Source organism: Enterobacter cloacae complex sp. P38RS, assembly GCF_014930775.1.
GTDB lineage: Bacteria > Pseudomonadota > Gammaproteobacteria > Enterobacterales > Enterobacteriaceae > Enterobacter > Enterobacter bugandensis.
On record NZ_JADBRS010000007.1, the window covers coordinates 113,640 to 171,310 of the forward strand.

A 57,671-nucleotide genomic window follows, 5' to 3' on the forward strand; every position below is an offset into this window, starting at 1 on the left:
AAATACGGCGTCATCATTTGTTATTGGCGATGTGGCGCTGGCGAATACGATTGTCGTCGAAGGCGATACCGACCGCGACTGGGTCAATGCGGTATCGGAAAAAGGGGTATCGGTCGTATTGGCCTGAGCGTGAGCCAGCCAGAAAACTGGCTGGCGCGGGTACTCGCAAGCGAGTGAAATTAAGTTATCTTTCTTCGGGGGCATGGCATACCGCTTCGATATTATGACCATCAGGCGCAATGACAAATGCGGCATAGTAATTTTTACCGTAGGAGCGTAATCCCGGTGCGCCATTGTCGCGTCCGCCTGCGCGCAGCGCGGCATGGTAAAAGTCATCAACCTGCTGGCGTGTCGTGGCCACAAAGGCCAGATGAAGCGGAGCGGGTTTATCATTCGACTGAAAAAGGCAAAGAGAAACATCGCCGGAACTCATTTCGACGCCATAGTCAGGAGAGCCTTCATCGACGAGTTCGACACCGAGCGGTTGAAGCGACATGAGGAAGAAGGTTTTACTTTTCTCATAATCGCTGACGCCGAATTTTACATGATCAAACATTATGGACTCCTCAAAAGTGATGGTGAAATGAGAAGTATAGAAAGAGAGTGGAGTCCAACACGATCAAGGGGTTGCGAATGTGACCGATATCAATACTCGCTACACAGCAGACCGTTTACTCCCTACGAATGTCCAACGCAGATAATCATAGAGCCAGTTAAAAAGCATCGTGTATGGCAGGAAAAACAGTACAAGGCCAATCTCAACAAAAAATGCCTCCGCGATCGTCAAATTCAGCATGAACATGGCCACAGGGATTAAGGAGATGATAAGGCCCGTTTCAAACCCAACTGCATGGATGGCGCGAACGAGAAACGTTCGTTGAAACTGATGTTTTTTCTGAAGGGAGTCAAAGAACTTATTGAAGACAAAATTCCAGACCGTTGCGGTAAGTGCAGATATCACCGACAACGAACCCGACTGGAGTACCGAAACGTTCATCAGCCACGCAAGAGACAGAGCGATGATAACGTTGGCCGTCACTTCAAAAATGACAGCGTGGAAAATCCTTTCTTTGAAGCTTTTATTGAGTTCGATTTCCATAAGTCTACAGCAGCGGTGGTCAAAGCCAGGAGTATATCAAACGTCTTTTAACATTGGATAAACGTAGAAGTTGGGATTTCACAAGCTATCAATGACCAGGGGCAATCACGACCGTAGAAAGGCAGATTTTGACTGGCATTACGTTGGTGCGCATAATGTATATTATGTTAAATAAGAATGTTGCTGTGCCTCGGGAGGTATCCCTCCTCAGTCTTGAGGATTCACCGTTGGCCACGCAGTTTGTATGTAAAACCCACTGACGATTACGCCTATCTGTGAAAAAAACTCACAACACCATTCGATGGCGCATGCTGGTTCCCTTCATGTCAGTGCAATACCCTGTCACATACAGAATTGCTGGCAATAAAAGAAGGAACACAGAATGGAGTATGTGAATCTGGGTCGTAGCGGTTTGAAAGTCTCCCGTCTTTGTCTCGGTTGTATGAGCTATGGTGAACCTGAACGCTTGCCTCAACCCTGGTCCCTGGATGAAAAGGCGTCACGTCCGCTCATTCGTCAGGCGCTTGAAGCGGGCATTAATTTTTTTGATACCGCGAATATCTACTCGGGCGGAAGTTCTGAAGAGATCACTGGAAAAGCGCTGAGAGAAATGGCCAGACGCGATGAGATCGTTGTGGCGACAAAGACCTTCTTTCCGTGGCGCAACTCACCCAATACCGGGTTTCTTTCCCGCAAGGCCATTTTTCAGTCTATTGACGATAGCCTGATGCGCTTAGGCATGGATTACGTGGATCTCTTTCAGATTCACCGCTTTGACCACTCCACGCCTGTTGAAGAGACCATGGAGGCTCTGAATGACCTCGTTAAATCAGGAAAAGTACGTTACATCGGCGCATCATCTATGGAAGCCTGGCGCTTTGCAAAAATGCAGCATACGGCAGAGCGTAACGGCTGGACCCGATTTATTTCGATGCAACCGCAATACAACCTGCTTTACCGGGAAGAAGAGCGCGAAATGCTGCCCCTGTGTGAAGACCAGGGCGTTGGTGTGATCCCCTGGAGTCCGATGGCACGCGGCAGGCTCACGCGCGACTGGAGTGTCACGTCCCGACGAACGCAAAACGATGCCTTTGCGTTAAAAATGTATGAGAACGCAGCCCTTCTGGATAAGCCCGTTATTGATGTTGTTGCCAGCATTGCTGAAAAGCACCATGTGCCAAGAGCCCATGTTGCAATTGCCTGGTTGCTATCAAAAACGGTCATCACAGCACCGATCATCGGCGCGACGAAACCAGAACATCTTTCCACGGCTATCAGCGCGCTGGACTTTTCATTTAGCGATGCCGAAATCATGGAACTCGAGGCTCGCTATCTGCCGCACCCCGTCGACGGGATCATTCCCCCGCTTCCGGATATGCCACCTTCACTCACGCCGCCTTCAGCAATACAGGACTGTTAATGCCCTACCCTGGCCCGGCGTTGGTTCGGTTCCGCTGTTGGTGACAATGAACAACTCTTGATGTCCGGGTCGGATCGCCAGACAGGGAGACTTTACCTACAGTCTCCCTGTGACAGTAAGTATAAAGGTGGCCATCACCGTTTAACTTTTATCAAACTGACTTTCGGTAAACGGATCTGCGCGACCACCCTGCAATGGGATCCTGGCAAGCGCTGCATCGATTTCGCGTAACTCGCTGTCCGTCAACCGGACTTGCGGTGCACCGCTATTTTCTATCAGGTGCGGATATTGCGTCGTACCCGGGATGGGGACAATCCATGGCCGTTGTGCCATCACCCATGCCAGCGCGAACTGAACCGGAGTGGTGTTTTTGCGGCGGGCCCACGACTGCGCAAATTCAAGCAGTACCATGTTTTTGGCCAGGGCATCGGGCTGGAAGCGTGGCAGGTTATGCCGCCGATCTGTGCTGTCGAACCGCTGATCTGGATTGACTGCCCCGGCAAGGAAACTCCGGGCGGTCGGGCAGTAAGGTACAAAGCCGATACCCAGCTCTTCGAGCGTTGGAAATATCCGCGTCTCCGGTTCACGCCACCACATGGCATACTCACTCTGTACTGCAGTCACAGGGAGTACCGCATGTGCGCGGCGGATTGTCCTGGCACTCGCTTCCGACAATCCCCAGTGTTTCACTTTACCCTCTTGGATCAACGCCTTCACGGTTTCCGCCACATCCTCGATCGGCACATTCGGATCGGGGCGATGTTGATAAAGAAGATCGATGTGGTCCGTTTTCAGACGCTTTAGCGAGCCCTCTACGGCGCGGCGGATATGGTCAGGATGGCTGTTGAGGGAGGTTGGCTTCCCCTCCTCCACGCCGAAACCGAACTTAGTGGCAATCACCACACGATCGCGAACGGGGGCCAGTGCTTCCCCGACAAATTCTTCACTGAGATGGGGACCATACACCTCGGCAGTATCAAAGAACGTAATGCCTTGTTCGAAGGCGGCCCGGATGAGCGAAACCATGGCTTTGCGATCGCGCGGACCACCGCCGTAATACCCCACCATGGGCAGACACCCCAGTCCCATGCTGGAAACCTCCAGCGAGCCGAGTTTACGCGTGGTTAAGGTCTCCTTCTGGACGGGAACAGCATCCGAAGGGGCGTTCGACGAGTCCTGACCAGCCGGGTTCGCCATCACTGCACCGCTCCTGCTAAGGGTGGTAGCGGCCAACGCCAAACCGGCTCCGGCGATCAGAAAATTGCGACGATCCCGGGAAGCGGGTACGGAAGCAGAATGCTGGTCATGCATCATGTTGCTCATAAACTGGAACTCCCTATAGCGAAGAAAGGATTCATTAATTTGGTCATTACCAGGCATAAGCCTGGGGCGCTTCTCCCCCGGGTCCGGGCCAGATTTCGTCGAGACAGCTCATGGTGTCGTCTGATAGCGTGATTGTCGTTGCGTGAAGCGCCTGCTGGAGTTGTTCGACCGTACGAGGCCCGATAAGTGGAGCAGTAACGACAGGATTCTGCAGGAGCCAGGCAAGCGCCACATCGGAAGGGGTTTCGCCGAGGTCCTCACATAATCCTTCGTAGGCTTCCAGCTGCGGACGATACTGTTCGATTAGACGGGCAAACGCGGGCCTTGCACGGCGCCCGCTGGCCATCTTTTTCAGTACGCCGCCAAGCAACCCTCCGGCAAGTGGGCTCCAGGGAATCAGTCCCAGGCCAAAATGACGGCATGCGGGAATGACCTCCAGCTCAACGGTTCTGGCAGTCAAATTGTAGAGACTTTGCTCAGCAACCAGGCCCAGGGAATGACGGGCCGTGGCAACTGACTGCGCAGTCGCAATGTCCCAGCCTGCGAAATTGCTGCTACCGATATAAAGCACTTTTCCCTGCTGAACAAGGAGTTCCATGGCCTGCCAGACCTCTTCCCATGGTGTATAACGATCGATGTGATGCATCTGATAGACGTCAATATGGTCGGTCTTAAGCCGTCGCAAACTGTCCTCGCAGGCCTTGCGAATATGGTAAGCAGAAAGACGGCGATCGTTCGGACCCGGTCCCATAGGCTGATAGGCTTTCGTCGCCAGAACGATACGGTCACGGCGGCCACCCTGCTGGAGCCAGCGACCAATAATCTCTTCAGACAGCCCCGAACCTTGCTGGATATCGGGTGATTGCTCGGTGCCATACACGTCTGCTGTATCAATGAAATTGATACCCGCCTCAAGCGCTTCATCCAGAATGCGGGCGCTGGTTTTCTCGTCGGTAACATCACCAAAATTCATGGTTCCGAGACAAAGGCGGCTGACTTTCAGGCCGGTGCGGCCAAGATGCGTATAGTTCATACACGGCTCCGTTAGGTGAATGTTCCGCCCTGACTGACGGCCAGAGCGCATAATTTTCAAGAATAACGAAGCACAATGTGTTCAGTGAGAGGCGATGAGTGGATGGACTTGTGAAAAAAATTCAGCAACGGATTAGCCCTGGTCGGTCTATGGTGTATATCATTTCCGTATCAACGCATTCGGTCCTTAACGCATAAGGAAAACGATTCTGTATGCAAATAAGCAGAGCTGATGTCGCCGATCTCATTTATTTCATGGCTATTGCACGTCATCGCAGTTTCAGCCGTGCGGCGATTGAATTAGGTGTCAGTGCATCAGCGCTTAGTCATGCCCTGAAGGGACTGGAAACCCGGCTCGGGGTTCGCCTGCTTAATCGCACGACCAAGAGCGTTACCCCTACGGCTGCAGGTGAAGAACTGGTTCAGTCTGTCCTTCAGCCTTTCGACAAGATAGAAGGCGCGCTTGAATCGCTTAACCGGTATCGTAATACGCCTACCGGGCGTATCCGCATCAATGCAGCCGTTGAAGCGGCCAATCTTTTGCTTGCGCCGGTTATGCCTGCGTTTATGGATCGCTATCCCGATATTGAAATCGATATTGTGGCCAGCAACCGTATGGTTGACGTCACTGATGCGGGATTCGATGCCGGTATCCGCTATGGTGGCACCGTCCCGGAAGACATGGTTGCCCGGCGTTTATCTGCCGATATTCGCTGGGTTATCGCCGCATCCCCTGACTACCTTGAACGTTACGGAACGCCTGAACATCCGGATGATTTGTTACGCCATCGCTGTATAAGCAATCGTCTCGGCGACGATCGGATCTATCGCTGGGAACTTGAGCGAGACGGCGAAACGTACCAAATCACTGTGCCTGGCTCAGTGACGGTCAACCAGGCTGAAACGGGTCTTGTGGCCGTATTAGGCGGGGCCGGCCTGATGTATTTTCCGGAGCCTCTTGTTGCACCCTATGTGAAGGATGGACGGCTCCGCCTGGTGCTTACGGAATGGTCCCCGCTGGAGGAAGGTTTTTATATCTATTATTCAAGCCGCCGGCAACTGCCGACCGGGCTTCGCCTTCTGATTGAGTTCATACAGGAGGCCAGGCCACTGGGGTTGTGAAATAGCGCTTCCATACGGGACAATAGGATGCGGTATCGACGCGCTTCATTCTCTCCGTGCCGAAAAAAGTGGCCTGAGCCGTCAGCGTACAGCGCGGCACACCTCCAGCACCTTTTCCCTGAGCCAGCGATGCGCCGGGTCCTTTTCCATGCGCGGATGCCACATCTGTGACACCGTAATACTCCGGGTTTTAAACGGCAGTTCAAAGACGTGCACGCGCTCGGTCATCGGCTGATTGAGCAGATAGAGCGCCGGCACCATGGCAACGAGATCGGAGACCAGCGCCACCGATAACGCCGTCGGGAACCCTGGCACCACGCTGGCAATTTTGCGCTTCATCCCGCGTTCCGCCAGCGCCTCATCGACAAATCCGTGTAACGAGCCGTCGGGCGAGGCCACTACGTGCCCCCAGGCGACATAATCCTCCAGGCTGACTGACGACAGCGAGGCCAGCGGATGCCCCTGGCGCACCGCGCCAACAAACCGGTCCTGAAAGAGCCGTTGCAGACGAATTTCAGGACCCATATTGCTCTGCACGCCGATCTCCAGGTCAACCAGCCCCTCACGCAGATAGCGCGACGTTTTCTCAGGTTTCGGCGAAAAGCGAATGCAGACGTCGGGCGCCACCGCCGCCACTGCGGCAATGAGCAGTGGCCCAAACGCCACCACAAAGCCGTCGTTGGCTCGGATGGTGAACAGGCGCTCCATACGCTCAACATTCAGCGTTTCCGTGGAGGGTTGCAGTACCGCCCTTGCCTCATGCACTGCGCTTCTGGTCCGGTCCCGGGTGGCTTCGGCCCAGGGCGTCAGCACCATCTGCCGACCAGCCCGCACCAGGATAGGATCGCCTGTCACCTCCCGCAGCCTGCTCAGGGTGCGGCTCATGGCGGAGGTGCTCAGGTTTAAGCGCCGCGCCGCGCCAGCCACGCTGGCTTCGGCCAGCAGAACGTCGAGCGCAACCAGAAGGTTAAAGTCAGGATCGGACACGATGGCTCCTCAGATAAGGCGTTATATGCAACGATAAAGTGCAAGCGCTGCGTCTTCCGCCCTGTATACCCCATGATTATAGTTTCGTCATCACTATTCTTATGCGGAGTAACGACGATGACGCTCTTTTCAAACCAGCCCGGCGATGAAGGCTTACCCGGTCATGAACGCGCCCGGGTGATGGCCGCCGTCATGACCACCACGCTGATGGGCGTCTTTGACGGCACCATGATCAACATCGCGCTGCCCTCCATGGCAAGGGCGATGCAGGTTCCCGCGAACGTTGCGGTGTGGTTTGCCAACGGTTATCTACTATCGGCGGCAATGACGCTGGCCATCTTCGCGGCGCTGGCGGCGCGCGTGGGCTTTCGACCGGTTTTTCTTGCCGGGCTTGCCACCTTTACGCTCACCTCGCTCGGCTGCGCGCTGGCGAAAACGCCCGACATGCTGATCGGGATGCGTATTCTGCAGGGCATCGGCGGCGCGGCCACCCTGAGTATCGCCCCGGCGATCCTGCGTTCCGTTTTTCCGGGGCGATTGCTTGGGCGTATTCTGGGGCTGCACGCCCTGCTTATTGCCGCCAGCACGGCGATTGCCCCTGTACTGGGGGGAACGATACTGGACGCGCTGAGCTGGCAGTGGCTGTTCGCCATTAACCTTGTTCCGGGCAGTATTGCCCTGTTTCTGGCATGGCGGGCGTTGCCGCGCCAGTCGGACGTTGACCGCTCCCCCTTTGATGCGCCGGGCGCCGCGCTCTCCGCCGTGCTGTTAGGTTCTGCAATCATGCTGGCCGACAGCCTTCAGCACATAACGCAAGGCATTAACCCGGCAGCCGCTGGCTGGGGGCTTCTCACGCTGGTCAGCGCTATCGCCTTCGTCTGGCGTATTCGGCGCGCGCGCTGTCCCATACTGCCGCCCGCTATGTTCAGAAACGGACGCTTCACCCTCGCCGCCCTGACCTCGCTGGCCTCGTTTGTCAGCCAGGGCATCACCTTTGTCGCGCTGCCGTTCCTGTTTCAGAGCGTGTATGGCTACAGCCCGGTGGTTTCGGCGCTGCTGTTCACCCCGTGGCCAATTGGCATTGTGCTGATCGCACCGCACGCGGGGCGCTGGGCAGATACCCTTTCCGCGCCGCTGATCTCGACTATCGGCCTGATGATTTTTGTCGGTGGGCTGGTCCTGCTGGCGACGTTGCCGGAAAACCCGTCCGCATGGAATATCTGCCTGCGCAGTCTGGTTTGCGGGATTGGGTTTGGCTGCTTCCAGAGCCCCAATAACCGGGAGATGCTCGCTAACGTGGCGCGGGAACATGCCAGCTATGCCTCAGGGGTGTTGTCTATCGTCAGGACGTTCGGGCAATGTCTGGGGGCCGCCGCGGTGGGGGTGCTGCTTGCGACGACCGGATCAGACCACGATCGGGCCGTGCATCTGGCACTGTGGATCGCCGTCATCGCCTCAACAGGATCGGTTTTGTTTAGCCTGAGCAGGCTGCGCCCTGGGGTGCGGGCATCAGCGTAACGCTGTGCAGCGCCTCTCGGCGCTGCTTGTTTATAACAACTACGCTGTAGGACGTTCGTTCCACGCATCAGTGTACTGTATATTTCCGTCCAGAATTTTCCATGTGATTTTTGCATATCGTAAAGATACATTTTCCATGTGACCAGTACCGGGACAATCTCTTGTATCATGCATTATTGGAGTTATTGAAATGACTTTCACGCCTTCCATCAGGATGTTGAAGTATTCCACTTCCTGACCAGCATCATTGATGTGATAGAACATTAATTCGGCACTTTAAAGCGTCTGACCTGTAGCCACTGCTTTGTATAGATAGGGTGAAGATGAGTCAATTGCCTTTGTTAAACTGAAGGCTGAATGTTGCCTTGTACCTGTAAGTTTACCTGTTGCCTCATCTGTTGGAATGCTCAGGTTATGGATCAGATCTCTAAGCTCTATGCTTCCTTCACGGTTTGCAACATCAGAACCACCACGGATCATTGCTCCGCCATCGTCTTTCAAAAAGAGGTGTACTGGTACAGCCATTTTTAAAACTCCTTATGTTAATTAATTTCTTATTCCATTGGCTATGAGATTAATTACAGGCATGATCGCTACACCATCGGCATAGAACAGATCAGAATTAGTGAATGAATAAACCTTGCCCGTGATTTTTACATTTACCGTGTTCCCATAAGCTGAAGCTGTGACATTGCTTGTATCGGCTTCCAGGAAGGGTGATCGTTCTTCAAGGGCTTTCATAATGTTCCCGCTGTTGTCTTTATCTAAATAGAAGCGGTAAACATCCGACACCGTAGCGTCTCCATCATCATACTTAGTTATGTACAGTGTGACGGTATCAGAGAGTTTCTGTTTGCTGACAAAGCTATCGTGAGGAGATGCATTAAAATAGTATTGATATGTCAGAAACCCACAAACAACGAGCAACAGAATCGTTGTGAGTAAGCAATGGAGCCGTTTAATAACCGTATTTCTTTGCATATTCTATACCTTGCCTTATCCAAAACTGATCGTGTGGATCATCCCCATAAGGCGGTTTTTGATACCAGTGCCCCCATTTCTTTTTGGAGGTTTTAGCTCTTTCCTGCGCCCATCCAGCACCCATCAATAGCGTTTCTGATGGTATCCCGGCAGCATAGCCAGCCGAACCATAATTGAAGTTCCCAAAATTTGCTAACTCCGGGTGTCCTTGCTTGTAATCCCACGGTCCCTTATTTCTTACTTTTTGATAAAACCAAAGATAGGTTGTAGGGATAGCCATGTTTCTGCTCATACCATGCGCTCTTGCAATCCTCATGTTTGCCAACACAAGAGCGATTCCTTCTTTGGGTAACAAAGGTATAACAGCCATATTAACCACCTATTTCATATGGGTATATGGCCGCATATCGTACACCTTTGCGATGGTAAAAAAGATATCTGTTTACAGAGAAATGACGGAAAAATATCCGACTAAGGTATTAACCGCATTAAAAATCAAAAAAATTTAGGCGGCGCTACGCTTGCGCGGGCCTACAGGAATTGTGCATTTCACAATGTAGGGCAAATAAGCGCAGCGCCACCCGACAGGAAAGACGGCGTATTTGTTTATTCCAGCGCCAGTAGCGCAAAGCTCGCCAGCCAGTGCCCGCCGCTGTAGTGGCTGCCCACTACGTGCCCGACGCTTGCCGCCAGGTGTTTCGCCACGGCATCACGCAAGGCCTGCTGGGCCGGGTGGTTTACCGGAAGCACCCTGGCAATATGCTTCATACACCAGGCGCGGCTGAGGTTTAACCCATCCAGATGGGCAATTTTCGGGTCGGTACGGTCGCTCACTTCCGCCGGGTTCATCAGCGCCGCAATGGAGCCGATATCCGGCAGAAACGCGTCAAACCAGGCCGGGAAATTCTCTGCGACCTTGCTCATCAGCAGCGCTTCCGTCAGCGCACCAGAGATGTACTCATCACCACCCGGCTCGTAGTGGGCCGGGTAGCGCGTGTCGGCGAGATAAAACCGCTCCGCCGCCGTCACAATCGCCTGCTCAAGCGCGCTATCTTCCACGGATCGGGCGTAATCCAGCCCCAGCGCGAGGGCAAACGCCGTGTTGTAGTGCGTTCCGACGCGGATCGGATAGGTTAGCTTGCTGAGGTAATCCACCAGCCGGTTGCGAATATCCTGGGTTAGCGGCTCCAGCGTCTGGTACCAGCCTGTGGCCTGCGGCAGCGACGATTGTTTCAGCTCCTGGGCCAGCGCCAGCAGCCATCCGTAGCCATACGGCCGCTCAAACGAGGCGCGGAACGGCGCGGTGAAATAGGCCAACTCCTTCGCCACGTTCTCGTCGGTCAGGTGCTCGTCGAAAAGCGCGACGATGTCATTCCGACACGGTAGATCAGGATAGAGGCGCACGCAGCGCAGCAGCAGCCAGTAGCCGTGCACCGCCGAGTGCCAGTCGAAACAGCCGTAGAAAATCGGGTGCAGCTCGCGAGGCGGCAGAACGTCACCGTCATCATTCAGCAGATGCATGATGTGGTTCGGGTATTCCTGGCGCAAATAGGTTAAAGGCATGCGGGCAAACGCGTCAGCCTGATGTTGCGTCAATTCCATAACAGCTCCTTAGCGAAACACGAGGAAATACATGAGGAACACGTTCACCACCAGCAGGGTTAACGCGGTCGGGATCTGGATCTTGATCACCTGATATTTGTCTTTCAGCTCCAGCAGCGCGGCGGGAACGATATTGAAGTTCGCAGCCATTGGCGTCATCAGCGTGCCGCAGTAGCCCGCGTACATGCCGATCGCCAGCAGCGGCGCCGGGTTGCCGTGATGCACGTTGATCAGGAACGGCAAGGCGATCCCCGCGCTCAGCACCGGGAAGGCCGCAAAGGCGTTACCCATGATCATGGTAAACAGCGCCATCCCCACGCAGTAAATGACCACCAGCATGAAGCGGCTGTCCGGGTTCACGAACAGGCTCACCACCTTCTGCACCGAATCACCGGTATTGGCCGCCACGAACACGCCGCCGAGCATGGCCAGCATCTGCGGCAGGATCACCGCCCAGCCGATGGTATCGACAAGACGACGTGACTGGCGAATGGCGTGCAGCGGCGTGCCTTTGGTCAGCCACCAGCCGGTGAGGATCGCCGCGACGCAGGCCACGCACAGCGCCGCCAGAGTGAGCTGTTTCTGGTCGAGAAGGTAAACACCGCCAATCGACACCCCCTTCAGGAACAGCGTCCCGATTACCGTCACCACCGGGATCATCAGCGCGGGCAGGAACAGCCAGTTTTTAAGGCGGTTTGACGAGGCAATGCGCTCCTCGTCGGAGGCCATTTTATAGTGGCCTTTCCCGACCAGGCCAAAACCCGCCAGCAGCGCGATTGCGATAACGCAACCGCCAACGATCCGGTACGCCAGCGATTTGCCCAGCTCCTGAACCATCAGGTCACCGAACAGGAAGATCCCGCCGAATAAAAACCAGAACAGCGCGGTGGTAAAACGCTTCGGATTAGCGCGGTCGCGCAGGGTCATGACAACCAGCAGCATCACAACAAAACCGATCAGGTAATACACCCGATTAATGGTGATAAGCGTCATCATTGCGCGGCCCCCTGCGTACCCTGCTCTGCACGCCAGGCCATGACGTCGCGGCGGATGCTGGCATCCAGGCGCAGCAGGCGCGTCATATGAATAATCAATGCCGCAATGGCGGTGGGAATGGCCCACAGGCCGATGTGCAGCGGCTCGATCCCTTCGATCCCGTTTTCCTTAAGAAACGCGTCAATCAGAAGCACCGCACCGAAGGCGATAAAGATATCTTCCCCAAAGAAGACCGCGATGTTATCGCACGCCGCGGCATGGGCCTTGATTTTGTCGCGAATGTGCTGCGGCAGTTCGCCGTATTCGTTAAGCGCTGCCCCTTCGGCCATCGGGGCCAGCAGCGGGCGTACCGTCTGGGCATGGCCGCCCAGCGACATCAGCCCCAGCGCGGCGGTGCCTTCACGCGCCACGAAGTAGAGCATCAGAATACGCGCCGAGGTGGCGCTGGCGATCTTCGCCACCCAGGCCTGGGCGCGCTCTTTAAGCCCGTAATATTCCAGCAGACCAATTACCGGCAGGATCAGGATGAAGGTCGCCAGCGATCGGCTATTGACGAACTTCTCGCCAAAGGTCTCCAGCAGCATCCCGAAATCCATCCCGACCAGCAGGCCCGTCGCCAGACCCGCCACCACGACGACCAGCAGCGGGTTGAAGCGCAGTGCAAAACCAATGACCACGATCGGTATCCCGATCAGCGGCAACAGCGTAGTACCGTCCATAACGTTTACCCTATCGAAAGTGAGCGTTGCGCGCCGACGGCTATTTTTTTAATTTGCGGCGAGCGATGTTGTGTTTTTCGCCAGGCTTCACAAAACCTGCGCTAAAAAGCTATATCTGAACCTCAAAAACATGTAAACAAATTATCAATAAAATGTTCTTATTTTATCGACGAGTTTACATTTCTGGCTAAGGAACGTTATGACCTCGAAAAAGAGTGCTTCACCCGATTGCAATGATATCAACGATGGCCGGATCGTCTCCTCCCGCCATCTGGTGTCGGAGCGCTGCGCGGAACTGTCAGAGCTGGAGTACGCGCTGATCATGACCGGCAACGCGTTTAACAAGTGGATGGTGCGCTGCATGGCCGCAGCCGGAGAGCCGGATATGGGCGCTTTTGACGTCTCGCTGCTGCATCACGTGAACCACCGCGACCGCAAGAAAAAGCTGGCCGATATCTGCTTTGTTCTCAACGTGGAAGACACGCATGTAGTGACCTATGCCCTGAAAAAGCTGGTCAAAGCGGGCTACGTGACGAGCGAGAAAGCGGGTAAAGAGCTCTTTTTCTCCACCACGGAGGAAGGGAAAGCGTTGTGCATGAAGTACCGGGACGTGCGCGAAGCGTGCCTGATCGCCATTCATGCGGAGAGCGGCATTTCCGGGAAATCGATCGGCGAAACCGCGCAGCTGCTACGCGCGATCTCCTCCCTGTATGACACCGCCGCCCGCGCGGCGGCATCACTCTGAATTACGGACGTCTGAACAGGGTAATGCTGCGTCCAGCCAGTTCGTACTCTACGGTTTCGGTGAACGCTGTCCCGGCGGCAGCGTCATCCGCCGTAGAAAGCTCCAGCACCCATCCCCCTTCGCCAAACTGCGGGATCTGGAACGGCACGGTGCCTTCAAACGGATTGAACAGCATCAGCACGTCGTGCCAGATGCCGTCCTCCTGCTGAAGATCCGGCCTGCTGATGGAGACCCCGAGCGTTGATCCTTCATCCCACTGCTCGGCCTGCTGCGGACCGCCTCCGGCATTGAACCAGCGGATCTCCAGCCCGTCGCGCCAGCTCTCACGACGCAGCAGCGGCTGCTGCGTGCGCAGGGCAATGAGCCGGCGGGTGAACTCGCGCAGCGCCGCGTCGTTTTCGGACAGCCCCTTCCAGTCGATCCATGAGATCTCGCTGTCCTGGCAGTAGCCGTTGTTGTTACCCTTCTGCGTGCGGCCAAACTCGTCCCCCGCCAGCAGCATCGGCGTACCGTGGGAGAAAAGCAGCGTGGTCAGGAAATTACGCTTCTGCCGTTCGCGGGTGGCGATAATGTCCGGGTTCTCCGTCGGCCCTTCTTCGCCATAGTTGTACGACCGGTTATCGTTATGCCCGTCGTTATTGTCCTCGCCGTTGTCGGCGTTGTGCTTCTCGTTGTACGACACCAGGTCATTCAGCGTAAAGCCGTCATGGGCGGTGATAAAGTTGACGCTGGCCCACGGGCGACGCCCGCGCAGGTCGTACAGATCCCCGGAGCCCAGCAGACGCGCGGCAAAATCCGTCGAGACGTTGTCCCCCTTCCAGTACTCGCGCACGGTATCGCGGTATTTGTCGTTCCACTCTCCCCAGCCTGGCGGGAAGCCACCGACCTGATAACCGCCGGGGCCAATATCCCAGGGCTCGCCAATTAGCTTGAGCTTAGAGAGCACCGGATCCTGGGTAACGGCGTCGAAAAAGCCCCCGCGCGGATCGAACCCCTCAGGCTCGCGGCCCAGAATCGTCCCCAGGTCGAAACGAAAACCATCAATGTGCATGGATTCGGCCCAGTAACGCAAGGAATCCATCACCATCTGCAGCACGCGCGGGTGCGAGGTATTCACCGTGTTCCCCGTCCCGGTGTCGTTAATGTAATACCGGTGCTGGTCCGGCAGCGTGCGGTAGTAGCTGTAGTTATCAATGCCCTTGAATGAAAGCGTTGGCCCCAGCTCGTTACCTTCCGCCGTGTGGTTGTAGACCACGTCCAGAATCACCTCGATGCCCGCGTCATGATAGGCGCGCACCATGTCGCGAAAGCCCTGGATCCCCGCCGGGCCGTAGTAGCGCGACGCCGGAGCAAAAAAGCCGAGCGTGTTATAGCCCCAGAAGTTCTTCAGGCCACGGTCGAGCAGATGCTGGTCGTCCGGGAACCAGTGAACGGGCAGCAGCTCCACCGAGGTAATGCCCAGACTCTTGATGTAGTCGACCGAGGCTTTGTGTCCCATCCCCTCGAAGGTCCCGCGCAGCTCGGGCGGGATGGCCGGGTTCATCTGGGTAAAGCCCTTCACGTGGCTCTCATAGACGACGGTATGTGGCCAGGGCACGTTTGGCCGGTTGTTGTCCTGCCAGTCGAATGCGTTCGGGTCGATAACCTTGCATTTCGGCGTGAACGGCGCGCTGTCCCGCGTATCGAAGCTAAGATCCAGTTCGTCATGCCCCAGCTCATAGCCGAAATGGGCGTCGTTCCAGTCGATATCGCCCACCAGTTCACGGGCATACGGGTCAATAAGCAGCTTATGCGGGTTAAAGCGGTGACCGTTTTCCGGATCGTAGGGGCCATAGACGCGATAGCCGTACAGCGCACCGGGTTTCAGGTCAGGCACATAGCCGTGCCAGACCTCATGGGTATACTCCGGCAGCTCCAGCCGGGCGATTTCTGTTTTCCCGGACGGGTCAAACAGACAGAGCTCCACCCGCTCCGCGTGCGCGGAGAACAGCGCGAAGTTAACGCCCTTCCCGTCATAATTCGCCCCCAACTGCTGGCCATGACCGGCCCGAATTTCAAACGTAGTTTCCTTTGCCATTTTCGTTCTCCACGATTATTCGCAGGTAAGCAGAACCAGTACACATCCCTTTTCTGACGTTAAATCCAGCGTCTCTTGCAGAATGCGGCTTTCACCGCTGAACAGATCCCGATAGCGCTTCCCGGCCAGTTCGTCGGGTATCGCTACCGTGGTATTGACCCACAGCTGATGATTATCGGTGATGCCAAAAACCAGACGCGGCACGGCAACGATCAGCGCCTCCTCGTCTTTAACGCGCGCATAGACAATCAGGTTCTCCTCGCGCTCGCCGGAAACCTTGAGCGGCAGCCAGTCGCCGTAGCGGAAAAGCGCGTCGTAATGCAGTCGAAGCCGCAGCAGCGTGGCGGTGACAAACTGCTTTACCCTGCCTTCCCGCCAGCAGGCCGGGTGTTCAAACACTGAAGCATCCGCCGCGCTGAGGTTTTGCATCAGCGCGTTGAAGTCCGGCTCCCGCCGGTTATCCGGGTCGACGAGGCTAAAGTTGAGCGCCTCGCTGCCCTGATAGATATCCGGCACGCCGGGCGCCGTCAGCTTGATGACCGTCTGGCTGAGGCTGTTCATCAGCCCGGCGCGGATAAAGGGCTGCATCGCCTCGCTGAAATCGTGCAGGAACGGGGCGTTATCCGGGGAAAGCAGATGCCGCGCATAGCTCAGCACCACGCTCTCATAGCTCTCGTTGCTGTCGATCCAGTCGGTGCGCTGCTTCGCTTCGCGCAGCGCTTTTTCGAGGAAGCCGAGAAAACGTTCTTCCAGTGATGCCAGCCCTTCGGCATCGTCAGGCGACAGCGTGGCGGGCCAGACGCCCGCCAGCGCCTGATAGATCATCCACGTATCTGCGGCGTTCGGCGCGGTGCCGTCGTTGAGAAAACGCACCTGGGTCTGGTTCATCTGCCGCCAGCGGGCGAGATTTTCTCCCCAGCGTTCCGGCGCCTCCGTCAGGGTGTAGAGCCGCGCCCGGGCGTCTTCTCCGCGCTTGGTATCATGCGTGGAGGTGCCCAGCAGCGCGTCGGGCTGACGGGCGAGACGAATGCGCATCTCCTGGTGAAAGCGGGATAACGAGAACGCGCGCGGCGTCGGGTCAGCGCCCACTTCATTGAGCGCAAGCTCAAGGTTCAGACGGAAAAACAGCGTATCTTCCACCGACTTCGCCATCAGCGGCCCGGTCAACTGCTGGAAGCGGGTTCTGAAAAGCGCGGCGCAGTCGCGGCAATCTTCCGGCAGATCGCCGGTAAGAATGCGCACAATCAGGCTCAGGGCCGCTTCGGACGTATTTACGCCGGCGACCACGCGGCTAAGCAGCGCCACGTCAGGCGGGGTTAATCCCTCGCGAGTGCCGTAGGTGCGGTACACCGGAAAAGCGATAAGCAACTCGCGCAGCGCGTGGCGGATCTCCTCGCGCGGCAGCGCAACGTCATTGCGGCGGGCCAGATCGTCCGCAAGGTTTAGCAGCGTGGTGAACTCGCCCTCAAAATTACGATCGGTCATCAGACCCTTGGCATCGCGCAGTTCGGCGTGGCGATCGACCGTGACGCCCAGCGTCTCGTCGTGGATTGTCTCCAGGCGCGAGAGATTATCGTCGTCGACCAGCACCTCCGCCAGCGAGGCGATAAACTCGTAGCCGGTGGTGCCGGAAACCGGCCAGTCGGTGGGGAGCTGCTCTCCCTTCGCGAGAATTTTTTCGACCGTGATGTAACAGTCAGGTCCGGCTGCCTGCCGCAGCTTCTGCAAATAACCCAGCGGATCGGCCAGGCCGTCAATATGGTCAATGCGCAGGCCGTCAACCACGCCCGCGTGAACCAGCTCAAGAATGAGACGGTGCGTATCGTCGAAGACCGCCTCGTCTTCAACCCGTACGCCTACAAGACCGGTGATCTCGAAGAAGCGCCGCCATGAGAGCTGCTTCGGCGCTTCCCGCCAGGACATCAGCCGCCAGCTCTGCGCCTCATGCAGTTCGGCGATGCTTTTATCCTCGCTGTACGTGCCCGGATTGAGCGGGTACGCCGTGTCGTAGTAGACCAGAGAGGCTCTATCCGTGACGTTGTCACGTTTTAACGTAATGGCCCCCTTCTCCAGCTCCGCCTCAAAGGTGTCGCCGAGAAATGGCAGCGTAAGCGGGCGCGACGCGTCGATATCGAAATAGCGGAAATAGCGGCTCTGCTGGCCGTATTCAATCACGTCCCGCCACCAGGCGTTTTCCAGCGAGGTGGACATATGGTTCGGGACAATATCCAGAATCAGCCCCATGCCAGCCTGCCTGAGCGCCGCGGCCATGCGGTCAAACCCTGCCCGACCGCCAATCGCGGGGTCAATTTCATTCGGGTTGGTCACGTCATAGCCGTGGGTGGAACCCGTTGTGGCGGTAAACACGGGCGAGGCGTAGAGGTGGCTGATGCCGAGGTCTTTCAGATACGGCACCAGCTCGACAGCGCGGTCAAACGTCATGCCGTTGCGGAACTGAATACGGTACGTGGCGGAAGGGATCATAACGATGCGTCTCCATCAGCAAAGCGAACGACAATACTGTTCGGCGGCAAAACGTCGTTTACCTCCGGCCAGGCGAAGCGCGTCTCCCCTGCGAGCGCGGGTACGTCGACAGGCTTAGGGCCGATATTGAGCGCCAGAGAGAGCGTCCCGGACGGGAAGCGCCAGCTCACCGCCACCATGCCGGGCGCGGTCTCGATCGTCTTGCCTTCAACGATGTCGCCCTGATGCAGAAGCGGAACGATATAGCGATGGCGCAACGTCAGCAGGTGGCGGGTGAAGCGCAGCCACGTTTTCCCTTCGTCGGTAGCAATCTTATGCCAGTCGAGCTTTGAGCGAACGAAGGTGTTAACGTCGTTCGGGTCCGGGACGGCTTCATCGTGCCCGGCGTGGCCGGTAAACTCTTTCGCGCGCCCTTCCCGCACCGCTTTTGCCAGGTCGCCGTGAAAATCGGTGAAGAACAGGAACGGATGCGTTTCACCGAACTCCTCGCCCATAAACAGCAGAGGGATATGAGGAGAGAGCAGCAACGCGGCAAGCAGCACCCGCGTCCTGTCGGCCCCCGCGAGGGTGATGAGCCGCTCCCCCTGGGCGCGATTCCCGGTCTGATCGTGGTTCTGAATGAAATCGACGAAGAACTGCGGCGGCTGGGTACGGCACTCCACCCCGCGAGATTCCCCGGTTTGCAGCGAAATCTCGCCCTGGTAGACAAACCCTTCCGCCAGCGCACGGGCGAACTTTTTCTCCGGCTCACACGCAAAATCCTGGTAGTAGGCGTGCGTTTCGCCGGTGGCAAACACGTGGGCAGCGTTGTGGAAGTCATCATTCCACTCGGCGGTAAACAGCGGCGTGTTGCCCTGTTCATCGCGCGGATGCAGGAAAATCACGTTGCGGCTGTCTTCCGTGGTCAGGTGAACGTGACGGTGCGGGATCGCCTCGCGGATCTTCGCGGCAATCTCCTCCAGAATGTGCGTCCCGAAGCTGTCTTTAATCTGGTCGATGGCATCAAAGCGCAGGCCATCCAGACGGTACTCCGTCAGCCAGTAGAGCGGTGCGTCGGAGATGTACTGCCTCACCGGCTCGCGCTCGTAAGCGATACCGTTGCCCCACGGCGTCATCCGCTGCGCATCAAAAAACGCGGGCGACAGCAGCGGGAGATAATTCCCCTCCGGGCCGAAGTGGTTGAGCACGATATCCAGCACCACGGAAAGCCCCAGCCCGTGCGCGGCGTCGATAAACGCGTGAAAATCCTCCGGCGTACCGTAGGCAGCGTGCGGGGCATACAGCAGCACGCCGTCGTAGCCCCAGCCGCGGGTTCCGCCAAACTGGGAAACGGGCATCACTTCAAGCTGGGTGATACCGAGCTCCGCCAGATAGGGCAGCTTGTCGATGGCCGCCCGGAAGGTGCCCTCTGGGGTAAAGGTGCCGACGTGCAGCTCGTAAATGACCGTCTCTTCCCACGGCCGCCCTGCCCAGTCCCGGTTAACCGGCTGATAGCGTCGGGGATTAATAACAACCGATGGCCCGTTAACGTCGCCCTTTTGCGCGCGCGATGCCGGGTCGGGTACCGTCATGCCGTCCTGCAGGACAAACTGATACTCTGCACCGTGCGTGACGCCAGAAACGTCTGCCTGGAACCAGCCGTGCCCCACCGCCGTCATCGGCACGTCGGTGGCGGCCAGACGTAGCGTAAGTTCTTTCTGTCCTTCTGCCCAGACGCGAAAACGTACCACGTCATCGGAAATAAACTCAGCACCCCACTGCTTTTGAAATGTCCTGAATTCCATTCATTGTCCTCGAATGACCCACATTTTACGCGGAACGAAGTACAAGCTTAGTTCAGGATCACAAGTGCGTGAGATCAGCGGATTTAACCGCGTCGTCTATTCTTTATGAAATAACTCACTATCGGGAATACTATGCAGATTCGAAAAGGATTAAATACGGACCTCGTCCGTCTTGAATGTTGTGACTTTTCTTTCACCATTAGCCACATTGCGCGAGAGCCCTTTATCCATTGTGATTTGCATATTGAAGCCGTCGCCGAGCCCTGGATAAAAACCTACGAACTCGACATCCAAACCCTTGAAAACCATTGCGTTAATCCGGACGCCATATTTCTTGTTGCGGAAACCGATGACGGTGAATTAGCCGGATTTATTACCGCGTCAATCGGCTGGAATAAATTTATTTCAGTGGATTATATTGCCGTTGATCGCACCAGACGCAGAACCGGCGCCGCGCAAAAATTAATGGCTGCCGCGCACGTGTGGGCCCGCAGCGTAAACGCGCCGGGATTACGGCTTGAAACACAAAATGTGAACGTCTCCGCCTGTCTGTTTTACCGTAACTACGGGTTTACCCTGGGCGGGTACGATCGGTATCTCTACAACGCCTTACCGGAAAAAGACGAGGTCGCCCTGTTCTGGTATTACATGCTGGTGTAGCGCCGCAGCCTTCATATTTCTGTCATTGAACTTCATTACGCTTTCGGGATTTTAACCACGGTGTTGAGGAAAGAATTGTGAATTCAATGGCTAAGGCATTACTGCTGGCATTACCCGTTTTGAGTGCAGCGGCGACGGCCGCTGAGCGCGAGCTGTGTGAACCCAAAGCGTACGAAATGGCGCTGCGCTATCAGCAGAAATCGGCAGAGATTATGGCCCTTCAGCTGCAAACCTATCGGTTTGCCACCGAGCGTTTCAACGAAAAATTAAAAGATCTGAAAACACCTGAAAATTACGCCGTGGTGATGGACCTGGATGAAACGGTGCTTGATAACACCCCTCTGCTGGTGCGCGACATGGCGCAGTGTCACGACTATACGAAATGGGATACCTGGAGCGACTGGGAAAAACAGGGAAAGCCCGGCTTAATCCCGGGAGCGAAGGCGTTTCTTGACCATGTGAATCAAAGCAAGGTCCGCATCTATTATGTTTCGGACCGTATGCAGGAAAACAAAGCCGACACGCTGAAGACGTTATACGCTATCGGCCTGCCGCAGGTATCTGACGAAAGCGTGCTGCTGGATACGGTCAGCAAGGAAGAGCGCCGTCAGAGCATTCTCAAAAAGCAGCAGATCGTGATGCTGTTCGGCGACAGCCTGCCGGACTTCGCCGTACAGTTCAAAAACAAAAAACCGAGCGAGCAGCAGCGTGAGCTGGTTGATGCCAGCGCCGAACACTTCGGCAACGACTGGATTGTGCTCCCAAATGCCGCTTATGGTGCCTGGTCCAGGGCCACGCTGGATAGCTGGAACGCACCGCTGAAAAAATAACGCTTTACGGGCCGGGAATGGCTTCACCACCACCCGACTGTTGCGCTGTGCTATTTATCTCGTTTATAGGTCCTATCATTTCTGAGCAGGTTCTTATAATTTTACGGAGCAGTAAGATGAGCACTTTCAAAGGAGACTCGTATGCTTACCGTGAAAAAACTTGCTCTTTCCACGCTGATTTCCAGTTCATTGCTGTTCTACCCTGCGCTGCAGGCCTCGGCAGAAACGCCGCAGCACGTCGTTAAACAACCGGCGGGCGGTTACAGCGTGCAGGTCGGTGACGTTCTGGTAACGTCGTTTACGGACGGGACCGTTGCGCAGGATCTGCACAAGCTGCTGCGCCGGACAACGCCGCAAAACATTGATGCACTGCTCGCGAAAAACTTTCAGACAAACCCGGCGGAAGTGTCCATCAACGCCTTCCTGATTGCGATGCCCGGACACAAAATCCTGGTGGATACCGGTTCCGGCCAGCTCTTTGGCCCCGGCAACGGCGGACGTCTGATTGAGAGCCTCGCCACCCAGGGGATCAAACCCGAGGACATTACTGAAGTCTTGCTAACCCACGCCCATTCCGACCACGCGGGCGGCCTGGTGAAAGACGGCAAGGTGGTGTTCAGCAACGCGCGCGTTTTCGTTGGCAAACCGGACATCGACTTTTTCTTTAACGACGACAATCAGAAGAAAACCGGCTACGGCAAGAACTATTTCGATGTCGCACAGAAGACCTTAAAACCCTATCTTGACGCGGGTAAAGTGGTGCCGTTTAGCGGCACATCGGAGATTCTTCCGGGGCTGACCGGCACGGTTCATCCCGGACACACGCCGGGATCAGCCTTCTACACGCTGACAAGTAAAGGCGAGAAGATCACCTTTGTCGGCGACATCATTCACGCAGCGGCGGTCCAGTTCCCGCAGCCTGCGGTGACCATCACCTACGATGAAGATGAAAACAAAGCGGCAAGCGTACGCGAGCATGCGTTCGCTGACTTTGTGAAAAATAAAGACCTTATTGCCGCGCCCCATCTGCCTTTCCCGGGCATCGGCTATGTGACGAAAGGTGAGAAAAGCGGCTATGCCTGGGTCCCTGTCACCTATACCAACCGGGACGCCAGCGGCGCGAAGTAGAGTGATGTCGCGTATATCTGACATGGACATCGACCTGCTCCTGGCGCTGGACGCCCTGCTTCAGGACAGGAACATCACTCATGCGGCCACGCGGCTGGGCATCAGCCAGCCCGCGCTGTCTGCCCGCCTGGCGCGTCTGCGTACGCTCTTTGGCGAGCCGCTGTTTATTCCCTCCCCACATGGACGTGGGGTATTACCCACACCGAGAGCGGAGGCGTTGAGGCCACAGGTTGAAAGCGTGCTACGCGGCATCCGCGCGATGTTTGCCCCCACCGCGTTTGAGGCGCAAACCAGCAGCCGGACATTTGTTATCGCGCTGCATGAAAACCCGGCGCTGATGCTCGGCACCGCGCTGCTTAACCAGGTGAGTACCGATGCCCCCGGCATCCGCCTGCGCTTCGCCCTTCCGGAGATAGTAGACCTGCCGCAGCAGCTGGAAAACGGTGATGTGGATATCTACATCGGCGTGAGCGCGGGCGCCCATGACGGATGGGTGAGGCGCAAACTTCTCGACGACGCGTTTGCCACCGCCCAGCGCAAAGCTCATCCGCGTGGAACAGGTTCGTTAGATTTGGAAAGTTACTGCGCGCTTTCCCATCTGGTGGTGTCGTCGGCGGGAGATCCCTTTACCGGATTTATCGACCAAACCCTCGCCGGGCTGGGCTATCAGCGACACGTTGCCATGTCCACCCAGAGCTACGCTATGGCGCCTGCGCTGGTTGCCGGTACCGACCTGGTATGTACCCTGCCGGAACGGATGCTGAAGCAGTTTGCCAGCACGCTGGATATTTTCCCACCGCCGCTGCCGCTCCAGCCGATAACCATCAACATGTACTGGCACCCGAAAAACAGCCAGGATTCGGCGAACGCCTGGCTGCGCGGGCAGCTGCTGCGGGCTGCCGGACGTCAGGTGTGATCGAGCGTGACCAGAAACTTTTTAAGCACTTCTGAACGAATAATCCGGTGGCAAACCAGGGTGAGTTCGCTCTCCCGCAGCCGGTCGAGGATGTCCACGTAGACGACATTCTCAACGCTCACTGCCTTTGCCGACGCGGGCAGCAGCGCCAGCCCAAATCCGGCCGCAACAAGGCTTATCACCGTGGGCACGTCGGTCGCATTTTGCACCACGTCCGGCTGAAAGCCCGCCCCGCTGCAGGCGTCATAGAAGTACTGCTCCAGCCCCATTCCCTCCGGATCGCGCAGCGAAATCCATTTTTCGTCTTTCACCGACGAAAGCGTCAGCGCGGACGATCCGGCGAGCGGATGCTGACGAGAGAGCGCCAGCACCGTTTTCTCCGAGGTGAACGGCCGGCTTTGCAGATCGTCAGGCAGCGACGGCAGCGGCGCGCGGATGATGGCCACGTCCAGCTGGTTGCTCTGCACGGCGGCGTAGAGCGTCTGCACATTTCCCGTCATCAGGGACATGGTAATGGCCGGCCAGCGGCTATGCATCTGGCGCAGCGCGGCGGGTAGCCTGCCGTCAAACATCGCACTCGACACGCACCCCAGGTTTAACTCCCCCTGCTCGCCCCGTGCCGTTTGTCTGGCATCCAGCACCGCCTGCTCGGTCAACGAGATGGCAAGCCGGGCTTTGACCAGAAACGCTTCGCCCGCGGGCGTCAGGGTTAAGCGGCGGTTCGCCCGGCTGAAAAGCGTGACGCCTAAACGTTCTTCCAGCGCCTTTATCTGCTGGCTCAGCGCCGGTTGGGCGATGTTCAGACGCTCGGCGGCCCGGTGCATGTGGAGCTCTTCGGCTACGACAATGAAGTGACGCATCTGACGAAACTGCACGAGACGCCTCCCTGTATTGATATAAATTTACTTATCAATTTAACAGAAATGATGAAATTGATGATATTGGTCTTTGCCATAAAAATGGAGGTATTCAACCGAGGGAGCAAAATATGGAAAACCAAGTCAACGATCTCCGCAGCGCCATCGCCTTACTGCAGCGCCACGAAGGGCAGTATATTGAAACCGATCATCCGGTCGATCCCAACGCGGAACTGGCGGGTGTTTATCGCCATATCGGCGCAGGCGGCACGGTCAAACGTCCGACCCGCACGGGTCCGGCCATGATGTTCAACAGCGTTAAGGGCTATCCGGGCTCCCGCATTCTGGTGGGCATGCACGCCAGCCGCGAGCGCGCGGCGCTGCTGTTAGGCTGCGAACCGTCTGAACTGGCAAAACACGTTGGCCAGGCGGTGAAAAAGCCGGTCGCACCGGTTGTCGTTCCGGCCTCGCAGGCCCCCTGCCAGGAACAGGTCTTCTACGCTGACGATCCTGACTTCGATCTTCGCAAATTGCTTCCGGCACCGACCAATACGCCAATTGATGCCGGTCCGTTTTTCTGCCTGGGGCTGGTGCTGGCAAGCGATCCGGAAGACAGCTCGCTGACGGATGTCACCATTCACCGCCTCTGCGTGCAGGAGCGCGACGAGCTCTCCATGTTCCTTGCCGCCGGGCGACATATCGAAGTCTTCCGTAAAAAAGCGGAGGATGCCGGAAAACCGCTGCCGGTGACGATCAACATGGGTCTCGACCCCGCCATCTATATCGGCGCATGCTTTGAGGCCCCTACCACGCCGTTTGGCTACAACGAGCTGGGCGTCGCCGGGGCGCTGCGCCAGCAGCCGGTCGAGCTGGTGCAGGGCGTCGAGGTCAAAGAGAAAGCCATCGCACGGGCGGAAATCATCATCGAAGGCGAACTGCTTCCGGGCGTGCGCGTAAGAGAGGATCAGCATACCAACACTGGCCACGCGATGCCGGAGTTCCCGGGCTATTGCGGTGAGGCGAATCCCTCCCTGCCGGTGATCAAAGTGAAAGCCGTGACCATGCGCAACCACGCGATCCTGCAGACGCTGGTGGGACCGGGGGAAGAACATACCACGCTGGCCGGACTGCCGACCGAGGCCAGCATCCGTAATGCCGTTGAAGAGGCAATCCCGGGCTTCCTGCAAAACGTCTATGCCCATACCGCAGGCGGCGGTAAGTTCCTCGGCATATTGCAGGTGAAAAAACGCCAGCCGTCAGACGAAGGACGCCAGGGCCAGGCGGCGCTCATCGCCTTAGCCACCTATTCGGAGCTGAAAAACATTATTCTTGTCGACGAAGATGTGGATATTTTCGACAGCGACGACATCCTGTGGGCGATGACGACGCGCATGCAGGGCGATATGAGCATCACCAATATTCCGGGGATCCGCGGCCACCAGCTGGATCCGTCCCAGTCGCCGGATTACAGCACCTCGATTCGCGGCAACGGCATTTCCTGCAAGACGATCTTCGACTGCACGGTGCCGTGGGCGCTGAAGGACCGCTTCGAGCGCGCGCCGTTTATGGAAGTGGATCCACGTCCGTGGGCGCCGGAGCTGTTTGCCGATAAGAAATAAAATCACGCGCGTATGGCCCGCAGATCATACGCGTATTTTCTTTTCAAGCGTGGCGATATTTTTACCCGCCACGCGTTCAACAGTGAAACGATCGACGCTCAGCAATATGAGCATCAGCCCCCTGCCGCTCTCGAGCAGCGGCGACATTTCGCAGAAACGGTCTCGCCGGGCGATCTCAAGACGCTCCTGCGGGAACGCGTCACCCGCGTCGGTAAAAACAAGGCAGACGTCATTGCCGCGGATGGCGAACTGTACGCTAAAGACGCTCGAATTATCCTCATGAAGCGCGTAGCGGATGATATTCGTTGCCACTTCACAAACGGCGAGATCGAAGGCGAAACGCCACTCGTCATCGACGGGAAGCGCGCTCAGCCTGTCTCTCAGCCAGTCGGACAGCGGCGTCAGGGACGCGATCGCCGCCGGAAATTCAGCATGCTCTGGCCTCTGCATCTACTGCCCCAGCTGTGCAAGCGCGCTATGTTTATCCGGATAGATACGGAAGATGCGATCCATTCGGGTCAGGGTGAACATGTTCATGATCCCGGGGTTCAGAGAGCACAGCGCCATGTCGCCTTTTCCGTTCATCAGCTTAAACAACGACACCAGCATCCCCAGCCCGCTGCTGTCGATGAAATCCACTTTGCTAAAGTCGACGATTAAGGCTTTACGATCGCTGCCGATTTCCTCCGTCACGGACGCTTTAAACGTCGCAGCAACGGAGGCGTCCAGCCGTCGGACCGCGGGCGTGAGAATGTTGGCATGCGGTAATCGTTCGGTGTTAATTATCATTCTGTTCTCCCTGACGCTCAATCACGAGCAGTGACACGTCATCGGTTAAGGCGATCGGTTCATCACGGTTTGCATTGCGCCAGCCGGTCAGGTGGTCACCGAACCGCGGCAGGAGCTGGTCAACGGGGAGCCGGGCATGCTCATGAAGCCAGCGTTCGAGACGTTGCGGGCCAAACTGCTCGCCGCTGACGTTCTCACACTCGGTAATACCGTCACTGAATAAGCATAAGCGATCCCCCGGATGGAGGGTAAACGCGACGTCTTCCCAGCTCAGATCCGGGATTAGCCCGACCGGCGGTCCGCCATCGCCCACGGACGTGACGGCGCTGTCCGCGTTCACAATGACGGGAGTAGGATGCCCGGCCTGGCACAGCCACCCTTCGCCAGTCTCTGGATCGATCACGCCGTAAATGAGCGTGAAATAACTGGTGATGTCGCTCTCTTCACTGCAAAAGCGGCTGTTCAACATCCTGACAACCTCCGCAGGTGACTGAATCCCCCCCTCTTCGGTAAACAGAAAGCGATCCACCACCCGGCCATGTAAAAACTGGCGAGCCACCGCGAGGGACATCATCGCGGCCCCCACGCCGTGACCCGAGACATCAACGCAATAGAATCCCAGATGTGAATCCAGAGGGAAAATATTGAACACATCGCCCGAAACCCAGGCTGACGGCAGGAAAAGCCAGTCGGAGAAGTAGTCGCCATAGCGTAAGCGGCGTGAAGGCAGCACCGAGTGCTGAACGCGCGCAGCCAGTTCCAGATCTTTTTCAATCTGATGCAACGCTTCACTCAGGCGCTTGTTGTGCGCCGCGAGGGTCGCCTCCAGCGTCAGAATACGGACCCCGGCATGGAGCCGCGCCCGCAGTTCAGCCTGCTCAACGGGCTTACTCAAAAAATCATCCGCTCCGGCATCAAACCCCTGCGTCAAGTCCCCGGCATTCTCGCGGGCCGTCAACAGGATGATATACACGTAGCGGCCAAACTGACGGTTGCGGATGGTCTGACACAGCGTCAGTCCGTCCATTTCCGGCATTTCCCAGTCGCTTATCACCATGCTGACCGGCTGGCTGGACAAGATTTCCAGCGCGTCGACACCATTTTCCGCCTCGCTCACGATATATCCCCACTGGGTGAGCATTCGGGAGAGTAACCGACGATAAATCAGCGAATCTTCAACGATTAACACGTGCAGCGCCGACATACATCCCTCCTAAAGCGGTAAGAACCAGATGAGGCTCACGGTCCCTTCCCTGAATTTTGCATTCCCGTTGCCGTGCCCCGGATAGCGCGTTCCCGCATAGTTCGCGTACTGGATGGAGAACGAACCCGGCGTATAGCCGGCATAACCGAAGCTGTAGCTGTAATCGCCGTTCCAGGGCTGCTGCTGGCTGCTGTCCGGGAACCAGAATGCCGTCGCGCGAACGAAGAAATGTTGTTTGAAGGTGTAGCCGCAGCCGCCGAGCATGACGTTTTTATTTTTGCGGATGTCATCGCTGCTGAGGTCGTAGTAGCGCGGTACCCAGCTGTACCCGACCTGGCAAATGATGGAATCCCCTTTATTAATCAGGAGCGTGTTTTCAACCGGTTTCGGTAGCGAAAACTTATAGGCCAGCGTGAAGGCGCCCTGTTCGAAATAGGTGTGTCGTCGGCTGCCCGATGTCCAGAAATGGTTATCGCCGTAGTTGCTGTAAACCAGACTCACGGTGTTGGCGTGCCAGTCATCGTAGCCGAAGCTGTAGCGAAAATCGGCGGTATAGCGGCTGGTGTCTCTGACCGGCAGTCGGGACGTAATGTTGGCAAACCAGAAGCTGTAGGGGGAATACTGTAGGCTGAGATTCAGCGTCTGGTTAATCTTTTTCTTTTCCGTGGCGGTGTCTGAACTGTTAGGAATGCTCATCCACTGCTCTTTCAGTCCCGAGCTAAAGCTCAGCGCACCTGAGAATTTCTTGTCGTTACCCGAGAACAGGCGCCCCCAACGGCTGGTAAAAACGCCTGCCTGAACGGGTTCACCGTTCTTATCGCGCAGGGTTTCTTTATCACTGCTTTGCGCCGCCTCCGCGGCGGGTATCGCGGCGAGCAGCACGCCCGCCAGAAGCCATTTTTCGCGCATAACCGCTATCCTTAGTTAGGTATCCAGCGTGCGCCGACGTCGTATTTTGCCATCAGCCACAAAATACCCAGTGCCGCCGCATGCACTAACGTGTTCTCTATCCAGGCGTGACGCCATAAATCGAAGGTGATGAACTGACTCACCAGCAGCACCACGTACACATGCAAAATAAAGGTATAGAGCGAGTGCTGCCCTAGCGGGATCAGGAACCATCCCAGCAGGCGGTTGAGCGGCGTCCAGCAATACGTCAGCACCAGATAGACGGTGACCATCAGGGCGATATCATTCAATACCCGCACCGGGCCCAGCCCATTCTTCGCCGCCCAGGTGTGATAAAACGAATTGAAGCTGTCAGGCGGGATGACGTGCATCAGCAGCGCGGGCGGCATAAACGGGTTGGTATGGTTCTGGGCGACAAATCCCAGCACCAGCGACACCATGACCAGCGCCACCACCACCCCTTTCCCCGGGGGCGTCCGGGCGAACGAGAGCAGTTCGGCTTTATACCAGCCGCTGGCCATGCCCAGCACAAAGATGAACTGCCAGGCGAGCAGCGGGAAGGCAAATTCGAATTCCGACGGCGTCAGCCGGAGCGGCCACCGCTGCCACAGGCTGTACACCAGCAGCGACAGCCCTAACAGCCACCAGACTTTTCCTTTCTGCAGCATCCCTAAAAATAGCGGGCTGAGTAGCAGCAAAAAGATATAGAGTCCGAGAATTTGCGTCTGGTGGGGGCCGATCTGCAAATAGAGAATAATATTGAACCAGGTCTCTTTAATTTGCGGCGTCACAGGATAAAGCGACCAGCTTTGACCCGAAAAGCGGTCGGTAAAATGGGTGACCTCGAAAACGTTAATATGTGGGATATAGGCCAGCAGAATAAACGACACTATGATAATGATATTTACGCGATATATTTTCCATGCCCTGAGATAAAGCCCCCAGGAAACCGTGAGCAAAACCATTTTTTGCAGACGCGCGCGATTCAGCATTCCCAGCATAAACCCGGAGAGAATGACAAAGCCTTCTGCACCTGTTGTTAACCCAAAACGCTCCCAGGAGAATATATTAAATATCGACATCACCTCCGTATGCGCCACGACCATCATGACGAGGGCAATGCCGCGCATAAAGTCAATTCTCAGGTCACGGGCACCTGCAACGACATACCTCCATGTCATTGATTTAGCGTCATCTTCTTGCGAAATAGACGGCGCAGCATGGCTCATAGGGTGTCCTTTGCCTGAAAACGAAAATTAAGGTCTAAATAAACTAGATAGTCTAAAGGAATAGTAACTGCAATTTATCACCGGCATATGAAATATATTAAGCAGAATTAAATCCAAATTAACCACTGCTACATATTAATAAAAACGACGCTGGACACTTTTATTCGGCGTTCTACACTTATCTTAAATCTTGTTTACTCGCTATTTTCTTTCGCTTTTGGGCAACTGTCTGCGCAGCAGAATGGGTCTGCATTTTCACGGAATCAGGAACGCCGGAACTATGGATTTTTATTTTTCCCGTTTTGAACATCGTCGTCCTCCGGAACCGTTAACAACACCGCGTTGGGTCATGATGACCTGGCAGGTATTAGCGGTCGCGGCGCTTATTCTGGGTGCAAATTATATTTACTGGCGCTGGACCGCCTCCCTGAATACTGACGCACTATGGTATGCCATACCGCTGGTCCTCGCCGAAACGCTGGCGTGGATAGGGACCGTGCTGTTTACCATCAACTTATGGAAAGAACAGGATCCCCCCCAGTGTCCGCCCCCCGGCGAAATCAACGAATGCCTGTTTCCGGAAGAGGCCGTAGAACCTCGTCCTGTTAAAGTGGATTTGTTCATTGCCACCTACTCGGAAGACACCGAGCTGGTCAGGCTGTCCATTCGCGACGCCCTGAAGATGGCCTACCCGTACCCGATTGACTACCGGATCCACGTGCTTGATGACGGCCGCCGCCCGGAGATGAAAGCCGTCTGCGACGAGGAAGGCGTTAACTATATCAGCCGCCAGACCAACATCGGCTTTAAGGCCGGCAACCTGCGCAACGGTCTTGAGCAAACCGACGGTGATTTCATTGTTATCTGCGACGCCGATACCCGCGTATTTCCCACCCTTCTCAGCCATACGCTGGGCTATTTTCGCGATCCGGACGTGGCCTGGGTGCAGACGCCGCAGTGGTTCTTCGACCTTCCGGAAGGAGAAAATCTGTCACGCTGGGGCCAGCGAAAAGCCGGAAAAGTGGGCTACGGTCTGGGCTGGCTGATTCAAAAGTGTGTTGGCCCGGTGACCGTAGGCCGCGACCCGTTTTTTAACGATCCGCGCATGTTCTATGACGTGATCCTGCGGCGGCGCAACTGGGCGAACGCGGCTTTCTGCTGCGGCGCGGCCTCCATCCACCGGCGCGAGGCGGTCATGCAGGCCGCGCTGAGAAGCTACGTCTGGTCCGTCGAAGAGGAGATCCATCGCCACACCCGCGACATCCGCGATGAAGAAACCCGCGAAGCGCTGCAGGAGGCGATGCGCCCGCACGTGGCGTTTGACACCGAGCTCACCCCCTACAAATTTCACGTCTCGGAAGATATTTACACCTCGGTGCTGCTGCACGGTGACGCCGCGCGACGCTGGCGCTCGGTCATGCATCCGCGGGTGGAGTCGAAGATGCTCTCTCCGCAGGATATGCTGACCTGGATGATCCAGCGCTTTAAATACGCCGCCGGCTCGCTGGATATTTTGTTCCATGACAATATCTTCAGCCGTCGCCGCTTCCGGCTTTCCCTCCCCCAGACGCTAATGTATGCCACCACCTTCTGGTCTTACATGGCCTGCGTGTGGAACACGGTATTTTTGATTTCGCCTATTATCTATCTGTTCACCGGCATTCCGCCGGTATCCGCATGGTCGACGCCGTTCTATCTCCACTTTCTCCCCTTTTTTATCTTCTCTGAACTGGCGTTTATGTTCGGGACATGGGGGATCTCGGCCTGGGACGGCAGGGCCTCTTACCTCTCCTTCTTTTCCATGAACCTGCGCGCGCTCAATACCGTGCTGCGGGGCGAGCAGATCAAATTTCACGTCACGCCAAAAGAGCGGCAGACGGGCCGTTTTCTCTACCTGGTGAAGCCGCAGATTGCCATTGTGGTGCTGACCCTCGCAGGGCTTATCTGGGGCGGTATTCAGGTGGCGCGTGGACAGGTGGACGACCCCTCCGGCTACGTCATCAATATTTTCTGGGGAGGGGTGAACATCGCCGCCATGCTGCCGCTGATTTTCGCGGCCATGTGGACGCCCGCCGAAGAGGATGAGGTCACCCAATGAGGATACGTGATGCCCTGCTGCCCGCGCGCAGCTACCTCACCATTTTGCTCGGGTTCCTGCTCGGCTTTGCCATTGTGGTCTGGGTGGAGAAACAGCTGCCCACGCGCGTGGAAAGCAGCGGCGGCATCGCGCTCAGCAAAGACTTCCCGCCGCTGCCTGCGAAACGCGCCCTGACCTATGACGAAGCCATCTGGGCGCGGGTCGCCTGGCAATACTACGTAAATAATACCCAGCCAAACGGGCTGGCGAATGCCAGCGACGGTGAACCCTGGCTGAGCCTCTGGAGCGTCGGAAGCTACCTGTTTGCGACCGCTGCCGCAGAGCAGCTCAACATTATTTCCGCCGATGAGTTCGACGAGAGGATCGGTACGGCCCTGTTCGCGCTGGGGCAGCTGCCGCTCAACGAGCGAGGCCTCCCAGCTGCGTATTACCATGCCGACACCCTGAAAATCCTCGGCAAACCCGACGCCTCGGCAATTGGGCTGAGCCGCCTGCTGACGGCGCTTCAGACCCTCCTGTGGCGCTATCCTCAGCACGCGGCGGCTATCCACGATCTCTTCAGCCTCTGGAACACCGGCGCTCTGATTGAACATAACGTTCAAAGCCAGGCGGCCGTGCCGCTCCATAACTGGACGCTGACCGATGACGAACAGCGGGACAGCTTTGGCTACCGTCTCTATGCCAGCCATACGCTGCGCCTGATTGACAGCGCGGCAGGCCTCGCGGTAACCAACCCGCCTGAAGGGCAAAAGATGATCGATCTGGACGGCGTGATGGTGCCGGATGAAGGGCTACGCACGCCCTGGGGCAAGCAAACCTCCCTGATCAGTCTCCCCTACCTGTTAACCGGCCTTGAACTGGGCTTTGACGCGCAGAGCGCTGAGATTGCGTGGCGGATTATGCAGATCCAGCAGCGACGTCATAGCCTGCGCAGCCCAAAACCCCCTGTCAGCACGGATTACGCCGAACCGGCGCCGGATTACGTCAACGATCTGCCGGACAGGCAGCCGGTACAGGCGCGCAACCTGCGCGACGAGGTGCCGGAGAAAGTGGCGATAACCTCCACCCGCACCGCGTTTGCCTGGTATGCCCTGTTCCGCAACAGCTGGAGCGAAGCGCTGCGCCAGCAGGTTCTGCCGCTTCAGGTACCGGGTAAAGGCTGGCAGCGCGGGTTAAATCTCAACAACAGCGTCAATGCCGTCGTGGACGCCGATACCAATGCCATTGTGCTGGAAAGTCTGTCTTACATCGCGCATGGTCAGATGCTCTGTCTGGCCTGCCTCTACACTTCCCCCTCAGCAGGAGCAACGCCATGAAGCCACGATCCCCGATCCTTTTCCACCTGCTCACGGGAATAACGATCTGCTGGCTGGCGTTATCGACCGTGCGTGCGGACACCGAGCTTCCTGCATCAGGTTACTCCCCGCGCAGCGGCGAGCTGACGGCCCGAGAGATGACCATCGCGAAAAACGCCTGGCAGTATTTCGTCACCAACTATCAGCCCACGACGGGCCTGGTGAATGCGGTCAACAAATTTCCCTCCACCACCATGTGGGACAGCGCCTCCTATCTGGCCGCCCTGACGGCGGCGCGCGAGCTCGGGATCATTGATAAAGCGGAATTTGACCGCCGGATGCTGAAATTTCTCGCCACGTTAAACACCCTGGTACTGTTCCGCAACGAGCTGCCCAACAAGGCCTATAACACCATCAGCGCCCAGAAGGTGGACTACACCAACAAGCCCGGCGAAATTGGCTTCTCGGCGCTGGATATCGGGCGAATGCTGGTCTGGCTGAAAATCGTCAAAGAGCGCTATCCGGAATACGGCAACAGCATTGATAACGTGGTGCTCGGCTGGGATTTCAGCCACGCGATCGACCCCTGCGGCACGCTGTACGGGGCCTATCTCGAGAACGGCCAGCCGAAGTACGTTCAGGAAGGTCGGCTGGGCTATGAAGAGTACGGCGCGGCCGGGTTCCAGCTTTGGGGGTTTAATACCTGTAAAGCCAGCCGTCCGCAGCCTTACGAGCTGGCCGAAATCTACTGCGTGCTTGTCCCGTACGATACGCGCGACCCGCGCAACACGTCGCAGCATAACTACGTGGTGACGGAATCCTACCTGCTCTACGGGCTGGAGTTCGGCTTTGATAAACCGACCGACCGGGATAACGCCCCGCGCGACTACTCCCTGACGTGGATGAAAAACTTTGCTGACCGCGTTTATCAGGCTCAGGAGAACCGCTATACCATTACCGGCGTCCTCACCGCGCGCTCCGAGCACCAGCTCGATAAGGCCCCTTACTTCGTCTATGACACCGTCTTCAGCGACGGATACAACTGGAACACCATTACCGATAAAGGCCAGTTCGTCCCCAACGCTGCCGCGATATCGCTGAAGGCGGCGCTGGGCATGTGGGTGCTGTGGAACTCCCCCTATACCGACCGCCTGCTGAATACCATTGAGAATGCCAACGAAGAGGGAAAAGGCTACTACGAAGGGCTGTATGAAAACGGTGACGGCCCGATCAAAGAGTTCACCGCGAACAATAACGGCATCATGCTGGAAGCCCTGCTGTTCAAGAAAGAGGGAAAACTGCTGGCCTTCAACACCGACAACCCAAAGAGCAAGGATTTTGCCCCGTCGCTGTGGGATCGCAAGCTGCTCGATCAGTTTGAAGAGAACAACGCGCTGCGCAGCCGTCCGTTCCTTAGCAGCACACCGGCCATAAAAAGCTGGTGCGACCGGACGGGCGTCACGCAGCGTACCAAACCCGCCTGTCAGGCCTGTCAGTGCGCGTCATGCAGCGTGGACGAGCCCGTTAAACTGCCTCCGGTGACTGCGCAATGCTTAAAACCTTAGCCAGAGGGCTCGCGGGATTACTCCTTGCAGGCGGGGTCATCTTTGCCCTGTTTGGCCATCAGGGCGCAGGCTGGCGCTGGCTAATCCACGGCGGCTGGCACTCCAGCGCGCGTATCGCCGCCCTGACGCCGGAAGAGCAGACGTGGGCGACGATCGCCTGGCGCTATTTCGTCAATAATACCCAGCCGCAAACGGGCCTGGTCAACGGGAGCGACAAACAGCCCCGCGTCACGCTCTGGCAAATGGGCGATACGCTTATCGCCCTGCTGGCGGCAAAAGAGCTGGGACTGATTGAGGACGCCGAGTATGACGCTCGCTTAACACGTCTCATGGGCACCCTTAACCGCCTAATGCTGACCGATGCCCGAACGCCGGGTCGACTCTATTCCAGCCAGACGGCGACGCCAGTCGACTTTAGCGGCAAGCCCAGCAAAAACGGCTGGTCCGCGCGCGACATGGCGCGTCTGATGCTCGCCCTGCGCCTTACCGCAGAGCGGGAGCCGCAGTACAGCGAATACCTGGATAAAATTATCCTGCGCTGGAATTTCTGCCCGGTCATCGATAGCGAAGGCGAGCTATGGTCCTCTTCCCTGCAAAACGGTCAGCCGGTCGTGCGGGAGGAACTGCGGCTGGGCGAAAGTGAATATGCCGCGACGGCGTTTCAGCTGTGGGGATTTTCCCCGGATAAAGCGTTTACGCCCCCGGCGCACCACGTCATCATCGCCCAGCGGCGTCTGGCCGTCGATGCCCGCGATCCGCGCACCACGTGGCAGCCCTCTCTGATTACCACCCTTCCCTATATGCTGCCGGGCCTGGAGTTTGGCTGGGAGCCAGAAGGCGTTGCGGCCGATCTGCAACAGCGTCTGCGCAAGCAGGCCGAAAACGTCTGGCTGAGCCAGAAGACCCGCTGGGAGACCGATAAAATCCTGACGGCCAGGGCAGATTTCACGCTCTCTCAGGCGCCCTGGCATATCCAGGATACCGTCTGGGGAAATGGCTATGCCTGGAACTCTGTCGGAGACGATGGCCGGGACTACACCCGTTTCGCGCAGGTATCGACCAAAGCGGTTTTTGCCCTGTGGGCACTGTGGGACACCCCGTACACCGACGTGCTGATGACGGTCACCAAACACCTTAACGATCCGCAGAAAGGCTGGTATGAAGGCCGTCAGGAAGCCACGGGCGATACCAACGCTGCCTTAACCCTCTCGACCAACGCCACGGTGCTGGAAGCCCTTTTCTTTAAACACAACGCCGGCCCTCTGTTTGACGTGCGTCGGTCGAAGAAAGAGAGCTACTTCTCACGCCGCCTGGCGGAGCAATACACGCCCATCGGACACTGTCTGCCGGGCGAAAGCACCCTAAGGAGGACGCCGTGAAGTTCTATCGCGATCTGTTTGAATCCAGCCTGAACCGCGTCTTTCCGAATAATGAAAAAACCGCGTTTTTTCAGACGTTCTATGACGCCTTCGTCCATATGTCACCCGAAACCGAGGCGCATTTTTCTCGTCTGCCGGATCGGGAGGGTCAGCAGACCCTGTTTAAAAGCTTCTTCGCCATGCTTGCGGTCGACGGTGCCCTGATTGTCCCTGATTTTCTCGAGCGCCTGGCGCGGGAGCAAAGCGACGACGGCCTCCACCTTCCCCCGCGGTTTTTTGCCCTTTGGCGCGAAGCGATGTTGAACGCGGTGAGCCTGCGCGATCCGCAGTGCGACGATGAGATCCTCACCGCCTGGGCCATGGCGATCGCGCCCGGGCTGGAATACCTTCGCCGACAGGCAGAACTGCACTACCGCGCGTAGGGGGAATCACGATGAGTTCATTCACGTACGATCTTAACGCGCTGCCGGCCGCCGTCATGATTTATGACCGTAATGAATGCCTGCAGGCCTGGAATCACAACGTTGCCCTGTTTTATCCGGTCATAACCCCGTGGCTGACGGTGGGAACCACTCTTGAAGCGCTGGCGGAACGCTTTATCGACGCCGTTTACAACGTCGATCCCGGCCTGCGCCAGACGCTGCGCGAGTCGATCGTGCGCAACTGTCGGCAGGATAAACACTGCGAGGTGCGCCAGGCGGGCCAGCGGCGGATCTTCGTCCAGCATCAGCGGCTTGCGGACGGTGGTATTGTCAGCCTGCACAGCGATGTTACGGAGCTGGATGAAGCGCAGCGCGCGCGCCACCAGCTGCATGACGACTTTCTGCTGACGGCGGAATCCATTCATATCGGGATCTGGGACTGGCAGGTTTCCGGCGACACGCTCCAGGTCAACGATACCCTGCTTGCCATGCTGGGCCAGTCGCGCACACAGTGGCGATATCCGGTGCGTTTTCTCCTCAATCAGGTCCACGAGGACGATCGCGCAGCGCTACGCAAGGCGCTGCACGCTTCGAAGCAGGATCATCGTCCGGTCTTTGAATGTGAAATTCGCGTGCATCACCCTACCGAAGGGCTGCGCTGGATGCTGCTGTCCGGCCAGGTGGTTACGCTCTCCATTGAGGGAAACGCAGAGCGCGTTATTGGCACGCTGCAGGATATTACGCGGCGCAAAGAGGCTGAAATTCAGGCGTTCGCCTCGGCCATTGAGGCACAAAAAGCCAATGAGGCAAAAAGCGCGTTTCTGGCGAATATGAGCCATGAAATTCGTACCCCGATGAACGGCATTATTGGCATGACCCAGCTGTGCCTGGATACGTCTCTGAGTGCCGATCAGCGCGACTATCTGACCCTGGTGATGAGCTCTGCCCAGTCTCTGCTGCATATCATCAACGATATTCTCGACTTTTCCCGAATTGAAGCCGGCAAAGTGGAGCTGGAGACGGAACCCGTTCCTGTCCGCCCCTTTATTCAGTCGCTCATTCGTCCGCACATGCCGGGGGCGAGCGAAAAAGGCATCGAGCTGCTGGTTGATATTGCGCCCGACGTTCCCGACGTGCTGCTGGTTGACGGCGCGCGGCTGCGCCAAATCCTGACCAATCTGCTGGGCAACGCGCTGAAATTTACCCATCAGGGAGAAGTTATCCTGGTTGTTGAGCCCGGCGATAGCGCGAATCAATGGCGTTTTCGCGTGCGCGACAGCGGCATTGGCATACCGGCAGATAAGCAGAAGGCTATTTTTGAAGCCTTCAGCCAGGCGGATAACTCAACCACCCGCCGCTATGGCGGTACGGGGCTCGGGCTAACCATCTCGGCAAGACTGGTTGCGGCCATGGGGGGCGAATTAACGGTCTCCAGCGAGCCGGGAAAAGGCAGCGAATTTTCGTTCTCGCTGCCGCTGGCGGAGCAAACCCTTGCGCCCGGAGAGCGCCCACATAGCCAGCGCTTTAACGGTGAACCCGTGCTGGTGGTTGATGATAACGCGACCAACCTGCGGCTGCTGGCCGCGATGCTCAGCCAGATGGGACTGAAACCCACCTGCGTTAACAACGCCAGCGAGGCCATTGACCGGGTTAGAACGGGAACGGCGTGGCCCCTGATCCTGCTGGACGCGCAGATGCCGGATATGGACGGCGTGTCTCTGGCCCTTGAGCTTTCGGTTCTGCCGCAGGTTGCTGAAAGCCATATCATCATGCTGAGCTCCATGAGCCGACATTTTGAAATCAATATGCTGAAGCGGATCGGAATCAAGAACTATCTGCATAAGCCTATCGCCCAGGATGAATTACATCAGGCGATTGCCGCCGCGTTTGAACGTTCGCCAGCACCCGTGGGTGAAAGCACGCCCGCGCCTGTCGCCTCGCCTGCAGCCACGGGACTGCGGATCCTGCTGGCTGAAGATAATCTGGTCAACCAGAAGGTCGCCGCGCGCCTGCTCGAGCGGCTCGGCCATAGCTGTCAGATCGTCGACAATGGCGTCGCGCTGCTTGAACGCTGGCGCGCGGATACGTGGGACGTTTTACTGATCGACCTTCAGATGCCAGAGATGGACGGTGAGACCGCCATTCGCCTGCTTCGTGAAGAAGAGCAGTCCCGGCCCGGACCGCCTCAACCCACCGTCGCCATGACCGCACACGCCATGCAGGGGGATAAAGAGCGCTGCCTGAATATGGGGTTCGACGGCTACATTGCCAAACCCATCAGCCAGGAGCGTCTCGCTGAAGAGATTGCCCGCGTGCGCCAGCACCACGAAGACGCCTCCGGTTTTCCGGATGAAGCACGCCTGCTGAAGCAGTGCGCTGACGATCCCACCCTGGTACAGGAGCTGCTGGCCCTGTTTGGCGAAGGGCTAAATGAAGCAATCAAAACCATTACCCAGGCGATCGACAGCAACGACCGCGAGGCGCTGCGACGCGCGGCCCACAAGCTGCGCGGAGAAGCCGTCACCCTGGACTTCAGCACGCTCGCACAGCAGCTGCAGGTGCTGGAAAGCGACGCGCATACGCTGGATGGGCGCCAGCTTGCGGCCCTGAAAGAAAATCTTCGCCAGGAATCGCTGCGCCTGATGGCGTGGCTCAACGCGCGCGGGGTAAACAAATGAACGCTCGCAACTGCACGCTGCTCGTTGCCCTGTTGACCACCCACGCGGTGGCGAACTCTGCGCCGGTCAGTTGGTCTCTGGCCGGAGAATGGCAGGTTCAGGATGCCAATGACAGCGCACATCCTGCCGCATCAGGCTGGCACCCGCTTCAGGTTCCTGCCAACTGGTACAGCGCCGGGTACGATCATCAGGGCGCGCTGTGGTACAAGCACGCGTTTTCCCTGCCCGTGCAGCCCCCCGACGTGATGAGTACCCTGGTGTTTGACGGCGTCGATTACCTGGCAGAGGTGACCCTGAACGGCCAGCCGCTGGGCAAGCATGAGGGCTACTTTCAGCGCTTTTCGCTGGACGCCAGCCCGGCGTTACAACGTCACAATCGGCTCATTGTCAGGGTAGACAGCCCCTACGAAGATCCGCACAAGATCTGGCCTTTGCATAAAACGGTCATGAAGGGGGTTCTGAATCAGCATGACACGCGTCCCGGTGGCGCCTGGTCGCCGGAAGGACAGGACGCTAACTCGGGCGGCATCTGGGCACCGGTCCGGCTGCACCTTAGCCGGGGCGCCACCCTTGATGAGACCATCCTGCGCCCCGACTGGTCGCAGGGGCTGACTCGCCCGACGCTAAAAGCGGATATTCGCTATCGCGCGCTCGGTCAGGGCCCGGCGACCGTGCGGCTCACTGCCACGCCCGCCAACTTCAGCGGCAGGCCCTATCAGGCTGACTTTCCGGTTACCCTCGAAAGCGGCGCCCATTCCGTGCAGGTGACGCTGCCCATGCCGAAGGCAAAACTGTGGTGGCCCGTCGGTACCGGAAAACCCCACCTGTATACCGTTCGCGTGGCGTTGCGGGATGCAAACGGCTTAATGGACACGGCGGTAACCCGCACCGGGCTGCGCAAAATCGTCGAGCAGCCCGACAATAAGGGCTGGCTCATAAACGACAGGCGCCTTTTTATTAAGGGCAGCAATTACATCGGTTCCCCCTGGCTCGGCACCATGACGCGGAAAAAATACCGACGCGACCTTCGTCTGGTGGAAGCCATGAACGCCAACGCCATACGCGTGCACGGACACGTTGCGGGGCGCGCGCTGTATGACGTGGCCGATGAGATGGGCATGATGATCTGGCAGGATGTTCCGCTGCAGTGGGGCTACAACAACAGTGCGGCTTTCACGGAAAATGCGGTTCGACAGACGCGGGAGATGATCGAACAGTTTGGCAATTCGCCCGCCATCATCGTCTGGGGCGGGCATAACGAACCGCCGTGGAATTCGCCGTGGATGGAAAAACGCTTCCCGGACTGGAATAAAGATCTGAATCGCGAGCTCACGCAAAAGGTGGCGGATACGCTTGCCGAAGATACCTCCCGCATCGTGCACCGCTTCTCCGCCGTTGAGGAGCATTACTGGGCGGGCTGGTACTTTGGCACCGTGCGCGACCTGCTGGCCCCAGCCAAAACGGGGATCATTACCGAGTTCGGCGCGCAGGCGCTTCCCCGCCTGTCAACGCTAAAAACCATCATCCCGGCGGCGTCGCTCTGGCCAAAAACGACCGCCGCCGACGATCCCGGCTGGACCGTCTGGAAATACCATAATTTTCAGCCCTTCCAGACCTTTAAGTTCGCCGGTATTCCGCGCGGGAAGAATATTCAGGCGATGATTCGCAATACCCAGGCGTACCAGTCTCAGCTGGTGGCCACGGCGGCCGAAAGCTATCGCCGACAGCGATACCAGCCGGTGACGGCCCTGTTCCACTTTATGTTTGTGGAAACCTGGCCCTCCATCAACTGGGGCGTGGTGGACTACCTGCGTAAGCCTAAAGCCGGGTTTTACGCGCTCCAGCGCGCGTACCAGCCTGTTTTGCCGTCCATCGAACCGGTCACCGCGCAGTGGCAATCCGGCGCGGCGGCGACCGTGCGCCTCTGGGCCATCAACGACACCTGGAAACCGTGCAGCGAATGCCGCCTGACCTGGCGTATCACCCAGCGCGACAAGGTGCTGGCTAAAGGCACGACGACGATGACGATCGCAGCAGACTCGGGAACGATGGTCAAAACGCTGACGGCTACGCCCGTGGGCCAGGACAACGTGTCGATTCGGTTTACGATTGAAAACAGCGCGGGAAAAATTGTCGGTGAAAATCAGCGCACGGAGTCCGTCATAAAGTGAGCGAGGGGAAAAGGAAAATTGCCGCTTCCCCTGCTTTCTTGTACCCTTTCAGCGTTTACCCCAATCCCCTAAAAATCGAGACATCCGGACGCCTATGACTGCACACATTTCCAAAGATCCTTTACATGGCGTAACGCTGGAGATGATGGTCAACGCCCTGGTGGCGAAGTATGGCTGGAGCGAATTGGGCGACCGCATCAAAATTAACTGTTTCAGAAAAGATCCCAGCGTTAAATCGAGCCTGAAATTCCTGCGCCGCACCCCGTGGGCGCGCGCGGAAGTTGAAGCCCTGTATCTGGACTCCCTCAACGATGAGGAAAGCGCAGAACAGGCGGCGCCCGCCTTTAATCCCTGGGCTAACAGTCGAATTATCAAGAGCTAATACGCAAATGACGCGACACGTAAAACGGATCGGTGCGCTGGCTGCCTGCGCGCTTTTACTTGTAAGCTGCTCCTCAAAACCACCTAAATCACTGGTTACCCCTCTTCCCACCGCCAGCAAACCGACGCAGCAGGCAAACGAGCCGATGCGCGGGGTCTGGCTGGCGACCGTCTCTCGTCTCGACTGGCCGCCGGTGGCCTCGGTGAACGGCCGCAGCGCCGACCAGCGCATCACCATGCAAAAGCAGGCGCTGATCGGCAAGCTCGACAACCTTAAGCGCCTCGGGATTAACACCGTATTTTTCCAGGTGAAGCCGGACAGCACCGCGCTCTGGTCATCAAAAATTCTACCGTGGTCAGATATGCTGACGGGCAACATCGGCGAATATCCGGGTTACGACCCGCTGCAGTTTATGCTGGATGAAGCGCACAAGCGCGGCATGAAGGTTCATGCCTGGTTCAACCCTTACCGCGTGTCGACCAATACTAAGCCCTCAACCATCGCCGCCCTGAACCGGACTTCATATCTGACCCCGTCCAGCGTTTATGTTCAGCACCCGGAATGGGTACGCGTCTCCGGAGATCGTTTTGTTCTCGACCCGGGCATTCCCGAAGTGCGCGACTGGATAACCAAAGTGGTGACCGAAGTGGTGGCAAACTACCCGGTAGACGGCGTGCAGTTTGATGATTACTTTTACGCTGAATCGCCGGGATCCGCGCTCAACGACGCGCAAACCTGGCGGCAGTACGGCCAGGGATTTGCCTCAAAAGCCGACTGGCGCAGACACAATACGCAGCAGCTGATCGTGCAGGTCTCCCGCGCGATCAAGCAGACCAGGCCCAACGTGGAGTTTGGCGTCAGCCCGGCGGGCGTGTGGCGGAACCGCTCCTTTGACCCGGCGGGTTCGGACACGCGCGGCGCCGCGGCCTACGATGAATCCTACGCCGATACGCGTCAGTGGGTGCAGCAGGGCCTGCTGGACTACATTGCCCCGCAGATATACTGGCCCTTCTCCCGGGACGCCGCGCGCTACGACGTGCTGACCAAATGGTGGGCCGACGTCGTCAAGCCGACCCACACCCGCCTGTATATCGGTATCGCGTTTTACAAGGTGGGCGAACCGTCGAAAAATGAGCCGGACTGGACGGTACAGGGCGGCGTTCCGGAGCTAAAAAAACAGCTCGACCTTAACGATTCGCTGCCCAACGTGAACGGCACCATCCTGTTCCGGGAAGATTACCTGAACCAGCCGCAGACCCAGCAGGCGGTGAACTACCTCAAAGGACGCTGGGGTAGCTAAGTGACTATCAGGCAGAAACACCCCGTTTCTGCCTGATTTCTTAAGGCTTCGGCCCGAACATTGCCTCAAGCTGCTGCGCGTCCGGCATACCGACCACCTGCTGCAGTTCGTTTTCCGCATTCAGATAATAAATGGCCGGCGTGGCGTTTGCACCCAGGCTGTCCATCAGCGCCTGGTGTTTCTGCAGGATCGCTACCGTTTCGCGGGAAGCCTCGCCTTCAGGCTTGGGTAATTTTTTACCGCCGGAAAGCTCGTATTCGCGCCAGGCCGAAACCGGATCTTTCGCATTCAGGATCGCAGAGGCGTTGCGCCCGCTGTTGGGGTTAAGAAACGCCACCAGCAGCGTGTTGAGCTGAACCTTGCCCGCCTTCACCCACGGCTGCGCTTCGGCCCAGAACTGCTTGCAGTACGGGCAGAACGGATCGGCGAAGACAAAGACCTTACGCGGGGCGTTATCTGCCCCTTCCTTCAGGGGATGCGCCGCATTGAGGTTTTTCCACATCTCGCGTCCCATCGGAGCGTAGATCTCTTTCTGGAAATAGCCTTCGCTGAGGTTTTTTCCTTTGTCATCGTACAAATAGCCCGAAATAACGTGCTTGCCGTCCGGCGTTAAAAACAGCGTCACGCCCATGTCCTGATATTGCCCCAGCCAGGCCGGTGCGCCGCCGGGGGCATCCAGTTTCTTAATGATTTTGATCTGCTGCTGCTCGCTGAACTGCTTCACCACATCCGGTATGGCATCAGCGGCCTGGGCCAGCCCTGAGGTCGCCAGCGCCGAAAGTAACAGTAATTTTTTCATTTCCCTCTCCGGTTTGTCGGGGGCATTCCGCCCCCTTCAGGTTAGCGGTTTTTCAGTGCGTCACTGACCATTTCGTCGAACTGTTCAAAAGGAACCCAGCCGGGCAGCAGCCCTTCGCCGATAAGCGTGGCGGGCGTGCCCTGAATTCCCATTTTTTCCGCGACGATCAGGCTGCGTTTGATCGACACCATGCTCTCGTCATCCGGCGCGCTGACGCTCACCCCCGCGCGCTTTTGCGCCTCCTGAATGCTGGCGTCATCGTGGTATCCCTTTTTGGCCATCAGGGTATGGTTAAATTTCATAAACTGCTCGGGATGCGCGCGCCAGACGGTTAACGCGTCGCGCGCGGCGGTCAGCGAACTTTCCGAGCGGAAAGGTAAAAACTTAAAGACCACCGCCACATCAGGGTGTTTTTCGACGATCTTCTCCAGGTAAGGATCGAATTTCTTACAGTACGGGCAGTTATAGTCGGTAAACACCACCAGGGTAAGCTTTGGGTTTTTCGCGCCAATACGCGGCGAATCCGGATCGTTAAACAGGAAATCAGCGATCATCTTCTGCGCGCGCTGTTCCTGGTCCGGCGTCAGCGGCTGGGCTGCCATGACCTGAGCCGAGGTCAGCAGGAGCATAAGCGTAATAAAGAATTTTTTCATAATGCATCAGCCTTTTGCGTTGTTCAGGGTGGTGACCAGGGTGCGCTTGTCCAGCAGCGGCGAGAGGATCTCTCCGTCAGGCGTGCCGGGGCCATAGACCTCATTAAAGGGAATGGCGTAGCGGTTTCGCTTCGCGAGAAACTCCGCGATAAGCGCGGAGGGCTGGCTCCAGTCTCCGCGCAGGGCCACCACGTCCGGCTGGCTCAGCGCGGCAATAACGTCCGGCTGACGCAGTACCCGGTGCTCGTTAACTTTGCAGGTCACGCACCAGTCCGCCGAGATATCCACAAACACCCGTTTCCCCTGCGCCAGCGCCTGCTCAATGGCCTCCTCGCTGAGCGGCTGCCACGGGATGGTCTGTGCGACGCTTTGCGTGGTGGCGTCTGACGGTGAGTTGAGCAACCCGCGCAGCTGATACCCGCCGAACACCGACAGCGCGATGACCACGACCCAGAATAACGGCGAGGAGGTTTGCCCCTTCTTCGCGAACAGCGCCAGCGCGATAACGATCAGCACCAGCATCACGACCTGGCTGACCGCCTCGCCGAGATGCAGGCTCAGCAGCGTGACCAGCCAGAGGCTGGAGGCCAGCATCATCAGGCCCAGGATCGTTTTGAGCGTGTTCATCCAGCGGCCGGGTTTTGGCAGCAGCATGGCCGTTTTCGGCACCAGGGCCACAAACAGCCACGGCAGGCTCATGCCCACGCCCAGCATCAGGAAGATCAGCCACAGGGCGTGCAGCGGCGCGCCAAGGGCAAAGGCAACCGCCGTGCCGAGGAACGGCGCGGAGCACGGCGTGGCAAGCAGCGTGGCGAACATCCCTTCGCAGAAGCTGCCGCCAAGCCCTGTGCCCCCTGCCGTTGCCAGCCGCCCGGTGGCGGCAGAAGGGAGCAGCATCTCAAACGCCCCAAACAGGTTCAGCGCAAAGAGGAAGGTCACGGCAACCATCAGGCCGATAAACCACGGGTTCTGGAACTGAATGCCCCACCCCAGCGACGCTCCGGTCAGCTTAAGCGCGGTCACCATCGCGGCCAGCAGCGCAAAGGAGGTGAGGATCCCGGCGCTGGTGGCCAGGAAGCGTAGCCTGATGGCGCGCCTGTCCGATCCCGCCTGCAGGATGCTGTTAAGCTTCATGCCCATTACCGGCAGCACGCAGGGCATCAGGTTCAGGATCAATCCGCCAAGCAGGGCAAAAAGCACCATTTTACCCGTTCCTTCAGGCGCGGAAGACTCTGCGGGCGTTGCCCCAACGGTCATGGTGGTTTGCTGCGCGTTACCGCCATTGGTCAGCACAAACGACAGCCTCTTGCCTTCCAGCGAGGCGGGTTTATCGCCCCATTCGTCGGTCACGGGTACCGTCACCCGAAGCCTGTTGCCGTCGTGCTTAATGGCCGGCTCGCCGGGCAGAATGTCACCCTCCAGCGGGTCAAAGTAGATCCCCGAATTGTCCCACTTCCCGTCCGTCGTGCCGGTAATCACCAGCTTATCGCCAGAGAGCCAGGCGGAGAGATCCGTGGATACGCCAGACGTACCGGGCACGGCGCGCATCGCTTGCTCGAAGGCGCTACTGAAGCCCTCATCCACCGGCTGGGTAAAATCGAGATGCAGCGGGTAGTCCGTCAGCAGGCAGACGTTGCTGCAGGTGGAGAGCGTGAGCGTTCCATTGAGCGCGTCGCTCTTCACCCCGTCGAGAACGATCGGAATCGTGACCTTATCGTGATACCCCTGCGTGGTCATGCCGGAGATATCGAAGCGCGAAGGAACCGGCCAGGACCAGCTATCCGTTACGCCTTCCGGCCAGCTGATTTTTGGCGCGACGCCGCCCTCGCCCGGCGATCGCCAGTAGGTTTTCCAGCCGGGCTTTAGCTCAACGGTGAGCAGGCCTTTAATGTGCGTTTGTTCCCTCTCCGCCTGAAAGCGGATGCGGGCGTGATCGTTTTGTGGGGAGACCTGCCAGCCGGTGTCTGCCGCATGGGCAATGCCGATGCAGGACAGCCACAGGAGGACGAATCCCCTGAAGAGGTTAACCATGTATTACTCCGTGAACAGTGAAAAATTATCGTGTGGTGACGATGATTTTCATTCACGGAAAACGCAGTTTTTAAGGTGTATTCGGGGAGGCGGTGCCTGAACCGGCTGTTCCGCGGGAGCGAATGCCCGCCCTTGCGTCAGCAGCTGTAACAGCGCGAAGAAGATAATGATAGCCGGCAGCGCGCCGTCGAAGAACAGCGGCTGGGCACAAAGAAGCGACTGGGCGCCCAGCTGGCAGGGCGATGGCCCGAACTGCTCGGTGCTGCTTTGGGTTGGGGCATCTGCACTCAGTGAAATCTGCGGATCCAGTCCCTGTAAAAAATGGTTGAGCATCACCACACGCTGAACGAGGCAAATCGCCATCGCGAGACAGGTGATGATCAAAAGCCATTTTCCGAGGAGCTGACGGTTGCGCATAATATTCCAGAGTAACAAGACGCCCCGATCATAAACGATAGTGATGAATCTACAAGTGCCGGAAGTGTAAGGTTTTGTCTGTCGCTGCTATTCCCCCGTCAGCGCGTCGTAGATATCCCGCAGACGCGTGCGCAGAAACAGCACCGCCTTGTGCTTGCGGGATAGAAGCGCCTGCTCGCTGGCCCCCGTCTCCTCTGCCAGCATTTTAATGCTGTAGCCGTGCAGCTCGGTCTTTTCAAACACTTCGCGCTGCGGTGGTGGGAGTTCTGACAACGCCTGCCCCAGCTCTTCCCACAGCAGCGTTTTGAGATACTCCTCCTCCGGCGTTTGCGGTACGCCGAACAGGGTTTCGGCCAGCTCGTCTTCCGGAAAACCCTCGTCATCTTCGCCCGTAAAATAGCCGGAGAGCGACACCTCGCGCTTTTTGCGCGCCCGGTCGGTCATCTCGTTACGCGCCGCGCGGAACAGCCAGGCGGCGACGTTTTCGACCGGTTGCTCCACTTTCATCAGCTGATACGTGACTTCCTGCAAAATGTCGTCGGCATCATCGCGAACGGACGTCCGTCCGCGAATGAAGGCTTTCAGCCGGGCGCGACAGGCGTTGAGCGCCGACATCAGCATGGATCCGCCCGCCTCCCCGGCTTTCATTTCGCTCACTCTGCTTCCGGCGTTTTGGGCGCGGCGTCATCGCGCTTATCGTCACGATGGCCATGCCAGCCGCAGTGACCGCGACCGTGACGACCAAAACCTTCGCGACGCTGCTGAATAAACGCCTCGCGCTGTTCAGGCGTCATGTTCATCCAGCGCTCGTGCATCCGGCGGTGCGCGCCAAACATCCCCGGGCGAAAACCTAATCCGCCAAACAGAATGCGGCTCAGCACCAGAATCCCCAGCGCCTGCCAGAATCCGATGGCCTTCACGCCAAGGATCGCCGGAAGCAAGGCGTTCCACAGGGACATCACCAGCAGGCCGAGCACGATGAAAATCACCGCGCCGATGACTAAGCCCTTGCCCATACGGTGACGACCGAATCCGCGCCCGTGACCTCTGCCGTGCATTTCAAAATCTCTCATGGTGTTTACCTCGTTTGCAGTAACTGATTATGGCTTGTGATGAGGTAGACGGATGAGGGAGGGAAATATTGCTGGGATGAGTGAAAAAGTTTGCGGGGAGCGTTTTTCACAAGCCCTCTGAAAGCAATTGCCAATGATCTACACCCAGCATTGGATACAACCGTCAGCTAGTAATGTCGTTTTGTTTATCTTCTTATTTTCCATTCCGCCACCGGACTTCAAACTCTGACGGCGTCTGAAAATTCAGTGCTGAATATGGACGACACTCGTTATAATCCTGCCGCCAACCATTAATAATTTTCCTGGCGTGAACTATATCGCTGAACCAGTGCTCATTCAGAAATTCATCGAGCAATAGTCCGTTAAAGCTCTCAATAAACCCGTTCTGCGTTGGGTTGCCAGCCTGCAAGCACGACGTTGTGACAGACCGGTCGCATCACACATAAACTTAACGGCTTCCCGTTTGTGGTCTGTCATCAGTACTTTCGTCCCAGAACCACCTGAAGCCCCTCCTTATTCAGCATGGCTTCGGCAAGCAGCTTCTTGAGTCTGGCGTTCTCTTTCTCAAGCGACTTCAGGCGCTTAACCTCGGGCACCTCCATACCTCCATACTTTTTGGTGGCGTCGGATATGGCGTGCGTACGGCAGAACTCACGGGCAAAAACCAGGCTTCGGCCTCACGGAGGATACTGATGATCTGTTCGTCGGAGAAACTCTTCTTCATTGGGATCTCCTCGCGAGGCTTATAAATACATTACTAACTTTACATTGTTCTACCTCACAACACAGCCACAAGCTACGACGTGCAATATGTGTGAAATAATAGATATATAACTTAACAAGGATAATAGGCAAAGATGAGTTTATAAAAATAATAAACTCACCTAATTACTCGCCAGTTATCGAAAAACATGAATGCTAGTTTTTCTCTTGGGAAGTCGATCGCATTTGATTCCTATTTCCATATTATTGTCCAACACTGAGAAATCTGCATTAATATCATTGCCATTTAATTTAATGGCACTAAATTTTTGTGTGTAAAAATGAGATGAGTCTTCAAAAAAATAATTCTCAGCCAAGCTTATGACCACGCCTTTATTAAGCACCGCCACGCATGCCCCAGCTTTATTAAATACCTCTGTGACATTACCAATGTTAATGGTTTTTCCAGTAAGTTGTAAGAGAAGAAAAATCTCCTTCTCAAGAAAGGAAGTAATACTGTTAACTAGAAAAAAAATTAATTCACAATTACGCTGAAGTATACTTTGACTACCTATTTGCTCAGGTACGCCATGTGAAGAGTCATTTCTAACCTCAATAAAATTATTAATTTCCGATTCAAAACGTTCCTTAACCCTTTCCTCACTATCATATAATCCATACTCTTTTACAGACGAAATCAACCAACTTTCAAGACCTGTCAGACCTAACCGACTAAATAGTTCAAATAGGACATTAGGTCTAAGGTTATTATCATGCCTAATTAATGCTTCCGCAACAAACTGATAACTAATAAAATTTTCATTAATTGCTCTATGATATTTTTCTATTAAATCTTCATGGTTAAGAGAGCTAAATCTTGGCTGATCAATTCTACTCAGAACATGAGAAAAACCTATTCTATACTCTCTTTTCAGTCCAGGAGATAAATCTGCATAACTTTTATTTTCTGATAAATAATCCAAATATGACGAAAGTGTTTTTTCGATAAAATGTTCAAAAATTGCGTATAGCCGAGTTACGGCCGTAGCGTAAGCGTATTGTCTTATTTTTGTCACTTTAACCGGTGATACTTTACTTAAGCCGGAATAAATATTATTAAATACATCTAAAACAACTATGATATCTCTTTCCGTATTATCCTTAATAACATCAAGCATAATTATTTTCCAATAACATTGATCAATATCTGTCGAAAATCATTAACCCTTAACTCTATATCTTTCTTAGTGCTTGCACGTCCTGTAAAGGATGAAACACCTTTCTCATTAAAAATCTCAATTGTCTGCTTTAAGATTGATTCTTTACAATCAACTATCAAATCATAGTCATCTAATCGCTCACTAAATGAAACCATGACTGCATCATAAACCCCTTTTACTGGCCGACCGTAAAACTCGCCACTTTTATACAATTTGAAAACATCGTCACCATAGATTTCATATGCCAACCGTTGTGTTTTCAGGAATATATCTTTCAGCACTTCAATATCAGTATGCGTAAAATCTTTAGTGCGTATTAGATATAAATCTAAAAAACCCTGAATTCCGTACTTAAAATGCTGCAAATGTCGTAAAGCAAAAAACCTCAATATAACTTCAAGATCTTCCATCTTTTTATAGAAGGCCTCTTCATAAATTTCCAATTTATGGTTATTCTCTTCCTCCTCCGTAAAAGACGGAAGCCCCCATATTTTTCTGAAAAGATCATCTCTCGCAAGTATAAAAAGCATGTCATTCACCAATCCCTTGCTTAAAGAGTTTCTTATCTCCTGTCTTTCTAAACGAACACCACCAGTATTTAATCTTTCAAAAACAAGCTGTCGTAAAAAAATTGCATCCTCTTCATCTGGAGCAGATTCCTTTAATAAAACGATTGAAGAAATAGAACGACGATCAAGGCCTGATTTGATTTTATTGGGTAGATCAGCATAATACATGCCATTGAGTTCCGGCCATAAATCCAATCCAGTTAATTTGAAGCGGTTATTGTAATAATCTGATATGGCTGTAATTCGCTGCTGGCCATCCATTACTTCATAAGAGCCAAAAGATTTCTCGTATAAAAATACAGGAGGGACTGGAATGTTTATAATGAAGGATTCGATAAGTTTTGATTGCCTTTCCTCATCCCACCGAGATCTCCTTTGGTAAAATGGTCGAATCTCCATATAGTTTTGCCGCTCGAGCGCTTGAACGAAATTTGGCAACTTCTCATTGTTAGTCTCAGTTACAATCCTATGCTCTCCTCGCTCATATTTTTCATTTATTTCACTTGCATTCATTTTTGTAGGTCTATCTTTAGGTGCGACATCCCACATTGATAACTCTGAGTCTGAAAACATAATATATTCCTCATTGAAAACTATGCAAAACACCGTTTTCCACATAGAAAACAGTGTATTACTTTACATAACATTCATTAAAAATCAAAAAAATTATTTTTAGACGCTTTTATATAAAACCAACAAAAACGCTTAAAATCAAGAGGTTAGATTATATCACATCAAACCAGCACATGACATTCATCCCACAAATTCATTATTGTCAGCTACAGCTCTTGCTGCCTCAACACGTTCATCAAATTAATCCGCTATGTTTACACCAAGAGGTAGTTTGCGTAGTTCGCGGTATGCTCCCATCATCAACAGTCCAATAGATTGGAATTGCGGAAGATGCCATTTTAACGCCCAAACGATTAACGCTGCGGCTGTAACTATGAGAGGCTTTCCGGTGAAGTGGAAGACCTGACCATCGAACGCATAACACTCAATATTCTAAGCAATGTACTTGGCGATAAAACCTGTTTCGCTACCGTGAATGAGCAGTTTCGCTTAAAAGTCTGGTGCTGCATCTACGTCCTCTTTTAAGGCATAACGGCTCTTAATTTAGGTAATGTGTTTGCATTGATCTGGTTTACATAAAAGTTTCATGTGCCAATGTGGCAGCCCATCGTAATGAACCTTGCCAACGCGCATCCCTCATAAAATAGGCTCCAGTCGGAGCCTCCCTCATAAAATCAAGCCTGCACTGGCAACCTAAAACTCGCAATACTCCGTGAAAGCTGCTGCGCCTGCTCCTCCAGCGAGGCAGCTGCCGCCGCGGACTGCTGCACCAGCGCGGCGTTCTGCTGGGTCACGCCATCCATCTCGGTCACCGCCTGCCCGACCTGGCCGATCCCGCGGCTCTGCTCTTCGGAGGCGACGGAGATCTGCTCCATCAGCGTATTCACCTTATTCACCGACGAAATGATCGCGTCAATCACCTCGCCCGAGCGGCTCACCAGCTCCGCACCGTTTTTGACGCTTGAGACCGACTGCGCAATCAGGCTCTCGATGTCTTTAGCCGCCACCGCGCTTTTCTGCGCGAGAGTACGCACTTCGCTGGCCACCACTGCAAAGCCGCGGCCCTGCGTACCGGCGCGCGCCGCTTCAACCGCCGCGTTCAGCGCCAGAATGTTGGTCTGGAAGGCGATGCTGTTGATCACGCTGGTAATGTCTTCGATGCGCTTCGAGTTCGCCGCGATGGTGTTCATCGTGTCGATGACTTCGCGGGTTACCGCTTCCCCGGTGTGGGCATTTTTCACCGCGTCCTGCACCAGTTTTCCGGCCTGATAGACATTATCGGTATTGTTCGCCACCGTCGCGCTCAGCTCCTCCATGCTAGCCGCCGTCTGGGTCAACGCGGAAGCCTGCTGCTCGGTACGCGAAGCCAGATCGATATTCCCGGCGGCAATCTCCTGCGCCGCGTGCGTCACGGTATGGCTCGCATCGCGCACCTGGGCGATGGTCGCCAGCAGTGCATGACGCATCTGCTCCATCGAGCCCATCAGGTGGTCGATTTCGTTGCTTGAACTCCCCTTCACTGGCACCGGAATGTCCAGCTTGCCCGCTGCAATCTGGCTGCAGTGCTCGCGCGCCAGGTTGACCGGGGCAAAGACAAAGCGCTTCATGAAGATGCTGACTGCAACGATCACCACAACAAACAGGCAGGCAATAACGGCAATCATCACCAGGCCGGAGACGAAATTGCTGCTCGCATCCTCGTTCAGGCTTTTAGCGTATTTCTGGTGGACCGAAAGCACCTGGTCGAGAATGATTTCGTACTGGCGATCGAGACGGGAAACTTCCGGGATCAGCGCGTCAAATTTGGCGACATCGTGCGCCGCAGCGGCATCGATCAGCGGCGCCAGCCCCTGGTTGCGGTAGTTTTGCCAGGCGTCCTGATAGGCACTCACCATCGGTGCTTCATCCGTCAGACGCGGCGAAGCCATAAACGCCGCAAAGGCATTGTCCGCTTTGGTCAGCGCCTCTTTCACTGCGGCAAGCTTTGCAGACTCGTCCGCCGCGTTGCCCGCTTCCACCATCTTCACGTACTCCATCACCCGCACGCGCAGCGTACGGCTGTGGTTGATGGGATCAATAATCGACAGTACCACCTGGATCTCTTTGTTGACGTTATCCAGCGAGTTATTACTTTTAATGATGAGGCCAACGCTCGTCACGGTGCTGACGATAAAGAACAAAAGCAGCGAGAACAGGACAATCAGGGACGACTTTTTCAACGACATAAACCAATACCTCAAGGAGAATTATTCCTTATGGTTATCGGCGCTTCCAAAACTTAAATTAATTAAAGTTATTGATATATCGCCTGGGGCTATACCGCTGACTTATAGCGCCGCTGCAGGGTGGCATCCAGCTTGCGCTGCAATGGCTGCGGCGTCTCCCCTTCGATCAATTTGCCAATCAGATCAAAGCAGTGCCACGCCAGCTGGCGGTTGTCCTGACGAATGGTATCCACCGGGATCGTCAGTGAATCGTAGAGATAGTGATCGTCAAAGCTGGCTAATCTGATATCGCTTTGCAACAGGTTATGCTGGCCCATATAGCGCAGCACCCCTTCCAGCAGCCCGCAGGCGGCGGTGAAAAGCGCTTTTGGCGGACGCTCCAGGCGGGCGCAGAGTTCAGCAAACATCTCGTACCCGGAGCTCGGGTGATAGTTACCGTGAATGATCCACTCGGGGCGCAGCTCCACGCCGGCCTCTCGCAGACCTTGCTTAAAACCGTCCAGACGGTCGCGCGTCGGAGACAGGCGCGGCTGGCCGCCGAGGAAGTAGAATTCATTTGGATGCTGGCGCGCAATGTCCGCTACCAGCGCCGCTGTCGGGGTAATGGAGTCGGTGATCACCAGCGGCAGCGCGCTGTCGTTCATGTGCCGGTCAAAAAGCACCACGGGCAGCTGCTCGCTGAGCTTCAGGTAGTCCGCATCGTTCAGCATGCTGGAGGCCACAATTAGCCCGTCCACCTGACGCGCCACCATATTGTTCACCACCACCGTCTCCTGCCCCGGATTTTCATCGCTGCAGGAGATAAGCAGCTGAACGCCCGCCTCGCGGCACAGCGTCTCCAGCTCGTGAGAAAAGACGGCGAAACCGTAGTTAGTGATCTCGGGAACGACAAGACCAATGGTGTGGCTGCGGTTATCGCGCAGCGAGCGGGCGTGAATGCTGGGCTGATAGTGGTGCTCTTTTGCAATCGCCAGCACGCGCTCGCGCGTCTCTTCCGCCACGCGAAGCTCTTTGCTGCGCCCGTTCAGGACGAGGCTGGCGGTGGCTTTTGACACACCCGCCAGCTCCGCGATGTCTTTTATGGTGACGCGTTTTGTTTTTCTCACAACGACTTAGATCCGGCTGCCAAAACCCTCATTCTATCATGCAGGCGCGCAGCGACCAGTAGCGTAATGTGATGTCGGACGCACCTTCGAATCGCACCCGGGCCGGATGGTCAGGAAAATAGCGGCTGCTCATCACCCCTTCACCGTGATTGATGAAAATTTCGACGCTGGAGCGGTCGCACAGAACGCGCAAATGACGGACGTCGCCCTGCCAGTAGCGGGTCAGCGTTTCACCGGTTTTCAGGCTCGCGCGTTCAAGGCGTACACCCTGCTCATCGACCGTGAGGCGCAGCGCGCCTGCGAAATCGACATTCACCTGCGATGCGCCCAGCTCAAACTCCAGGCACGTCGCGTCCAGTTCCGGCGCCTCGCTGGCGCGCCCCTGCCAGCGCTGCTCATCTTCACGCAGCGCCGCCAGCTCGCGCGCCGGGGTCTGCCAGAGCCTGCCGTCGCGATAGCTGAGTTCGCGCGGGCAGGTCATCTGGTGCATCCAGCCGTACGCCCGGGTTGGCTGAAGCATCTCTTCCCCGTCCGGTACGCCCATCCAGCCGATCAGAATGCGGCGTCCATCCTCCGCCAGGGTGGTTTGCGGGGCGTAGAATTCAAAGCCCGCGTCCAGCTCGTGCAGCTCGCCGTGATCGAATGCGGCGCTGGCATAGTCAAACGCCCCGCTCATCCAGGTGGCCGGATAGGTATTGAGGTAGCGATGCGGCTCGCGCGCCAGCCCCTGCGGGCAGCAGATCAGGACGTGCGTTCCGTCGAGGGCGAACAGGTCCGGGCACTCCCACATATACCCCGCTTCCGTCAGGCCGTTGACGCCGTGGCCGGCGATCTCCCCGCAGGACGTCCAGGCATGCAAATCGGCTGATTTAAACAGCAGCACCTTGCCGCGCTTTTGCACATCCTGCGCACCCAGCACCATGTACCACTCCCCGTCGTGTTGCCATACCTTCGGGTCGCGCACGTGGCCGGTGTAGCCTTCCGGCAACGCCAGTACCGGCCCCAGCTTCGTAAAGGTTCCGTCCGGCTGCTCCACGGCGAGGCACTGCCAGGCGGTGCGGCTGCCGTCATCAAACTTTACGTTGCCGGTGTAGCACAAGGTGAGGACACCGTGGTTGTCCACGGCGCTACCGGAGTAGCAGCCGTTGCGGTCATACTCTTCGTCGGGCATCAGCGCCAGCGGCTCCTGCTGCCAGTGCACCAGGTCCGCAGAGCTCCAGTGCCCCCAGCATTTAAAGCGATGCTCGCAGGCCAGCGGGTTCCACTGATAAAACAGGTGGTAGCGTCCGGCAAACCAGATAAACCCGTTCGGGTCGTTCATCAGCCCCGTCACCGGCGCGGGGTGCCACTGCGGATAATGGCTGTCCGCCTGCGCGCGCGGCTGCCCTTTCATAACGGCCTGCAGGATCGCAGGCCAGCGGGAAAGTTGCGTCATTATTCAGAGTCCGTTTTATATTTCAGCAGCAGCGAGACGGTAAACGCCACGCCGAAGGCAATCACCATGCCGATAATATAGTTAAGGAGCGAGCTGGCCTGAACGATAGCCATGCCCGGAATAGCGGTCAGCCCGACTGCGGTCATGTAGACATGCACTGACACCACCCAGGCTCCGCCCGCCGCGCCGCCGATCAGCGCGGCGATAAACGGCTTAACGAAGCGCAGGTTAATACCAAAAATGGCCGCTTCGGTGATGCCCAGCATCGCCGAGAATGCCGACGGCAGGGTAATGGCTTTGATTTTGGCGTCTTTGGTTTTGAACCACACAGCCAGGCAGGCGCCGCCCTGCGCCACGTTCGCCATGGCCCAGATCGGCAGCAGGAAGTTAACGCCGATCGACGGGTTACCCAGCAGCCCGGCTTCAATCGCGTGGAAGCTGTGGTGAATACCGGTGATCACAATCACCGAGTAAAGCCCGCCGAAGAGCAGCCCGGCAAGCCAGCCCGCGTGGGCGATAAGGGTGCTGAGGATAAAGGAGATACCGTCGCCCAGCGCGCGTCCCGCCGGGCCGATAATCAGCAAGGCGATAAAGCCGGAGATAACCACGGTGAGGAACGGCGTCAGGATCAGGTCTAACGCATCCGGGATCGCGCGGCGCAGATTTTTCTCCACGATGCTCATGAACCAGACGGCCAGCAGCACCGGGAATACCGTGCCCTGATAGCCAATCATCGCGATCTCAAGGCCGAAAAAGTTCATGGTGTGGAAGCCCGACGCCACGCCCCAGGCGTTGGTCAGCGCCGGGTGGGTCAGAATGCCGCCCAGCGTTGCGCCGAGGTACGGGTTACCGCCAAATTCCCGTGCCGCGGTAAAGCCGATCAGGATTGGCAGAATGATAAACGCCGCCGAGCTGCACATGTCCAGCATGATGTAGAGGGCGTTATCCGCGTTGACCCAGCCGTAGGTTTTCACCATGCCGAGCAGGCCCATCAGCAGGCCGGACGCCACAATCGCGGGAATGATCGGGACAAAGATATTGGAAAGCAAACGCGCAATGCGCTGGAACGGGTTCAGCTTGCGCGCCGCGATATCCGCCGCTTCAGACTTGCTGGACTCGCTAATCCCCGCCAGCTGAATAAACGCGGCGTAGACCTTATTCACCACGCCCGTGCCGAAAATGACCTGCATCTGCCCGGCGTTATGAAAACAGCCCTTCACGCCCTCGACCTTGCCAATCGCATGCCGATCGGCAAGCGCGTCGTCGACCAGCACCAGACGAAGACGCGTAGCGCAGTGCGCAGCGCTGGCGATATTTTCCTTGCCGCCCAGCAGCGGAATAAGCTCGCGGGCGATTTGATTAACATCCATAGATACCTCTGCCTGACTTCTTTTTATGATGTGCGAAACGCCCCCGCCGGGCGGGAGCGTGATGGGTTAAAACCAGGTTTCCATCTGGACCCCAAAGTTCCATTCCCCGCCAGCGTTGAAGCCGCTGCTGCCAAAGGCAACATCGCTGGCGTAATTATCCAGTTTGCTGCTCCAGTCC

At 56.5% G+C, this 57,671-nt stretch carries 51 protein-coding genes and 3 pseudogenes (2 of these 54 cut by a window edge); 19 read left to right on the forward strand and 35 right to left on the reverse strand.

Annotated features, from left to right (window positions below):
* Nucleotides 1–127, forward strand: the end of a protein-coding gene (locus tag IM303_RS11650; RefSeq protein WP_193359942.1) for a DeoR/GlpR family DNA-binding transcription regulator. It extends 629 nt beyond the left edge of the window; the window shows 127 of its 756 coding nt (coding positions 630–756); the start codon falls outside the window, past its left edge; it ends in the stop codon at nt 125–127.
* A gap of 57 nt (nt 128–184) precedes the next feature.
* Here the strand turns inward: IM303_RS11650 and IM303_RS11655 are convergent, their stop codons facing one another.
* Complete coding sequence (locus IM303_RS11655) at nt 185–556, reverse strand: VOC family protein (protein ID WP_028013164.1); 372 nt, start codon at nt 554–556, stop codon at nt 185–187.
* 99 nt (nt 557–655) lie between these two features.
* Nucleotides 656–1,099, reverse strand: coding sequence for a PACE efflux transporter (locus IM303_RS11660; protein ID WP_063438008.1), 444 nt, complete (start codon nt 1,097–1,099; stop codon nt 656–658).
* 382 nt (nt 1,100–1,481) lie between these two features.
* Between IM303_RS11660 and IM303_RS11665 the strand changes: the two genes are divergently transcribed.
* Entirely contained in the window at nt 1,482–2,519 is a 1,038-nt protein-coding gene (locus tag IM303_RS11665) for an aldo/keto reductase (protein WP_193359943.1), read from the forward strand.
* A gap of 141 nt (nt 2,520–2,660) precedes the next feature.
* Here the strand turns inward: IM303_RS11665 and IM303_RS11670 are convergent, their stop codons facing one another.
* Both IM303_RS11670 and IM303_RS11675 read right to left on the reverse strand, forming a co-directional pair.
* Nucleotides 2,661–3,842: an aldo/keto reductase gene (locus IM303_RS11670; RefSeq protein ID WP_193359944.1), complete on the reverse strand. Its 1,182-nt coding sequence runs from the start codon at nt 3,840–3,842 to the stop codon at nt 2,661–2,663.
* A 46-nt stretch (nt 3,843–3,888) separates the two neighbouring features.
* On the reverse strand, nt 3,889–4,875 hold the full coding sequence (locus IM303_RS11675) for an aldo/keto reductase (RefSeq protein ID WP_192971075.1): 987 nt from the start codon (nt 4,873–4,875) through the stop codon (nt 3,889–3,891).
* 212 nt (nt 4,876–5,087) lie between these two features.
* On the opposite strand from IM303_RS11675, the gene IM303_RS11680 reads away from it, so the two are divergent.
* On the forward strand, nt 5,088–5,996 hold the full coding sequence (locus IM303_RS11680) for a LysR family transcriptional regulator (RefSeq protein ID WP_136343365.1): 909 nt from the start codon (nt 5,088–5,090) through the stop codon (nt 5,994–5,996).
* A gap of 81 nt (nt 5,997–6,077) precedes the next feature.
* On the opposite strand, the gene IM303_RS11685 is transcribed toward IM303_RS11680, so the two are convergent.
* On the reverse strand, nt 6,078–6,983 hold the full coding sequence (locus IM303_RS11685; protein WP_193359945.1) for a LysR family transcriptional regulator: 906 nt from the start codon (nt 6,981–6,983) through the stop codon (nt 6,078–6,080).
* Nucleotides 6,984–7,100: 117 nt separating this feature from the next.
* Between IM303_RS11685 and IM303_RS11690 the strand changes: the two genes are divergently transcribed.
* Nucleotides 7,101–8,501 carry an MFS transporter gene (locus IM303_RS11690; protein ID WP_193359946.1) on the forward strand — a complete coding sequence of 467 codons (1,401 nt, stop codon included), beginning with the start codon at nt 7,101–7,103 and terminating at the stop codon, nt 8,499–8,501.
* Between the two features lie 39 nt (nt 8,502–8,540).
* Here IM303_RS11690 and IM303_RS11695 read toward each other — a convergent pair.
* The 6 genes and pseudogenes from IM303_RS11695 to IM303_RS11720 form a co-directional block, all read right to left on the reverse strand.
* A pseudogene (locus IM303_RS11695) lies at nt 8,541–9,026 on the reverse strand (Hcp family type VI secretion system effector).
* Between the two features lie 21 nt (nt 9,027–9,047).
* Complete coding sequence (locus IM303_RS11700) at nt 9,048–9,482, reverse strand: hypothetical protein (RefSeq protein WP_048958788.1); 435 nt, start codon at nt 9,480–9,482, stop codon at nt 9,048–9,050.
* A complete protein-coding gene (locus IM303_RS11705) occupies nt 9,460–9,852 on the reverse strand; it encodes a polymorphic toxin type 44 domain-containing protein (RefSeq protein WP_032623152.1) in 393 nt (130 codons plus the stop codon). Before IM303_RS11705 ends, IM303_RS11700 begins: the two co-directional genes overlap by 23 nt.
* 236 nt (nt 9,853–10,088) lie before the next feature.
* Nucleotides 10,089–11,084, reverse strand: a complete 996-nt coding sequence (locus IM303_RS11710; RefSeq protein WP_193359947.1) for a DUF2891 domain-containing protein — start codon at nt 11,082–11,084, stop codon at nt 10,089–10,091.
* A 9-nt stretch (nt 11,085–11,093) separates the two neighbouring features.
* Nucleotides 11,094–12,080, reverse strand: a complete 987-nt coding sequence (locus IM303_RS11715) for a DUF979 domain-containing protein (RefSeq protein ID WP_041909955.1) — start codon at nt 12,078–12,080, stop codon at nt 11,094–11,096.
* A complete protein-coding gene (locus IM303_RS11720) occupies nt 12,077–12,799 on the reverse strand; it encodes a DUF969 domain-containing protein (RefSeq protein ID WP_028013182.1) in 723 nt (240 codons plus the stop codon). Before IM303_RS11720 ends, IM303_RS11715 begins: the two co-directional genes overlap by 4 nt.
* A 199-nt stretch (nt 12,800–12,998) precedes the next feature.
* Here IM303_RS11720 and IM303_RS11725 point away from each other — a divergent pair, with 199 nt between their 5' ends.
* Nucleotides 12,999–13,544 (forward strand): winged helix DNA-binding protein, encoded by a 546-nt coding sequence (locus IM303_RS11725; RefSeq protein ID WP_041909953.1) that lies wholly within the window; start codon nt 12,999–13,001, stop codon nt 13,542–13,544.
* Nucleotide 13,545: 1 nt separating this feature from the next.
* On the opposite strand, the gene glgX is transcribed toward IM303_RS11725, so the two are convergent.
* From glgX to treZ, 3 genes are read right to left on the reverse strand one after another with little or no spacing between them, the layout of a single operon-like run.
* On the reverse strand, nt 13,546–15,621 hold the full coding sequence (gene glgX / locus IM303_RS11730) for a glycogen debranching protein GlgX (protein WP_193359948.1): 2,076 nt from the start codon (nt 15,619–15,621) through the stop codon (nt 13,546–13,548).
* A gap of 15 nt (nt 15,622–15,636) precedes the next feature.
* Nucleotides 15,637–18,105, reverse strand: coding sequence for a malto-oligosyltrehalose synthase (treY, locus tag IM303_RS11735; RefSeq protein WP_193359949.1), 2,469 nt, complete (start codon nt 18,103–18,105; stop codon nt 15,637–15,639).
* On the reverse strand, nt 18,102–19,889 hold the full coding sequence (treZ, locus tag IM303_RS11740) for a malto-oligosyltrehalose trehalohydrolase (protein WP_193359950.1): 1,788 nt from the start codon (nt 19,887–19,889) through the stop codon (nt 18,102–18,104). The genes treY and treZ overlap by 4 nt, the downstream gene beginning before the upstream one ends.
* Before the next feature lie 132 nt (nt 19,890–20,021).
* Here treZ and IM303_RS11745 point away from each other — a divergent pair, with 132 nt between their 5' ends.
* The 4 genes from IM303_RS11745 (at nt 20,022) to IM303_RS11760 (ending at nt 23,423) form a co-directional block, all read left to right on the forward strand.
* The gene (locus tag IM303_RS11745) at nt 20,022–20,549 is read left to right on the forward strand and encodes an N-acetyltransferase (RefSeq protein ID WP_041909946.1); all 528 of its coding nucleotides are present in this window, start codon (nt 20,022–20,024) and stop codon (nt 20,547–20,549) included.
* 86 nt (nt 20,550–20,635) lie between these two features.
* Nucleotides 20,636–21,379, forward strand: a complete 744-nt coding sequence (locus tag IM303_RS11750) for a 5'-nucleotidase, lipoprotein e(P4) family (RefSeq protein WP_227014152.1) — start codon at nt 20,636–20,638, stop codon at nt 21,377–21,379.
* A 141-nt stretch (nt 21,380–21,520) separates the two neighbouring features.
* Nucleotides 21,521–22,507: an MBL fold metallo-hydrolase gene (locus IM303_RS11755; protein ID WP_193359952.1), complete on the forward strand. Its 987-nt coding sequence runs from the start codon at nt 21,521–21,523 to the stop codon at nt 22,505–22,507.
* A 4-nt stretch (nt 22,508–22,511) separates the two neighbouring features.
* Nucleotides 22,512–23,423, forward strand: a complete 912-nt coding sequence (locus IM303_RS11760) for a LysR family transcriptional regulator (protein ID WP_193359953.1) — start codon at nt 22,512–22,514, stop codon at nt 23,421–23,423.
* On the opposite strand, the gene IM303_RS11765 is transcribed toward IM303_RS11760, so the two are convergent.
* The gene (locus tag IM303_RS11765) at nt 23,414–24,298 is read right to left on the reverse strand and encodes a LysR substrate-binding domain-containing protein (protein WP_041909939.1); all 885 of its coding nucleotides are present in this window, start codon (nt 24,296–24,298) and stop codon (nt 23,414–23,416) included. The genes IM303_RS11760 and IM303_RS11765 overlap by 10 nt on opposite strands.
* Before the next feature lie 113 nt (nt 24,299–24,411).
* Here IM303_RS11765 and IM303_RS11770 point away from each other — a divergent pair, with 113 nt between their 5' ends.
* Nucleotides 24,412–25,899: a UbiD family decarboxylase gene (locus IM303_RS11770; RefSeq protein WP_193359954.1), complete on the forward strand. Its 1,488-nt coding sequence runs from the start codon at nt 24,412–24,414 to the stop codon at nt 25,897–25,899.
* 24 nt (nt 25,900–25,923) lie between these two features.
* Here IM303_RS11770 and IM303_RS11775 read toward each other — a convergent pair whose 3' ends face one another.
* The 5 genes from IM303_RS11775 to opgC are packed head-to-tail and all read right to left on the reverse strand — an operon-like array spanning nt 25,924 to nt 30,030.
* Nucleotides 25,924–26,349 (reverse strand): ATP-binding protein, encoded by a 426-nt coding sequence (locus IM303_RS11775; RefSeq protein ID WP_048999588.1) that lies wholly within the window; start codon nt 26,347–26,349, stop codon nt 25,924–25,926.
* Nucleotides 26,350–26,688 (reverse strand): STAS domain-containing protein, encoded by a 339-nt coding sequence (locus IM303_RS11780; RefSeq protein WP_028013194.1) that lies wholly within the window; start codon nt 26,686–26,688, stop codon nt 26,350–26,352.
* Nucleotides 26,678–27,892 carry a PP2C family protein-serine/threonine phosphatase gene (locus IM303_RS11785; protein WP_193359955.1) on the reverse strand — a complete coding sequence of 405 codons (1,215 nt, stop codon included), beginning with the start codon at nt 27,890–27,892 and terminating at the stop codon, nt 26,678–26,680. Before IM303_RS11785 ends, IM303_RS11780 begins: the two co-directional genes overlap by 11 nt.
* Before the next feature lie 9 nt (nt 27,893–27,901).
* Nucleotides 27,902–28,801, reverse strand: coding sequence for a hypothetical protein (locus tag IM303_RS11790; protein ID WP_028013196.1), 900 nt, complete (start codon nt 28,799–28,801; stop codon nt 27,902–27,904).
* 11 nt (nt 28,802–28,812) lie between these two features.
* On the reverse strand, nt 28,813–30,030 hold the full coding sequence (gene opgC, locus IM303_RS11795) for an OpgC domain-containing protein (protein WP_193359956.1): 1,218 nt from the start codon (nt 30,028–30,030) through the stop codon (nt 28,813–28,815).
* 280 nt (nt 30,031–30,310) lie between these two features.
* Between opgC and IM303_RS11800 the strand changes: the two genes are divergently transcribed.
* From IM303_RS11800 to IM303_RS11840, 9 genes are all read left to right on the forward strand, one after another.
* Complete coding sequence (locus IM303_RS11800) at nt 30,311–32,128, forward strand: glycosyltransferase (protein ID WP_028013198.1); 1,818 nt, start codon at nt 30,311–30,313, stop codon at nt 32,126–32,128.
* Entirely contained in the window at nt 32,125–33,444 is a 1,320-nt protein-coding gene (locus IM303_RS11805) for a DUF3131 domain-containing protein (protein ID WP_193359957.1), read from the forward strand. Before IM303_RS11800 ends, IM303_RS11805 begins: the two co-directional genes overlap by 4 nt.
* Nucleotides 33,441–34,988 carry a DUF3131 domain-containing protein gene (locus IM303_RS11810; RefSeq protein WP_045630442.1) on the forward strand — a complete coding sequence of 516 codons (1,548 nt, stop codon included), beginning with the start codon at nt 33,441–33,443 and terminating at the stop codon, nt 34,986–34,988. The genes IM303_RS11805 and IM303_RS11810 overlap by 4 nt, the downstream gene beginning before the upstream one ends.
* Complete coding sequence (locus IM303_RS11815; RefSeq protein ID WP_041909922.1) at nt 34,973–36,367, forward strand: DUF3131 domain-containing protein; 1,395 nt, start codon at nt 34,973–34,975, stop codon at nt 36,365–36,367. The genes IM303_RS11810 and IM303_RS11815 overlap by 16 nt, the downstream gene beginning before the upstream one ends.
* Nucleotides 36,364–36,789, forward strand: a complete 426-nt coding sequence (locus IM303_RS11820; RefSeq protein WP_028013202.1) for a hypothetical protein — start codon at nt 36,364–36,366, stop codon at nt 36,787–36,789. The genes IM303_RS11815 and IM303_RS11820 overlap by 4 nt, the downstream gene beginning before the upstream one ends.
* An 11-nt stretch (nt 36,790–36,800) precedes the next feature.
* Entirely contained in the window at nt 36,801–39,467 is a 2,667-nt protein-coding gene (locus IM303_RS11825; protein ID WP_193359958.1) for a response regulator, read from the forward strand.
* Nucleotides 39,464–41,638 carry a glycoside hydrolase family 2 TIM barrel-domain containing protein gene (locus IM303_RS11830; RefSeq protein WP_193359959.1) on the forward strand — a complete coding sequence of 725 codons (2,175 nt, stop codon included), beginning with the start codon at nt 39,464–39,466 and terminating at the stop codon, nt 41,636–41,638. The genes IM303_RS11825 and IM303_RS11830 overlap by 4 nt, the downstream gene beginning before the upstream one ends.
* Before the next feature lie 94 nt (nt 41,639–41,732).
* Nucleotides 41,733–42,020: a VF530 family DNA-binding protein gene (locus tag IM303_RS11835; RefSeq protein WP_041909918.1), complete on the forward strand. Its 288-nt coding sequence runs from the start codon at nt 41,733–41,735 to the stop codon at nt 42,018–42,020.
* 7 nt (nt 42,021–42,027) lie between these two features.
* Nucleotides 42,028–43,320, forward strand: coding sequence for a glycoside hydrolase family 10 protein (locus tag IM303_RS11840; RefSeq protein WP_028013206.1), 1,293 nt, complete (start codon nt 42,028–42,030; stop codon nt 43,318–43,320).
* Between the two features lie 40 nt (nt 43,321–43,360).
* On the opposite strand, the gene dsbG is transcribed toward IM303_RS11840, so the two are convergent.
* From dsbG to IM303_RS11910, 15 genes and pseudogenes are all read right to left on the reverse strand, one after another.
* Nucleotides 43,361–44,119, reverse strand: a complete 759-nt coding sequence (dsbG, locus tag IM303_RS11845; RefSeq protein ID WP_193030687.1) for a thiol:disulfide interchange protein DsbG — start codon at nt 44,117–44,119, stop codon at nt 43,361–43,363.
* Nucleotides 44,120–44,160: 41 nt separating this feature from the next.
* Nucleotides 44,161–44,772: a DsbA family protein gene (locus IM303_RS11850; RefSeq protein ID WP_041909914.1), complete on the reverse strand. Its 612-nt coding sequence runs from the start codon at nt 44,770–44,772 to the stop codon at nt 44,161–44,163.
* A 6-nt stretch (nt 44,773–44,778) separates the two neighbouring features.
* Nucleotides 44,779–46,803, reverse strand: coding sequence for a protein-disulfide reductase DsbD (locus IM303_RS11855; RefSeq protein ID WP_193359960.1), 2,025 nt, complete (start codon nt 46,801–46,803; stop codon nt 44,779–44,781).
* Nucleotides 46,804–46,851: 48 nt separating this feature from the next.
* Nucleotides 46,852–47,220, reverse strand: a complete 369-nt coding sequence (locus tag IM303_RS11860; RefSeq protein ID WP_193359961.1) for a hypothetical protein — start codon at nt 47,218–47,220, stop codon at nt 46,852–46,854.
* 87 nt (nt 47,221–47,307) lie between these two features.
* Nucleotides 47,308–47,868: an RNA polymerase sigma factor gene (locus tag IM303_RS11865; protein WP_083264082.1), complete on the reverse strand. Its 561-nt coding sequence runs from the start codon at nt 47,866–47,868 to the stop codon at nt 47,308–47,310.
* Between the two features lie 5 nt (nt 47,869–47,873).
* Nucleotides 47,874–48,293, reverse strand: coding sequence for a hypothetical protein (locus tag IM303_RS11870; RefSeq protein ID WP_028013212.1), 420 nt, complete (start codon nt 48,291–48,293; stop codon nt 47,874–47,876).
* Nucleotides 48,294–48,486: 193 nt separating this feature from the next.
* Nucleotides 48,487–48,708, reverse strand: a pseudogene (locus IM303_RS22380) (transposase); the annotation flags it as partial.
* Between the two features lie 484 nt (nt 48,709–49,192).
* The gene (locus IM303_RS11880; protein WP_193359962.1) at nt 49,193–50,173 is read right to left on the reverse strand and encodes an MAE_28990/MAE_18760 family HEPN-like nuclease; all 981 of its coding nucleotides are present in this window, start codon (nt 50,171–50,173) and stop codon (nt 49,193–49,195) included.
* Nucleotides 50,174–50,175: 2 nt separating this feature from the next.
* Nucleotides 50,176–51,357, reverse strand: coding sequence for a DUF262 domain-containing protein (locus IM303_RS11885; RefSeq protein WP_227014153.1), 1,182 nt, complete (start codon nt 51,355–51,357; stop codon nt 50,176–50,178).
* A gap of 243 nt (nt 51,358–51,600) precedes the next feature.
* Nucleotides 51,601–51,993, reverse strand: a pseudogene (locus tag IM303_RS22260) (replication endonuclease); the annotation flags it as partial.
* Nucleotides 51,994–52,031: 38 nt separating this feature from the next.
* Complete coding sequence (locus tag IM303_RS11890) at nt 52,032–53,582, reverse strand: methyl-accepting chemotaxis protein (RefSeq protein ID WP_193359963.1); 1,551 nt, start codon at nt 53,580–53,582, stop codon at nt 52,032–52,034.
* Between the two features lie 89 nt (nt 53,583–53,671).
* On the reverse strand, nt 53,672–54,688 hold the full coding sequence (locus IM303_RS11895) for a LacI family DNA-binding transcriptional regulator (RefSeq protein ID WP_048999607.1): 1,017 nt from the start codon (nt 54,686–54,688) through the stop codon (nt 53,672–53,674).
* A 28-nt stretch (nt 54,689–54,716) separates the two neighbouring features.
* On the reverse strand, nt 54,717–56,123 hold the full coding sequence (locus tag IM303_RS11900) for a sucrose-6-phosphate hydrolase (RefSeq protein ID WP_193359964.1): 1,407 nt from the start codon (nt 56,121–56,123) through the stop codon (nt 54,717–54,719).
* Nucleotides 56,123–57,493: a sucrose-specific PTS transporter subunit IIBC gene (locus IM303_RS11905; protein ID WP_193359965.1), complete on the reverse strand. Its 1,371-nt coding sequence runs from the start codon at nt 57,491–57,493 to the stop codon at nt 56,123–56,125. The genes IM303_RS11900 and IM303_RS11905 overlap by 1 nt, the downstream gene beginning before the upstream one ends.
* 66 nt (nt 57,494–57,559) lie before the next feature.
* A protein-coding gene (locus IM303_RS11910; RefSeq protein ID WP_193359966.1) for a carbohydrate porin crosses the window boundary here: on the reverse strand, nt 57,560–57,671 show its end. It continues 1,406 nt past the right edge of the window; the window shows 112 of its 1,518 coding nt (coding positions 1,407–1,518); the start codon falls outside the window, past its right edge; it ends in the stop codon at nt 57,560–57,562.

What these genes read in the sequence shown, in the direction of transcription:
- IM303_RS11655 (WP_028013164.1), bottom strand. Translation starts at nt 556, where the DNA reads ATGTTTGATCATGTAAAATTCGGCGTCAGCGATTATGAGAAAAGTAAA.
- IM303_RS11660 (WP_063438008.1), bottom strand. Translation starts at nt 1,099, where the DNA reads ATGGAAATCGAACTCAATAAAAGCTTCAAAGAAAGGATTTTCCACGCT.
- IM303_RS11665 (WP_193359943.1), top strand. Translation starts at nt 1,482, where the DNA reads ATGGAGTATGTGAATCTGGGTCGTAGCGGTTTGAAAGTCTCCCGTCTT.
- IM303_RS11670 (WP_193359944.1), bottom strand. Translation starts at nt 3,842, where the DNA reads ATGAGCAACATGATGCATGACCAGCATTCTGCTTCCGTACCCGCTTCC.
- IM303_RS11675 (WP_192971075.1), bottom strand. Translation starts at nt 4,875, where the DNA reads ATGAACTATACGCATCTTGGCCGCACCGGCCTGAAAGTCAGCCGCCTT.
- IM303_RS11680 (WP_136343365.1), top strand. Translation starts at nt 5,088, where the DNA reads ATGCAAATAAGCAGAGCTGATGTCGCCGATCTCATTTATTTCATGGCT.
- IM303_RS11690 (WP_193359946.1), top strand. Translation starts at nt 7,101, where the DNA reads ATGACGCTCTTTTCAAACCAGCCCGGCGATGAAGGCTTACCCGGTCAT.
- IM303_RS11700 (WP_048958788.1), bottom strand. Translation starts at nt 9,482, where the DNA reads ATGCAAAGAAATACGGTTATTAAACGGCTCCATTGCTTACTCACAACG.
- IM303_RS11705 (WP_032623152.1), bottom strand. Translation starts at nt 9,852, where the DNA reads ATGGCTGTTATACCTTTGTTACCCAAAGAAGGAATCGCTCTTGTGTTG.
- IM303_RS11710 (WP_193359947.1), bottom strand. Translation starts at nt 11,084, where the DNA reads ATGGAATTGACGCAACATCAGGCTGACGCGTTTGCCCGCATGCCTTTA.
- IM303_RS11715 (WP_041909955.1), bottom strand. Translation starts at nt 12,080, where the DNA reads ATGATGACGCTTATCACCATTAATCGGGTGTATTACCTGATCGGTTTT.
- IM303_RS11720 (WP_028013182.1), bottom strand. Translation starts at nt 12,799, where the DNA reads ATGGACGGTACTACGCTGTTGCCGCTGATCGGGATACCGATCGTGGTC.
- IM303_RS11725 (WP_041909953.1), top strand. Translation starts at nt 12,999, where the DNA reads ATGACCTCGAAAAAGAGTGCTTCACCCGATTGCAATGATATCAACGAT.
- glgX (WP_193359948.1), bottom strand. Translation starts at nt 15,621, where the DNA reads ATGGCAAAGGAAACTACGTTTGAAATTCGGGCCGGTCATGGCCAGCAG.
- treY (WP_193359949.1), bottom strand. Translation starts at nt 18,105, where the DNA reads ATGATCCCTTCCGCCACGTACCGTATTCAGTTCCGCAACGGCATGACG.
- treZ (WP_193359950.1), bottom strand. Translation starts at nt 19,889, where the DNA reads ATGGAATTCAGGACATTTCAAAAGCAGTGGGGTGCTGAGTTTATTTCC.
- IM303_RS11745 (WP_041909946.1), top strand. Translation starts at nt 20,022, where the DNA reads ATGCAGATTCGAAAAGGATTAAATACGGACCTCGTCCGTCTTGAATGT.
- IM303_RS11750 (WP_227014152.1), top strand. Translation starts at nt 20,636, where the DNA reads ATGGCTAAGGCATTACTGCTGGCATTACCCGTTTTGAGTGCAGCGGCG.
- IM303_RS11755 (WP_193359952.1), top strand. Translation starts at nt 21,521, where the DNA reads ATGCTTACCGTGAAAAAACTTGCTCTTTCCACGCTGATTTCCAGTTCA.
- IM303_RS11760 (WP_193359953.1), top strand. Translation starts at nt 22,512, where the DNA reads ATGTCGCGTATATCTGACATGGACATCGACCTGCTCCTGGCGCTGGAC.
- IM303_RS11770 (WP_193359954.1), top strand. Translation starts at nt 24,412, where the DNA reads ATGGAAAACCAAGTCAACGATCTCCGCAGCGCCATCGCCTTACTGCAG.
- IM303_RS11775 (WP_048999588.1), bottom strand. Translation starts at nt 26,349, where the DNA reads ATGCAGAGGCCAGAGCATGCTGAATTTCCGGCGGCGATCGCGTCCCTG.
- IM303_RS11780 (WP_028013194.1), bottom strand. Translation starts at nt 26,688, where the DNA reads ATGATAATTAACACCGAACGATTACCGCATGCCAACATTCTCACGCCC.
- IM303_RS11785 (WP_193359955.1), bottom strand. Translation starts at nt 27,892, where the DNA reads ATGTCGGCGCTGCACGTGTTAATCGTTGAAGATTCGCTGATTTATCGT.
- IM303_RS11790 (WP_028013196.1), bottom strand. Translation starts at nt 28,801, where the DNA reads ATGCGCGAAAAATGGCTTCTGGCGGGCGTGCTGCTCGCCGCGATACCC.
- opgC (WP_193359956.1), bottom strand. Translation starts at nt 30,030, where the DNA reads ATGAGCCATGCTGCGCCGTCTATTTCGCAAGAAGATGACGCTAAATCA.
- IM303_RS11800 (WP_028013198.1), top strand. Translation starts at nt 30,311, where the DNA reads ATGGATTTTTATTTTTCCCGTTTTGAACATCGTCGTCCTCCGGAACCG.
- IM303_RS11805 (WP_193359957.1), top strand. Translation starts at nt 32,125, where the DNA reads ATGAGGATACGTGATGCCCTGCTGCCCGCGCGCAGCTACCTCACCATT.
- IM303_RS11810 (WP_045630442.1), top strand. Translation starts at nt 33,441, where the DNA reads ATGAAGCCACGATCCCCGATCCTTTTCCACCTGCTCACGGGAATAACG.
- IM303_RS11815 (WP_041909922.1), top strand. Translation starts at nt 34,973, where the DNA reads ATGCTTAAAACCTTAGCCAGAGGGCTCGCGGGATTACTCCTTGCAGGC.
- IM303_RS11825 (WP_193359958.1), top strand. Translation starts at nt 36,801, where the DNA reads ATGAGTTCATTCACGTACGATCTTAACGCGCTGCCGGCCGCCGTCATG.
- IM303_RS11830 (WP_193359959.1), top strand. Translation starts at nt 39,464, where the DNA reads ATGAACGCTCGCAACTGCACGCTGCTCGTTGCCCTGTTGACCACCCAC.
- IM303_RS11835 (WP_041909918.1), top strand. Translation starts at nt 41,733, where the DNA reads ATGACTGCACACATTTCCAAAGATCCTTTACATGGCGTAACGCTGGAG.
- IM303_RS11840 (WP_028013206.1), top strand. Translation starts at nt 42,028, where the DNA reads ATGACGCGACACGTAAAACGGATCGGTGCGCTGGCTGCCTGCGCGCTT.
- dsbG (WP_193030687.1), bottom strand. Translation starts at nt 44,119, where the DNA reads ATGAAAAAATTACTGTTACTTTCGGCGCTGGCGACCTCAGGGCTGGCC.
- IM303_RS11850 (WP_041909914.1), bottom strand. Translation starts at nt 44,772, where the DNA reads ATGAAAAAATTCTTTATTACGCTTATGCTCCTGCTGACCTCGGCTCAG.
- IM303_RS11855 (WP_193359960.1), bottom strand. Translation starts at nt 46,803, where the DNA reads ATGGTTAACCTCTTCAGGGGATTCGTCCTCCTGTGGCTGTCCTGCATC.
- IM303_RS11860 (WP_193359961.1), bottom strand. Translation starts at nt 47,220, where the DNA reads ATGCGCAACCGTCAGCTCCTCGGAAAATGGCTTTTGATCATCACCTGT.
- IM303_RS11865 (WP_083264082.1), bottom strand. Translation starts at nt 47,868, where the DNA reads ATGAAAGCCGGGGAGGCGGGCGGATCCATGCTGATGTCGGCGCTCAAC.
- IM303_RS11870 (WP_028013212.1), bottom strand. Translation starts at nt 48,293, where the DNA reads ATGAGAGATTTTGAAATGCACGGCAGAGGTCACGGGCGCGGATTCGGT.
- IM303_RS11880 (WP_193359962.1), bottom strand. Translation starts at nt 50,173, where the DNA reads ATGCTTGATGTTATTAAGGATAATACGGAAAGAGATATCATAGTTGTT.
- IM303_RS11885 (WP_227014153.1), bottom strand. Translation starts at nt 51,357, where the DNA reads ATGTTTTCAGACTCAGAGTTATCAATGTGGGATGTCGCACCTAAAGAT.
- IM303_RS11890 (WP_193359963.1), bottom strand. Translation starts at nt 53,582, where the DNA reads ATGTCGTTGAAAAAGTCGTCCCTGATTGTCCTGTTCTCGCTGCTTTTG.
- IM303_RS11900 (WP_193359964.1), bottom strand. Translation starts at nt 56,123, where the DNA reads ATGACGCAACTTTCCCGCTGGCCTGCGATCCTGCAGGCCGTTATGAAA.
- IM303_RS11905 (WP_193359965.1), bottom strand. Translation starts at nt 57,493, where the DNA reads ATGGATGTTAATCAAATCGCCCGCGAGCTTATTCCGCTGCTGGGCGGC.